The following is a 44,385-nucleotide window of genomic DNA, read 5'->3' on the forward strand; positions in this document are numbered from 1 at the left end:
GTGGGATCATGGGTGGGACCAAGCGTAGAGAAGCGTGAGGGCAGGCTTTCGCCTGCGATCACAAATTCTTATCGCTTCGCCCCGTATGGTCAAGCCGGATATATCACTGCCACGCTGAAGGCGGCCGGCATCGGATTACTTCTTCGGCGATTCCAGCGTGACTTTCGACGGGGTGATTTCGCCGACATCCTCCCACGCCCTGGTGTCGAAGCTGAATCTGGCGACGGCGCAGGTCGGCATGTCGGTAATCTCGTCCGACAAGCGATGCGCGAAGTCGGTGAACTCGGGGTTGTGACCGAACAGCATCACGCAATCGAGCTTCTTGTCGAGCGCACGAACGACGGCCAGCAACTGCTCCGCGCTGGTGGCGTACAGCTGGTCATCGAGCGCGATGTCCTTGCGTGCATAGCCGAGCTCGTCGGCGATCAGTTGCGCTGTCGTCAGCGCACGCAGGGCCGGACTCGACAGGAGCAGGTCGGGCTTCAGCTTACGCTCGGCCAGGCGCTTGCCCATTTCCGGGGCGTCTTGCAGGCCACGGTCATTCAGGGGGCGCTCACGGTCGGGCAAGGAGGGATCATCTTTACTTGACTTGGCATGCCGGACGAGAAACAGGGTCTTCATGTTTCCTCCTGATCCAAAGGGATGGTTGTCGATTGCGTGCGCCAGGAGACCTGCACACGGCGACTGGCCCCGCCGCCACGCCCGCCCTATAGTGGACTTGGATGGGCGCGATTGCAACGCGATGCACGTCTACGCACCACCCGTCGGAGGACTGCGCCATGCCGAGCAATTCAGAAGCCATCGAGGTTGTGATCCCGGCCGGCGGCGTGGACCTGCAAGGCATACTCACGTTGCCGCCCGGCGCGGTCGCATTGGTATTGTTTGCGCACGGCACGGGCAGTTCCCGGCTTAGCCCGCGCAATCGATATGTGGCCGCGGAGCTCAATCGCTGCGGCATGGCAACGCTGCTGATGGACCTGCTGCTGCCGGATGAAGACCAGGTGCAGGCCATCCGCTTCGACGTCGAGCTCCTGGCGACACGGCTGGCGCAGGCAACCAGCTGGGTGGCGCGGCAGCAAGCCGTGCCACAGCGGTTCGGCTACTTCGGCGCCAGCGTTGGTGGCGCCGCGTCGATCCGTGCCGCATGCCAGTCGTCTATCCCGATACACGCCGTCGTTTCGCGCGGGGGCCGGGTCGACCTGGCGGGCCCCGACGCCCTTGCGAAACTGCTTGCGCCCACCATGCTGATCATCGGCGGGCTGGACCTGAGCGTCCTGGAACGCAATGAATCGGCCTATGCCCAGCTGACATGCACCAAGAAGCTGGTGATCGTGCCCGGCGCCTCGCATTTGTTCGAGGAACCCGGCGCACTGGAATCGGTCGCTCGCCTGGCGGCGCAGTGGTTCGAGCGCTATCTCGGCAAGGACTCGCCCTGAACAGTGCCAGCAATCTGCCCCTGGCGTCGAAGGTACAATGCCCGGGCCCGGCCTGACGGCCACCCGGGCATTGTCACTTTCGCCAACCTCCCAGGGAACAGGACACCACCCATGCGCGAACCCAGCCGGGCGTTTCTCCTCGGTCCGCTGCTCAAAGGCGTCTCGCGTTCGTTCTATCTCACGCTGCGCGTGCTGCCCGAGCGGATGCGCGATCCGGTCGGCCTGGCCTATCTGCTGGCGCGTGCCGCCGACACGATTGCCGATACCTCGCTGATCCCGCCACAACGGCGCCTGGCGCTGCTGTTGTCGTTGCGCGACCAGGTCAACGGTGCAACCGCAGACACGGCGCTGGCCGACAGCATCGCAACCGAGGTGGCAGGCCGGCAGGAACAACAGTCGGACGAGCGCATCCTGCTCGAGTCACTGGGCCCTGCGCTGGCGGTGCTGGCGCAGCTGGAGCCGGACGACCGGCAAGCGGTACGGCAGATCGTATCGACGCTGAGCGAGGGCATGGAATTTGACCTGCGCACCTTCCCCGATGAAAACGCCGGCCGCATCGTCGCACTGCGCGAGCCGGAAGAGCTTGACCGTTATACGTACCTGGTCGCCGGATGCGTGGGCGAGTTCTGGACCAGCATGACCGCCGCGCACATGCCTGGCGCGATCGGCAAGCCCGACGCCATGCTGCGCCGCGGGGTCCGCTTCGGCAAAGCCTTGCAGATGACCAATGTGCTGCGGGACTGCGGCAAGGACCTGCGCATCGGCCGCTGCTATCTTCCGGCGACGATGCTGCACCAGCATGGCCTGAGCCCGCAGGATCTGCTGCTTGCGGACGCCTCGCCGCGCGCGCGGGCCTTGATGCTCGAGCTCGTGCGCAAGACGCTGGACCACTTTTGCGAGGCCATGGCGTACACGCTTGCCATTCACCCGCGTTTTATCCGGCTGCGGCTGGCTTGCCTGTGGCCCGTCCTTATCGGCATGGAAACGCTGTTGCTGCTGGTGCGCAACGACGACTGGCTGGACCCGGCAAAGGCGTCCAGACTGCAGCGCGGCAAGGTGTATCGGATCATTGCGTATTCGCTGCCGATGGTCCTGTCGAACAGCCTGTTGCGCATCTGGTTTGCGCGCCAGATGCGCAACATCGATGCTGTCATTCGCGGATTCAATGGCCGGTGAATACCGTCAGCACCCCCGTATAGCCATAGAGGTGATCCCTTGCGATCTCGCCGCCGGCAAAGAAGCCAGCCAGCGGGAGGTCGCCAAGCGCGCGGCGTACGGTCTGCAGCTCGGCATGCGGCGCGCCGAAATGCGGCCCGCCCCGGCCTGAGCAACTGATGTAGAGCGCGCCACGTGCGCGGCTGCCGCCGCGTTCGATCTCCGTACGGATCTCGGTGGCGACGCGCACCAGGTCCGCGCGCGCCGCGTCAGCATTGCGCATGCAGAAAGCCAGCCGCATGCCGGGCTCGACCATGTCGGCCAGCGCCAGCATGCGATGCTGCACGTCCAGGCCGATCAGGTGGCGCACCAGCGTGTCCGAGCCGAACCTGCCGGGCAGCACCGGGGCATCGTCGGCGGCTGAATTCAGGCCGGCCAGCGTTCCGGCCAGCGCCTCCGCCATGGTCTCCACCTGGGCATCGCGCTCGACGCCGAGGTCATTCAGGATGCAATCCAGGGCCGGCTTGCCGTCCAGCTCGAACAGGAGGTTGTGATCGCTGCGCGTGACGGCGCGCACCGGCCCGATCGGCTGGCAGCCCTGCGTGACGCGGGAGACCAGTTCGATTTCGGGGCCGAACAGCACGCCCGACAGTCCACCGGAAAACACGCCATCGGCAATATGCAAGGTACGGTTGCGGGCCGACGACAAGCCGCCGAACAGGTAACCGGTGGCCGTGCGCGCGCTCAGCTCATGCAACAGGTCCTGCACATCGGGCGTACTGCCCTCGGCATGCACCAGCGCGGTATGCGGAACGAAGCCGGAAGACGCGGGCGGCAAGGGCTGGCGCCCCGAAAACAGCTGGAACGCGTCGCGCGGAAACGGCGCCGCCATCAGCACCATGGCCGGCTCGTCGAAATACTCTTTGCCGCTGGCGGATACGCCCAGGCCGACCGTGCCGACCCAGGACACACCGGGCCAGTTCTGCTGCAGCGCGGCAAGGATGGCCTCGGCGGCCAGCGCGTAGTAGTCGCTCAGGTAGCACCAGCCGAGCGTGAGCGGCGGCGCGTTGTCTGCCTTCGCCTGGCGCAGGAAATCCTGCGTGTCCAGCTGGCGCTGGCAGTCTGCCAGCGCGACCTGCCATTCGACGTGGGCCGCGTCAGCGTGAACGAAGGAAAGGTCATGCATTTTGGGTTCCTCCGTATTCAGGCTGGCGACATCCATTGGACTGTTGCCGGCAAGGGGTGTTCAGCCCCCGTTCTGGCAGCCGGTCGGCTGCCGCGGCCGCTCCCGCGCGATCTCCTCCTGTAACGCCAGCGCCGCCCTTGTGAGCGAGGCCGTTACTCCGCCTTCGCCCCCGATTCCCGCGCCACCTTGCCCCACTTGTCGGTCTCGGCGCGGATAAAGGCAGCAAGCTGCGTTGGCGTCATGTCACCAGCGGTCACGCCCTGCTCGTCAAACCGCTTCTGCACCTCCGGCGCCTTCAGCAGCTTGCCCAGCTCCGCCGAGACGCGCTGCTCGATCGCCGCGGGCGTGCCGCGCGGCGCCATCAGCGCGAACCATGTGGTGACTTCGTAGCCCCTGACGCCGCTCTCCGCCAGCGTCGGCACGCCGGGATAGGCGGCGGAACGCTTCGCGGTGGTGACCGCCAGCGCCCGGACCTTGCCGCTGCGCACGTGCTGCGACGCCGACGGGCTGGTTTCGATCGCCATCTGGATCTGGCCCGCGATCAGGTCGGTCATCATCGGCGCGCCGCCCTTATACGGCACATGCGCAACGTCGGTGCCGGTCAGCGCGCGGAACAGCTCGCCGGACAGGTGCTCGGTGCTGCCGATGCCGGCCGAGCCGTAGTTGACCTTGCCGGGATGCGCCTTGATATAGGCGACCAGGTCGGAGACGGACTTCACCGGGATCGCAGGATTGACCACCAGCACATTGGGCGTCAGCGCCACCAGGCCCACCGGATCGAGGTCGCGCGTGAACTCGTAGGGCAGGCTCTTGTAGATGGCCGGCGCCATGGTGTGGGCGACGGTGGCCAGCAGGAAGGTGTAGCCGTCGGCCGGCGCGCGCGCCACGTTGGCCGCGCCGAGGGTGCCGCCGGCGCCGGGGCGGTTATCCACCACCACCGGCTGCTGCAGCGCCTCGCCCAGCTTCTGGCCGATGGTGCGGGCGAGGATGTCGGTGGTGCCGCCGCTGGCGAAGGGCACTACCAGGGTGATCGGCTTGGCCGGCCAGTTGTCCGCGGCGAACGCGGCGGGCGCGCCCAGCACAGCGGTACCGGCGAGGCCGGCCATCACGGCGCGGCGCATGCGCGAAACGGTTGTCATGCAGTCTCCTTTGCGGGAAGTCATGTTGTTATGGAATGGCGGCTGCGTAGTGTCGCTTCCGCCGGTTTCTGACCGGTGCGACTCTACGCAGCCGCTGGCAAGCGCGCCATCGGGCGGGCGTTAACGGGTCTTCAGGATTCGTGAACCGCGGCAGGTTTTCCGCTACCATGCGGGCAAATTGCGGCAGCGGGGACGCGACATGGAACTGAGGCAACTGCGCTACTTCGTCAGCGTGATCGAGCACGGCAGCATGGGCAAGGCGGCGCTGGAGCTGGGCGTGGTCACGTCCGCGCTGAGCCAGCAGATCAGCCGGCTGGAGAGCGAGCTGTCGACGCGGCTGCTGCAGCGCACTTCCACCGGCGTGGTCGCCACCGACGCCGGGCTGGCCTTCTGGCGCCAGGCCCAGCTGGCGCTGCGTCATATCGACGATGCCGCGCTGGCCGCGCGGCAGGCGCGCCTGTCGGGCCATGTCAGCGTGGGCCTGCCGCCCAGCACCGCCGCGGTGCTGGCGCTGCCCTTCATGCAGGCCATGCGCGAGCGCTACCCCGACGTGCGACTGCGCATGGTGGAGAGCCTGTCCGGCTACCTCGGCACGATGCTGAGCGCGCGCCAGATCGACCTGGCGGTGCTGTTCAGCGAGGAGCCCGCGCAGCGCTGGAGCGTGCTGCCGCTGCTCGATGAGCGGCTGTTCGTGATCGGCGCCGAGGGGCTGGCCGGCATGCCGCGCGACGAGCAGACCTCGGTGGCGGCACTTGGCAAGCTGCCGCTGATCCTGCCCAGCGGCTCGCACGGGCTGCGCGCGCTGGTCGCCGCGTGCTTTCGCCAGGCGAAGCGCGAACCCCAGGTGGTGGCGGAGATCGACGGGCTGGCGATCCTGATGGACGCCGTGCGCGGTGGCCTGGGCGCCACCATCCAGCCGGGCGCGGCACTGGCGCGCAGCCACGGCACGCCCTACCGCAGCATACTGGTCACCGACGCCGGCGCCACGCGGCCCAACCTGCTGGTCAGCCTGTCCGACGATGAACTGTCGCCGGCGGGCCTGGCCGCGCGCGTGGTGCTGGCCGACGTCGCCACCACGCTGGTGCGCGAGGGGCGCTGGCCCGGCGCCACGTTGCGCCCGCGCTGAGCCGGCTGTGCCCCGGCCGGGCTTCACGAAAGCTGAAGCCCCCTTGCCGCGCCCCTGCTGGCGCCCGCCCGCCTTGCGCGCCAAGATGGCGCCAGCAAGGAGACAATCCCCATGGTCGACGTATTGGTAATTGGCGGCGGCAACGCGGCCCTGTGCGCGGCGCTGATGGCGCGCGAAGCCGGGGCCTCGGTGCTGCTGCTCGAATCCGCGCCGCGCGCCTGGCGCGGCGGCAACTCCCAGCACACGCGCAACCTGCGCTGCATGCACGACGCGCCGCAGGACGTGCTGGTCGATGCCTATCCCGAGGAAGAGTACTGGCAGGACCTGCTCAAGGTCACCGGCGGCATCACCGACGAACACCTGGCGCGGCTGGTGATCCGCGCGTCATCGACCTGCCGGCCGTGGATGCGCAGGCATGGCGTGCGCTTCCAGCCGCCGCTGTCGGGTGCGCTGCACGTGGCGCGCACCAACGCCTTCTTCATGGGTGGCGGCAAGGCGCTGGTCAACGCGTACTACCGCAGCGCCGAAGCGATGGGGGTGCAGGTCCGCTATGAAACCCCGGTGGATGCGATCGAGCTGGATGGCGACCGCTTCGTCGCCGCGCGCAGCGGCAGCCAGCGCTTCACCGCGCGCGCCTGCGTGCTGGCCGCGGGCGGCTTCGAATCCAACCGCGAATGGCTGCGCGAAGCCTGGGGCCGGAATGAACGTGGAGAATGGCCCGCCGACAACTTCCTGATCCGCGGCACGCGCTTCAACCAGGGCGTGCTGCTGCGTTACATGATCGACGCGGGCGCCGATGCCATCGGCGACCCGTCGCAATCGCACTGTGTCGCCATCGACGCGCGCGCGCCGCTGTACGACGGCGGCATCTGCACGCGCATCGATTGCGTGTCGCTGGGCGTCGTGGTCAATCGCGACGCCGTGCGCTTCTACGACGAGGGCGAGGACTTCTGGCCCAAGCGCTACGCCATCTGGGGCCGGCTGGTGGCGCAGCAGCCCGGGCAGATCGGCTATTCGATCATCGACAGCAAGGCCATCGGCCGCTTCATGCCGCCGGTGTTTCCCGGCGAGAAGGCCGACACGCTGCCTGAGCTCGCGCGCAAGCTCGGGCTGCCGGAAGCGCAGTTCGTGCGCACGGTGCAGGACTACAACGCGGCGTGCCGCGTCGGCAGCTTCGACCATACCGCGCTGGACGACTGCCACACCGAAGGCCTGGCACCAGCCAAGACGCATTGGGCCAGGCCGCTCGACCAGGCGCCGTTCTATGGCTACGCGCTGCGGCCGGGCATCACCTTCACTTACCTGGGGCTCAAGGTCAACGACCGCGCCCAGGTGCACTTTGGCGGCAAGCCAAGCGGGAATCTGTTCGTGGCAGGAGAAATGATGGCCGGCAACGTGCTCGGCAAGGGATACACGGCCGGTGTCGGCATGTCGATCGGCACGGCCTTCGGGCGCATCGCGGGCACGCAGGCTGCATTGGCGGCGGGCATCAACACGGGAGCCATCCATGCAGAAGCTTGAAGCCCTGACGCGCGAGGCCGCGCAACTGGCCGGGCAGGACGCTGCCGCCCCGGCGCCGCAGTCCCGCGTCATCCGCGTGCTGCCGCTGACCGACAATGAGGCCGAAGTTGCCCGGCAGATGCAGATCTGCAATGCCTGCCGCTACTGCGAAGGCTTCTGCGCGGTGTTCCCGGCCATGACCCGCCGGCTGGAGTTCGGCAAGGCCGACGTCAACTACCTGGCCAACCTGTGCCACAACTGCGGCGCCTGCTACCACGCCTGCCAGTACGCGCCGCCGCATGATTTCGGCGTCAATGTGCCGCAGGCCATGGCAAAGGTGCGGCTGGAAACCTATAGCGAATATGCATGGCCCGCGCCGCTGGGCAAGCTGTACCAGCGCAACGGGCTGACGGTGTCGGTGGCGCTGGCCTTCGGGCTGGCGTTGTTCCTGGTACTCGCCGCCACGCTGGGCGGCGCGCTGTGGCAGACGCATGAGGGCGGCAATTTCTACGCGGTATTCCCGCACAACACGCTGGCGGCATTGTTCGGCAGTGTGTTCGGCTTTGCCGTGCTTGCGCTTGGCCTGGGCGTGCGCCGCTTCTGGCGTGATGTCTCTGCCGGCACAGCGTCGGCACCGGCCGTGGCAGAGGCGGCTCGGAACGTGCTGGCACTGACCTACCTCGATGGCGGCCACGGCGATGGCTGCAACGAGGCCAGCGACCGCTTCACACTGGCGGGGCGGCGCTTCCACCATTTCACGTTCTACGGTTTCATGCTGTGCTTTGCGTCGACAGCGGTGGCGACCGGCTACCACTATCTGCTGGGCTGGCATGCGCCCTATCCGGTCACGAGCCTGCCGGTGCTGCTGGGCACCGCCGGCGGCGTGGGCCTGCTGGTGGGCCCGGCCGGCTTGCTATGGCTGAACCTGCGCCGGCACCCGATGCATGGGGATGCCCGGCAGCGCCCGATGGACCGCGGCTTCATCGCGCTGCTGCTGCTGACCAGCGCCACCGGACTGGGGTTGCTGGCCGGGCGCGGCACGGCGGCGATGCCGCTGCTGCTGGCGGTCCACCTTGGCGTGGTGATGGCGTTGTTTGCGACGCTGCCGTATGGCAAGTTCGCACACGGCATCTATCGCAGTGCGGCGCTGCTCAAATCTGCGATCGAAAAGCGGCAGAAAAACAAGCTGCAGCTTGGCAGCGATTGAGTGGCAGCCGTCCCCGCCCACGCATAAACAAAAAGCCGGTCCCCGACAGGGACCGGCTTTTCTTTGGCGCAGCCTGTATGTGAATCAATCCACCGTAGCGCCCGAAGCCTTCACCACCTTCGCCCACTTGGCCGTCTCCGACTTCATGAACGCGGCCAGCTGGGCCGGCTTTTCCGGGTTGGGTTCGGCACCCTGGTCGGCCATCTGCTTCTTCACTTCCGGCATGGCCAGGATCTTCACCACTTCGGCGTTGAGGCGGTCGACGATGGGCTGCGGCGTGCCGCCGGTGGCGTACAGCGCAAACCACGAGGTGGCTTCATAGCCCGGCACGCCCGATTCGGCCACGGTCGGCACGTTGGGCAGCGCCGGCGAGCGCTTGGCCGAAGTCACGGCGATGGCGCGCAACTTGCCGGCCTTCACGTGCGGGTACGACGACGGCATGTTGTCGAACATCAGGCCGATCTGGTTGCCCAGCAGGTCGTTCACGGCCGGGGCGCTGCCCTTGTACGGGATGTGCTGGATATGCAGGCCGGTCATGGAGTTGAACAGCTCGCCCGACAGGTGCATCGACGAACCGCTGCCCGACGAGCCGTACGACAGCTTGTCCGGGTTGGCCTTGACGTAGGTGATCAGTTCCTTGACGTTGTTGACCGGCACCTTGGGATTCACCACCACCAGGTTCGGCACCATGGCCACGCGCGTGATCGGTGCGAAGTCCTTGACCGGGTCATACGGCAGCTTGGAGTACAGCGACTGGTTGATCGCGTGCGTGCCGATGGTGCCCATGAACAGCGTGTAGCCATCGCCAGGCGCCTTGGCCGCCAGCGAGGCGCCGATATTGCCGCCCGCGCCCGGACGGTTGTCGATCACCACCGGCTGGCCGAGCGCCTTGCCCAGCTGCAGGCCGACGATGCGGGCCAGGATGTCGGTGGTGCCGCCGGCCGAGAACGGCACGATCATGGTGATCGGCTTGGTCGGGTAGCCGCCCTGCGCATGGGCCGCACCGGCAAAGCCGGCGATGGTGGTGGCCAGCGCCACGCCAGCGGCAAGCAGGCGGCGGCGCGTGGTGGAGGTCTGGGAATCTTGTCTCATCGGTAATGCTCCGGTGCTATATCGTTCCGGCGGTGATTGGGTACCGCGGGAGGTTGTGCTGAATGGCGTGATTGCCGTTCCCGAACGGATGGCGCGCACATGCGCGCATCCGGTGGGCGGCCCGGCCACGGGCCGCCATGCGTGACGCTTGGTTAACGTCTCTTCTTGTTGAATGCTTGAATGCGGGATGCCTGGGACGCGCGCTGCTTACACCGGCGCAACGCCCAGCGTGGTGCCGCCGCACACGTACAGCACCTGGCCGGTGACGAAGCCGTTGTCTGGCGACAGGAAGAACAGCGCGGCACGCGCAACGTCTTCCGGCGTACCCATGCGCTTGACCGTGATGCTGGCCAGGATGCGCCGGGTCTGTTCGGCGCCTTCGGGGTTGCTTTTGCGGAACAGCTCGGTGGCGATCGGGCCCGGGGCCACGGCGTTGACGGTGACGCCGTCGCCGCCCAGCTCCATCGCGAGCGTGCGGGTCATGCCGATCAGGCCGGCCTTGGTGGCGGAGTACACCACGCGCTCGGCCTTGCCCAGCGCGGCGCGCGAGGCCATGTTGACGATGCGGCCAAAGCCGGCGGCACGCATCGCGGGCAGGCACGCCTGCGTCAGCAGCAGCGTGGCCTGCAGGTGCAGGGCGGTCACGTAGTCCAGGTCGGCGACGGTGGCGGTGTCGGCGGTGCCGGGGCGCGTGGCGCCGGCGTTGTTCACCAGGCGCGTGACGGCGAAGCGCGAGGTCACCTGCGCGGCCACGGCGCGGGTCGCCTCGGCATCGGTCAGGTCGGCCTGGAAGAAAGTCAGGTTCGGGTGCGACCAGGCCGGTTCGGCATAGTCGATATTGACCACCTGGGTCACGCCATCGGCCAGCAGCATTTCACAGATGGCGCGGCCGATACCGGAACTGCCGCCGGTCACGAGCGTGGCTACGGGAAGGGACATCTCTTGCTCACTCCAAGAACTACCGCTAACTCGCCCCCTCTCCCGCTTGCGGGAGAGGGAGTACACCCTCAGCTTTCCAACTGGCTTGACTTAGACCCGCTCGATCACCATCGCAATACCCTGGCCCACGCCAATGCACATCGTGCACAGCGCAAAGCGCCCACCGGTGCGATGCAGCTGGTACATCGCGGTGGTCACCAGGCGCGCGCCGCTCATGCCCAGCGGGTGGCCCAGCGCGATCGCGCCGCCGTTCGGGTTGACGCGCTTGTCGTCGTCGGCCACGCCCAGTTCACGCAGCACGGCCAGGCCTTGCGCGGCGAACGCTTCGTTCAGCTCGATCACGTCGATCTGGTCCATGGTCATGCCCAGCTGCCTGAGCAGCTTCTGCGACGCCGGTGCCGGGCCGATGCCCATCACGCGCGGCGCCACGCCGGCGGTGGCCATGCCGACGATGCGGGCGCGCGGGGTCAGGCCGTGCTGCTTGAGGCCGGCTTCGCTGGCCAGCAGCAGCGCGCAGGCGCCGTCGTTCACGCCCGAGGCATTGCCAGCGGTCACGGTGCCGTCAGGACGGACCACGCCGCGCAGCTTGGCCAGCGCTTCCATGCTGGTGGCGCGCGGGTGCTCGTCGCGCTCGACCACGATCGGGTCGCCCTTCTTCTGGGCGATGGTGACCGGGGTTATTTCCTGCGCCAGCGTGCCGTCGGCCTGCGCGCGCGAGGCCTTTTCCTGGCTGCGCAGCGCCATCAGGTCCTGGTCTTCGCGGCTGATCTTGTAGTCGGTGGCGACGTTCTCGGCGGTCTCGGGCATCGAGTCCACGCCGTAGGCCGCGCGCATGGCCGGGTTGATGAAGCGCCAGCCGATGGTGGTGTCGAAGATCTGCGCATCGCGCGAGAACGCGCTGGTGGCCTTGCCCATCACGAACGGGGCGCGGCTCATGCTTTCCACGCCGCCGGCGATCATCAGGGTGGCTTCGCCGGCCTTGATGGCGCGCGCGGCGGTGCCGGTAGCGTCCATGCCGGAGCCGCACAGGCGGTTGATGGTGGCGCCCGGCACCTCTTGCGGCAGGCCCGCCAGCAGCGCCGACATGCGTGCCACGTTGCGGTTGTCTTCGCCGGCCTGGTTGGCGTTGCCGTAGATCACGTCATCGATGGCCTTCCAGTCCAGGTTCGGATTGCGGGCCATCAGCGCCTTCAGCGGCACCGCGCCGAGGTCGTCCGGGCGCACCGCGGACAGGCTGCCGCCGTAGCGGCCGATGGGGGTGCGGATGGCGTCGCAGATAAAGGCTTCGGTCATGGTGTGTCTCTCTCGTTTTGGTGTGTGGTGATGCCGGCGCTCAGGCGGCCAGCTTCAGGGGAACGCCGGTAATGCGCTGCAGTTCATCGAAGCTCAGCCCTTCGACCAGGTCGCGCGCGACCAGCCCGTCGGCGGTCACGTCGATGGTCGCAAGGTCAGTGTAGATGCGGGTCACGCAGCCGATGCCGGTCAGCGGATAGGTGCACTGCGGCACAATCTTGCTCTCGCCCTGCTTGGTCTGGTGCTCCATCATCACGAACACCTGCTTGGCGCCGATGGCCAGGTCCATCGCGCCGCCCACGGCGGGGATGGCGCCGGGCGCGCCGGTGTGCCAGTTGGCCAGGTCGCCCTTCTCTGAGACCTGGAACGCACCCAGCACGCAGAAGTCCAGGTGGCCGCCACGCATCATCGCGAACGAATCGGCGTGATGGAAGAACGAGCCGCCCGGCTTGACCGTCACCGGCTGCTTGCCGGCATTGATCAGGTCGCCGTCTTCCTCGCCGGGCGCGGGCGCGGGGCCCATGCCAAGCAGGCCGTTCTCGCTGTGCAGCAGGATTTCCTTGTCTGCGGGCAGGTGGTTGCCGACCAGTGTCGGCAGGCCGATGCCGAGGTTGACCACGGCACCGTCGGGAATGTCTTTGGCCACGCGGGCGGCCATCTGATCGCGGGTCAGGCGTTGCATCTGGATTCTCCTGTTACCTGTCGCTCAGGCGACCTTGACGACGCGCTTGACGAAGAGGCCCGGCGTCACGATGTGTTCGGGGTCCATCTCGCCCAGCTCCACCACGTGGCTGACTTGCACGATGGCGCATTTGGCGGCCATCGCCATGATCGGGCCGAAATTGCGCGCAGTCTTGCGATAGGTAAGGTTGCCCCAGCGGTCGGCGGTGTCGGCCTTGATCAGCGCGAAGTCGGCGTGGATCGGGGTCTCGAACACATAGCCCTGGCCGTCGATGATGCGCGTTTCCTTGCCCTCGGCCAGCGGCGTGCCGTAGGCGGTGCGCGTGAAGAAGCCGCCGATGCCGGCACCGGCGGCGCGGATGCGCTCGGCCAGGTTGCCCTGGGGCACCAGTTCCAGCTCGATCTCGCCCGCGTGGTAGAGCGAATCGAAGACGTAGGAATCCGCCTGGCGCGGGAACGAGCAGATGATCTTGCGCACGCGCTTGGTCTTGAGCAGCGCGGCCAGCCCGGTGTCGCCGTTGCCGGCGTTGTTGTTGACGATGGTCAGGTCGCGCGCGCCTTGCTCGATCAGCGCGTCGATCAGTTCCGCGGGCATGCCTGCGAGGCCGAAGCCGCCAATCAGGATGGTGGCGCCGTCGTGGATGCCGGCCACCGCCGCTTCCACCGAGTCGTATAGCTTGTTGATCACTTGCGTTCCAGGTCGGAAGATCCGCCAGGCTACCGGAGCGGGCCGCAAGACGCGGCGCATGAAAGGCTGTCTCCGGTAATCCTGCCGGAAGGAGTTTCGTCGCGGCGGGCTGCGCGGGGCGCTACCCATTTGAACGAGTCCAGCAGTCTGCGTGAGTCTCTGGGTGTGGACCGGTTGTTCGTTAACCGATTTGTTCGATGTACGAACTTGAATTCGCAGAATGAACAGATTACACCTGCGCGTCGGCGACGGTCAAGCCGACCGGGCGGTCGGCTAACCAGATTGTGCGATTAGCGCGCGCGGGTGACGGGCACACCCCGTGTGTAGGACGGGGCCGACATCACAATCGGCTCGCACTCGATATGGCCCGGGGGTCGCACGGGCTATTGTGGAATCAGGCAAGGCAACACCCGCACAGCAGCCACCGGACCACCCGGCTGAGCAGGGCAGCCTGGCAACAAAGAACGAGGAGCCCGTCATGGCCACCGTCCATGTCCCGTTTTCATCCACGCCCCATGCAGTGACGCTTGCGCGCATCCTGCATGTCACGCAGCAGGCGTGGGGACTGAAACCCAGCAAGGATCAACTGCAATCGCCCGCGCCTGCCCCGGCTGGCGCCAACATGCCATCCCGCCCGCACCCGCTGTCGCGCCGCGTGCGCCTGGCCCGGGCAGCCGCCCGCGCATTTGAAGCGCAAGTGATGGCGATTCGTTGCCGCCAGGTATTCGTCGGCTGACGGGGAAACCCCGCCGCATTACGCGAGGGTCGCCACGCCCGTCAACAGTACCCGGCTGCCGCCAACCCCAGGGCGCACCTCCAACCGCACGTCGATGCGCTCACGCAATTCGGTGACGTGCGAAATGATCCCCACCAGCCGCCCTGCCTGCTGCAGGTCCAGCAGCGTACGGATGGCAAAGTCCAGGCTCTCGGGATCGAGCGTGCCAAAGCCTTCGTCGACAAACAGCGTATCGAGCTGGATGCCGCCGGCGCGCGACTGCACCACGTCGGCCAGCCCCAGCGCCAGCGACAACGACGCGAGGAAGCCCTCGCCACCTGACAGCGTATTGGCCGGACGCGCCGCGCCGGTATCGTGGTCGAACACTTCGATATCCAGTCCGCCCGCACTGCGCTGGTCTGCCTGCTCGCGCACGCGCTGCAGCACATAGCGGCCGCGGCTCATCGCCAGCAAACGCGCCGACGCGGCTTCCAGCACCTCATCGAGCAGTGTGGCCAGCACGAAGCGCTGGAAGGTCATGCGGCGCGGGTTGTTGCCGTTGGCGACTTCGGCCAGCCGGCCCAGCACCGCGTAGCGTGCCTCGATGTCGCGCCCCTGCGCGTCCAGCTGCTGCAGGCGCAGCTGGCACTGCAGCAGCGTGTCGCGCGAACGGCCGCGCTCGGCCTGTTGCCGGACCAGGGCTTCCACCGCGGCGGCCGACGCATCGCGCGCTGCGCGCAGGCCGTCCAGATCCGGCGCGTCCAGCGCTTGCGCGGCGGCCTCGGCGCGTTCGCGCCAGTCGGCGGCTGTGGCCAGCTGGGTATCGAACGCGCGCAGCGTCGCGTCGAGCGCCTGCATGGCATCGTCGCCAAGACAGGCGGCCGCGTGGGCCGGCACATCGGCAAAGCCTTGCTGCGCGAGCGCCTGTGCAAGCACGGATTCGGCCTCGGCCAGGCGGTTAGACGCCTGGGCCTGTGCCTGCTGTGCCGAGACCAGTCCAGCCTGTGCCCCGGCTGCGTCCGCCGCAGCCTGGCGCTCGGCCGCCTGCGCAGCGGCCAGCGCCTGTTCCAGCGCGGCGAGCATAGCCTGCGCCTGCCGCAGGGCCTCGCCCAGCGCCACGGGGTCGCGTGAATCCTCGGGAACCTGCGCACTGTTGGCCTGCCATTCGCCACGGCAGTGGGCCAGCGCCTGGGCAGCGGCCTCGGCGCCGGCCGTGGCATCGCGGCTGGCGGCGTCCGCCGCTGCGAGCGCGGTGCGGCAGCTGACGATGGCGGCTTCGCGTTGCGCAAGGCTTGCCGCCGCTTGCCGGCCTTCGGCCAGTGCCGCTTCCAGTCCCGTGATCTCGGCTTTCAGCTTGCGGGCGGACTCGTCGCCGACCTCGCCCAGCGCCTGCGCCAGTTCGTCCAGCCGCTCGCGCGCCTGGGCAATGGCAGCTTGTGCCGCCTGGTGCTGGCCGGTGCAGCGCACCGCATGGGATTCAGCCTCGAGCGCGGCGTGGCGGGCCTGCTCCAGCGCCTGGTCCGACAGCGGCGCCGCCACGTGCTGCGCCGGTGCCGGGTGTGCGGTGCTGCCGCAGACTGGGCAGGCATCGCCCGCTGCCAGGCTTGCGGCCAGCCGCGCGGCCTGCCCGGCGCGCCAGGCGGCTTCCGCTTCGGCCAGCGCGGCGCGGCACTGCTCGCGCTGGCGCAGGGCTTGCTGTTCGGCAGCGGCGGCATTGGCCGCCTGTGCGTTCGCGGCATCCAGTGCCCGGACAGCTTGCTGATGACGGTCAAGCTGCCGCGCGCGTTCCTGCAACGCGGCCAGCTGCAACGCCGTGGCCTGTGCCTGCGCGGCAGCAAGCTGGCCTTGCGCCAGCGCGGACTCCGCGCCAACGGCATCGGCTTGCCGCGTGGCAAGCTGTGCGGCGGCGCGTTCGCGCGCGGTGGCGGCTGCCACCTGCCTGGCTTCGGCCGCCTGCAGCGCGGCCAGCTGCGCACCCAGCTGCTGCGCGCGCGGCAGCATGTCTGCCAGCTGCGAAACCCGCCTCTGCGCGGACTGGCGCGCTTCAGCGCGTGCCTTTTCGGCCTGCAAGGCGGCAGCCGCCTGCGTGGCCTGTTGCGCGGCGCGCGCCGCCTGCTCGCCAGACTGCGTCAAGGCAACGGCGCTGGCGGCCTGGTCGCGCTGCGCGGCTTGCCACGCCTGCAATGCCGGCCTGACACGCGCGGCGCGCTGGGCGGCGTGCAGGCGCGCGCGCTCATGCTCCATGGCTGGCTGGCGCGCCAGCAGCGCCGCGTGCGCGGCCTGCGCCTGCTGGCGTTCCCGCAACCGCGCCGCCACCTGCTCGCCGGCACCCAGCGCCGCCTGCGCTGCGGCCAGCGTGGCCCGCGCGCCCTGTTCCTGCCCCTGCAGCGCCTGCAACTCGGCCTGCAAGGCCTCGATTCCCTCTGCCAGCGCCTGCGCCGATTCCACCCCAACCTGGCGCAGCGCTTCGTCGCGCTGGATGGTGATGCGCTCGGCATCGCGGCGGATGCCGGCGGCCTCGGCCTTCAGCAGCTCTTCCACGCGCCGGTACAACTCGGTGCGGAACAGGCGCTCCAGAATGGCCTGGCGCGCCTGCGAACTGGCGGTCAGCAATTCACGGAAGCGCCCCTGCGGCAGCACGATCACCTGGCGGAACTGGGCACTGTCGAAACCCAGCAAGTCGCGCACGGCGTCGCTGACCCTGGCGGGCTGGCTGGCCTTGCTGATCCAGTCGTTGCCGTCATGCAGGTCCAGCTGGGCCTTGGCCGGCTCGGTCACCCAGCCCTCGCCGCGCTGCTTGGGCCGCTCCTGTACCGGCGAGCGCACCACGCGCCAGCGCTGCGCGCCCAGGCTGAACTCCAGCGTCACCTCGGTGCGCAGCGCGGGCGCGGCGTTGGCGCTGCGCATGGCCTGCGCACTGCGCTCGCCGCCGGAGGTATCGCCGTACAGCGCAAAGCAGATCGCGTCGAGCAGCGTGGTCTTGCCCGCGCCGGTGGGGCCATGGATCAGTACGAAGGCCTGCTCGCCCAGCCGCGTGAAATCGACCTGCTCGGTCGCGGCAAAGGGACCGAAGGCCTGCAGCGTCAAATGCAGCGGTCTCATGCCGACTCCCTGTCCGCGGCGGCGATCCCGGTCAGCACCTGGTCGAGCACGGCACGCTGGTCCGGTTCCAGCTCGGCATCCGCCACTTCGCGGAAGAAGTTGGCAAAGAGTTCGCCGGTACCCAGTTGCCGCAACTTGCGCCCGGCCTCCGAAGCCGTGCCGGTGCGCGCCAGCACCGTGCGTTCGATCGCGAGCGCATTGGGATAGACCTGCCGCAGCCTGGCCATCGGGTCCAGCAGCGCGCCCGTATCGGTGAGCCGCGCGTGGATGTAGTCATCGCGTTGCGGATCATCGACACCCGCCGCCAGCACCGCGGCCAGTTCGCCTTCGACCACGCGCACATCGCGCAGCGCCTGCAGCGGCACCGGCGTGATGGCGACCGCGCCGTCCGCGCCCAGTTCGATGCGCGACACCGACTTGTCGTGCGCGCACTCTGACAGCGAATACTTCAGCAGCGAGCCCGCATAGTGAACGCGCCCGCCGCCCAGCGTCTGGGGCCGGTGCAGGTGGCCCAGCGCCACCAGGTCAAAGCCGGCGAACAGGTCCGCGGCCACCGCGCCGCTGCCGCCCACCGACAGCGGCCGTTCCGATTCGCTTGCCGCGCCGCCCACCACGAAGGCATGGCCCACCACCACGGCACGCACGCCCGGCGGATGCACCGCGCGGATGGCATCGAGCTGCGCGCGCAGCGCGGCTTCATGCGATGGCAGGTCGGTGCCCATGGCATCGCGCACCACCGCCGGTTCCGCGTACGGCAGCGCGTAGATGCGCACCTCGCCGTGGGTGTCGTGCAGCGTCACGCAGGCCGCCGCGGCCAGCGTGCGGCCGGCCACGTGCAGGCCCTGCGCCCGCATCAGCCGCGCGCCGAATTCCAGCCGCTGCGCGCTGTCATGGTTGCCGGCGATCATCACCACCGGCACTCCGGTGTCGATGACGATGCGGCCCAGCACGTCGTCGAGCAAGGCCACTGCTTCAGGCGGCGGCACGGCGCGGTCGTAGACGTCGCCGGCGATCAGCACGGCATCGGGGCGTTCGGTGCGGACCAGTTCGACAAACTGGTCGAGGATATGGGCCTGGTCTTCCAGCAGGCTGCGCGCATGGAAGAGCCGGCCGAGATGCCAGTCGGCGGTGTGAAGGAAACGCAATCCGGGATCCGATAGATGCAAAGGCGAAACCCGCATCATAATGCGTTGCGACCTGACTGCCCGTTCAGCAACGGTTCAGGCGGGCGCGCGCATCATGCATGCAGTCGCCCCAAATTTGAAATTTTCGGAGAACGCACATGAAACGCATCCTGACCGCCACTGCCCTGACCCTTGTGCTGGGACTGGCCGCCGCCGGCGCCAGCGCCCAGTACACCGGCCCGTCGGCCGTCCCGGTGATGACCGTTAAGGCGCTGCAGGCAGATGGCAAGGACGACCAGCAGGCCGTGCTGCGCGGCAAGATCATCAGCAGCGTCGGCGACGAGCGCTACCTGTTCTCGGACGGCACCGGCCAGATGAAGGTGAAGATCAAGGCCAAGCTCTGGCCGGCACAGAAGCCGGTGGATGCGCAGACCACGGTGGAACTGGTCGGCGAATACGACAAGGAGCTGATCGGCGAATCGCACTTCGACGTGAAGGAGATCCGCCTGCCCTGAGGCGTGTCCTGATGCGCGTGTTCTGAGCCGTGCAGTCAGACCGGCTCGGCCTCGCTGTCGGCGATCTGGTACTTGCGCATCTTTTCCCACAGCACCTTGCGGCTGATGCCCAGGCTTGCCGCCGTGTCCTGCCGCCGCCAGCCATTGGCATCGAGCGCGGCCAGGATGCGGCGGCGCTCTTCCGTATCGGCACGCAGGTCGTTGCGCTCGCCGCCATCGAACGCACCCGGATGCAGCGAGCGGAACAGCGGCCGGATGCGCTCTTCGTCCCAGTGCCCGGTCTGCTGCACTGTGATGCCCACACGCTCGGCCAGGTTGCGCAGCTCGCGCACATTGCCGGTGAAATAGGCGGTGCCAACCGCGCCCTTGAGCCAGTCAGGCATCGGCGGCAGCGCGTCGAAGCCGGAATCCCCAAGCATATGGCGCAGGAAGGACTGCAGCAGTGCCACCTTGTCGGCCTGGCCACGCTCTTCCAGGCTGGGGATGCGCATCTCGATCACCGCCAGGCGGAAGAACAGGTCGGCGCGGAAACGCCCCTGTCGCACCGCGTCGCGCAGGTCCTTGTTGGTCGCCGCCACCAGCCGGAAATCCAGTTTGACCGCCAGGGTCGATCCCAGCCGGGTGATCACGTTCTCTTCCAGCACGCGCAGCAGCTTGACCTGCTGGAACAGCGGCAGGTCGCCGATTTCATCGAGAAACAGCGTGCCGCCGTTGGCCTGCTCGAAATAGCCACGGTGCGCGAACGAGGCGCCGGTGAACGCGCCCTTGGCATGGCCGAAGAACTGCGACTCGAACAAGCCGTCAGGGATCGCACCGCAGTTGACCGCGACGAACGGCCCCTTTCCGTAGGTGCCATTGCGCTCATGGAACAGGCGCGCGATGCGTTCCTTGCCCGCGCCGGTTTCGCCATACAGCATCACGTTGCTGCCGAAGTCGGCGAAGGTTTCCACATGCTGCAGCAACTGGCGCATCGCCGGCGAGCCGGCCACCAGATCGGCCTCGCGCTCGCCGGGCGCGTCCGTGGCCAGCAGTTGCGGCAGCAGCTTGCCGATCTGGCTGCGCAGGTCGGCGCCGGTGAAGTCATCGGCAAGAATATGCGCGTACTCCGGCGGAAAGCGCCCGGGATCGGCCTCGCGGCCGGGGCCTGCCACCCAGATCACCGGCATGCCGTGCGCGGCCTCCCAGTCCAGCGAAAAGCGCGCCGCGCCGATCACCGACACGCTGATCACCGCGATGCAGGGCTTCAGGCGCGGCTCGGCAGGCAAGGCTTCGAGTGCGCCGGCGCGGATAACGTCCACGCCCAGCGGCGCCAGGAAACGCGTGACGCGGTCGGCGATCTCGTACTTGCCTTCCCACACGTAGACTTCAAGGTTTTCGTAGGCCCAGCGGTCTGTCTTCATTCGATTTCTGCCATCAGGCGGTTTGGCGCAATCATGGCTCAGTACACCAGTTCGGCATTGTTGCAGTCGATGCTGTGGACCCAGAGGTCGGCGGTGCCTAGCTGGATGCCGAGGCTGGCGAGCAGCGGCGGGATCAATGCGTCGAGCGCTGCCCCGACCGGCGCGAGTAGCGGGCCGAGATCAATGGGCACACTAAGGATGCCCAGCAGCCTGGTCCGCACCTTCAGGGCCAGCACTTGCGAGAACAACCCGCCAAACGGATCGGCGGTACCAACTTGCGCATGCCCGCCCGGTGCCAGCGTGACCTCCTGGCCAGCCGTGCTGCCATAGCGTGGGACGTCCGTGGCAATCACGTCCGCAATGTCGAACAGCCCCAGCTTAGCCTGGCCGAGCACCACATCGCTACCCGTGCAGCCATCGGTGAGGCACGCCGTGACGAGACCACTTCTGACGTGCATCGTGGCACGGCGGTCCCCAGGATTTGCCGCGCATTGCAGCTTGGTCAGGTCGGCGGTGGCGTTGGCGACATCGAGATAGAGCGGCACGTTCAAGTTGGCGTCCAGTACCGGTTTCAGGATATTTGAGGTGATCTGGAGCATCAGGGTCAGTTTTACCTGGGATGAGCTTGCGGTCGTTTGCCAGGCGTCCGGGTTGCTGGAGAGCTGTCGCGCCGGACCTGCCGCCGTCACCGGCGGCTCGATCACGCGCAGGTTGGCGCTGATGCCCCCCAGGCCAAGCGGGAGATTGGGTATGTTCAGTGGCAGGGCAACTGCCGTATCCCCTCGCGCCACCTGCGCGGAGGCGAGCAGCAACTGCGCCACGTTCAGGCCCACCTCCACCGCCGACGATGCCGCAGGCGCCATCAAACCAAGATCAAGCAGCCTGGCCAGTGACACCGTAGCCGCCGCCCCGCTGGCCCCGAGCGCGGTTGGCGGGCTGCCCAGCATCGTCGTCAGCAGCGCGTCGCGGCCAGCGGCGCCAAGCACCAGCGCATAGAAATCACGCAGATTCAATGAAGTGTTCAACAGCTGGTCCACCGTGCCGACACCCGCTTTGAGCCGCAACTGGTCCAGCGTCACGGTGGTATTGACCAGTCCCTGCCAGTCCACCAACGACAAGCTCACCGTATTGCCCAGCAACACACTCAGCATGCTGTTGGCGGTGGAGACGTCCAGCAACCCAGTACCCAGCGAAAACGCCGCCACCGGCGGACTGCCGCTGGCAATCGCTTCAGCAAACAGCTGCCGGCCGCTGCCGCCGTCGATCACGAACAGGATTGGCACGGTCTGCGTTGCCTGCACGCGCACGGCATTGGGCGAGACCTTGGTTGCTTCATACGTAGCGCTGAAATGCTTCGGCCCGCCGCTCGCCGGATCCCACACGCCAAGACAGGCAGTCATGGCATCCGCGCCGCCACCGGTGGCATCGCCGCAACCCATTGCAATGCCCGACGGATACCCGTTCTTCGCACCGATATTCCTGACCGTACCCAGCACAGCGGCGTTCAGATTCGCCGCGCTATCAGCTCGCTTGAGTTGCTGTGCCGCCGACATCGCGGCCAGGTCCACCACGTTCTGCAACTGCCGCTGGCGCATGAACACATGCCCCACGTCGATCGACACCAGCGCGGCGATCGCCACGGTGGCGATCAGCAGCGCCGCCATCACACTGATGGCGCCGCGTGCGGATCGAGGTGCCCGGCGCGGCCGCGGCTGGCGCAAGCTCATTTGCCGCCCAGCATCTGGCCGGCGGAGCCGGCGCGCGCGGTGCTGGCGTTGGCCTGCCCCGTGTAGAACTCCGGCAGCGCGAAGCGGAAGCTGTTCAGGTAGCGCTCATAGCCCAGCGCGGCCTGCTCGCCGTGCATCGGCCGCATGGGGCCAGCCTGCGTGCCTTCGCGCTGGATGGCAAGGATGGAGCGCGTGTCGGCACCGATCTCGCGTTGCGCCGGGCTGCCTGCCGGCATGCCGGTGGCGGCGGCCTCGGTCGTGGCACGGTCGGTCTGCGCCTGCGCGGCGGGCGCCAGCATCAGCAGGCAGAGCGCGGGGATGGCAATGCGGAACATGGCGGTCATGGGGTAGCCCCTGCGGTTGCGGCCACGGCCGCCACCGAGGTGGCCGGTGCGGTGGTGGCGGGTTTCGATGGCGCCCGCGCTGCCGGCGCAGGACGGGCCGCTGCGCGGTCGCGCGCCGCGGTGGCGCGGGCGATGCGGTCGGCTTCCTTGCGGATGGCGCTGCGCGTGGCTTCGGGCAGCGCGGCCTTTTGCATCATGGCGTTGGCCTGCGCGCGCTTGCCGTCGGCGATCAGCCACACCACGGCGTTGCTGATCACACGCGGATTGCGCGCGTCCAGTTCCAGCGCCTGCATCACCGGCACGCGCGCGTCCTGCAGCGCGCCGGCGCGCATCAGCGCGTAGCCCAGGTCGCCGGAGATGCGCGGATTGACGGGGTCGAGCGCGGCGGCCTGGCGCAGCTCTGTAACGGCGCGCGCAAAGTCATCCTGGCGCCCCGCCAGCAGGCCGAGCCCGTGGTGCGCATGCGCGGCCTGCTCGCCTTGCGACGTCGCTGCAAGTTGCTGGTAAGCATCGGTGGCGGCCTTGTCCTGCCCGGTCTCGCGCAGCGCATCGGCGCGCATCGCCTGGATCTCCGGGCCGGCGCCGAAGCGCTTCACGTAGACCTCGATATGCGCCAGCGAGGCGAAGTAAAGCCCGTCCTGCTGCATCTTGCGGATCAGGCCCAGGTAGACCGCCTGCTCGCTGTATTCGGCGCGCGCGGTCTTGTCGCGCAGCTTGGCCAGTTCCACCTGCGCCTCGGCCTGGTCATGCATGGCCGCGGCCCCGTTCTGATTGGCGGCGCAGCCAGACAGCGCCGCCAGCAGCAGGCACGCCGCCGTTTTCGAGATCCGGCCCAGCGCCGGACCGACTGAGCGCGTCATCGCGTCCCTCCCATATGTGCCAGCATGCGAATCACCCCGAGGAAGCCGGGGCCCGCGGTCAGGATCAGCAGCACCGGCAGCAGGCTCACCACCATCACCGCGGTCATCTTGACCGTGAGCCGGCCGATCTCATCCTTCAAGCGCGATTTGCGCGCCTCCTGCATGCGCAGGCCGAACTGGCGCAGCGGCTCCTGCACCGCGCCGCCGTGCTTGTCCACCTGCGTCAGCAGCGTGATCAGGCTCTTCAGGTCTTCACTGTCGAACAGCCGGCCGATGCGCAAGAGCGTCTGTTCGCGCGAGCGTCCCGAGGCAAACTGCTGGTTCGCGCGTGCCAGCTCCGGCCCCAGCACGCGCAGCATGCTGCCGAACTCGGCCACGATCACCTGCAGGCTCTGGTCGATCGACAGGCCCACGCCCTGCAGCAGGCGCAGCATGTCGATCAGCACCGGCAGCTCGTCATCGACCATGCGCAGGCGCGCCGCGGCACGGCGGCGCAGGTGCCACTTGGGGGCCAGGTAGGCCAGCGCAAACGTGCCGAAGCCCCACGCGACGATGGCAAAGGCGCCCGCGCCCACGTGCCAGAGCATGGCGGCGAGCGCCAGGGCCGACGGCAACCCCAGCCGCAGCACGCCAAACAGCATGCGCGACTGCGGCCCGTACCATCCACATTGCTCCAGCAACTGCTGGTCTTCCGGCGTCACCACCGCGCGCCCGAGGCGCGAATCCAGCCAGTGGGCATTGATGCGCTCGCCCACGCGCGCGCCCAGTTGTGCCCCGATTGCCGTAGCCGCCCCGCCCCTGCCCTGCGGCGCGGCGGCACCGGCCTTTGCCGCAGCCTGGGTGCCCGACGCGGCGGGGACGGCGGCGTGGGCGGCCTGGGCGGCTTCTGCCGCGCGCTGCCGCGCCAGCGCGCCGTCGATGGTGCGCGCCGACAGCCGGCGCTGGCGCCAGTCGCGCAACAGCGGCAGCGTCAGTACGCCCACGCCGCAGGCGGCGGCCAGCAGGCTGAGCGAAATCAGTGTCAGGCGGTCCATGTTGGCTCTTGTCTGCGTGCTGGCATGCCGCTCAGATCGACTTGGCCAGCCGGTACAGCATGAAGGCCCCGGCAATTTCCAGCGCCAGGGCCGACAGCAGCATCGTCTTGCCGGTGGGATCCTTCCACATCATCAAGATGTAGCCCGCGTTCAGCATGAACAGGCCGCCGGCCACCACCAGCGGCAGCAGCCCCAGGATCCACGCCGACAGCCGGGTCTCGGCCGACAGCGCCATCAGCTCGCGCTGGGCCTGTTCGCGGTCGCGCATAAAGGCGGCGGTGCGCTCCATCACCACATCGGCGCGGCCGCCGTAGCGCACCGACAGGCGCAGCACGGAAGCCACCAGCACCAGTTCCTCGACCTTGTACACGCGCCCGACCTGCAGCACCGCCTGGTCCAGCTCCTTGCCGGCGCGCTGCAGGTGCACGGCCTGCACCAGGCATTGGCGCAGCGGCGCCTCGGTATTGGCGATCGAATTCTGGAACGCCGCCGGCACGCTGCTGCCGATCGTCATCAGCCGCACCACGCCGTCCAGGAACCCGGGCAGTTGCGACAACAGCTTCTTGTGCAGGCGGCGCACGCGGTTCCAGGCCGCGAACGCCGCCACGGCCAGCGCCACGATCAGGGCCGACACCGCGCCCAGCCATTGCCCCGCCACCGCGCCGGCCAACGTGCACAGCACCACCGGCGTGATCCAGACGATGGCGGTACGGCGCGTCGGCGCCAGGTCGGCACGCCGCAGGAAGTCGTCCCAGCGGCGGCGCAGGTCGCGTGCGGGCAGTTGCAGCGCCGGATCCGGCGCCTGCGCATAGCGCAGGCGCACCTGCTCGGTCTGCGCCTGCAGGAAGGCCTGCTGCTGCTCGCGGCGCGCACGCGCCTGCGCGCTGGCCAGCAGCAGCAGGCCCAGGCCGGTGATGACCAGGGCCGTGGCGGCGAGCAGCAGCGTGGCGCTAGACATCGAAGCGGTCGTCCAGCATGAAGCCCGGTCCGCGCATGCGTGCCAGCTTGGGCGAGTGCGGCAGCAGGCCGAGCGAGAGCCAGCGGTCGGTCTCGGTACCGTCCGGGTTCACGTAGGGCTCGTGACGGTACAGCTCCTGGGTGGAAATGATGTTGTCGCCCAGCCCGGTGATCTCGGTGATCGAGACGATGCGGCGCTTGCCGTTGGAAAGCCGCGCGATCTGCACGATAAAGTCGATGGCGTTGGCGATCTGCCGGCGCAGGCTCGCCTCGCTGCCCTGGAAGCCGGCAAAGCCGGCCAGCATCTCCAGCCGGTACAGGCATTCGCGCGGGCTGCTGGCGTGGATGGTGCCCATCGAACCATCGTGGCCGGTGCTCATCGCCTGGAGCATCTCCAGCACCTCGCCGCCGCGCACTTCACCCACGATGATGCGGTCCGGGCGCATGCGCAGGCTGTTGCGCAGCAGGTCGCGGATCGACACCACGCCGGTACCCTCGAAACCGCCGGGACGGCTTTCCAGCCGCACCACGTGCGGGTGGTTCAGCGCCAGCTCGGCGGTGTCCTCGATGGTGATGACGCGCTCGGTGGTCGGCACGAAGGTGGCCAGCGCATTGAGCAGCGAAGTCTTGCCCGAGCTGGTGCCGCCGCTCACCAGGATATTGCAGCGCGCCTGCACCGCGGCCTGCAGCAGGTCGCAGATCTCGGGGCTCATGGTGCCCAGCCCCTGCAGGTCAGCAGGCGTCATCGGGTCCTTGCGGAACTTGCGGATCGACACCACTGGACCCTCCAGCGCCAGCGGCGGGATCACCACGTTGATGCGGCCGCCGTCGGGCAGGCGCGCATCGACCATCGGGTTGGACTCGTCCAGCCGCCTGCCGATCGGCGCCAGGATGCGGCGCACGATGCGCAGCAGGTGGCCGCTGTCGGTAAAGCGCACCGGGATGCGCTCCAGCACGCCGTGGCGCGACACGTAGACGTCAAGGTGGCCGTTGACCAGGATGTCTTCCACCGCGGGGTCGTTGAGCAGGTCTTCGATCGGGCCGAAGCCGGCCAGCTCCTTGGTCAGCGCCTCGGCAATCTGGCGCAGCTCGGCCTCGTTGATGGGGATGCGGCGCAACCGGGTAAAGCTCTCCAGTTCCAGGTCGACAAAGCGCTGGATCGCGGTACGCGACCAGCGGCCGAACTCTGCGCCGAGCTCTTCGATGCGGGTCAGCAGGTGCTCGTGCGCCGCTTCCTTGATGTTCTGGAATTCCTGCGAGACCGGAAACGGTGCGGGGGCGTTGTCGGAGAATTCAATCGCTTGCGTCATGTCAGGTTCCAGTGCGTGCCACGCGCACCGCGCGCAGCGCCTCAGGCAGTTTGTCCTTCATCCGCGCCAGCAGGCTGGTTTCCCTGGCCTGCGCCGCGCGGTAGCCCAGTCGTGCCAGCAGGTCGGCCAGGGCGCGCACATAGGGGTCGTGCGGATCGTCGTCGGCCAGCACCGCGCCGCGGTTCATGGCCAGCACAAGCGGTGCGCGGCTGTCGGGCAGCGTGCCCACCGACTGCACACCCACGCGGTGCGCGATCTGCGCGGCATCCACGCCCAGGCGCGCATCGAAGCGCGACACCAGCAGGTGCAGGTCGTCGCGCTCCACCTCGCGCGCGCGCAGCTCATGCACCAGCTCCGCGGCCGAAACGATCGCGCCCACGCTCTGGTCGGCCACCAGCACCACGCTGTCGGCGGCCTTGACGATCTGCGCGGTGAACTCGGCATTGCCGAAGCCGCCCAGGTCGATGATCTGCATGTCGAAGAACGCGCGCAGCCGCTCCAGCAGGCTGATGGCTTCGGAGTAGGAGATGTCGCGCAGCTCGCCCAGCGCCGCGGGCAGCGGCAGCACGCATACGCCGTTGCCGTGGCGTGTCAGCGCGGTCTGCACGAAGACCTGGTCGAAGCGGCGCAGGTTGCGCACCGCCTCGACAAAGTGGAAGCCCGGACTCAGGTTCAGGTACAGCGCGCCGTCGCGCGCCGGCAGGCCCAGGTCCAGCAGCAGCACTTCGGCGCGCGCGTCGGTCTTTTCATTCAGTGGCAGGTGGCGGCGTGCCGCCGCGGCCAGGTTCACGGCCAGGCTGGTCACGCCCACGCCGGGGCGCGCGCCCAGCAGCGCCACGATCTTGCCCTGGCGCGCCGACTCGGCCTGGCGCACCTGCTCGCCCGGCACGGCCAGGCGCTTGACCACGGCCTCGGCATCGGCCGGCGCGTCGCGCAGGTCGATAAAGTCCTTCACGCCCACGCGCAGCGCCGCCAGCATGATGCCGGGCTCGTCGGCATGGCCCACCGCGACCAGCGGCAGGCCCGGGAAGAGCCGCAGCAGCTGCTCGCCCAGCCGCGCCGACGCGCCGGCCAGTTCCGTCGAGAAGTGCAGGAACACCAGCCCCGGGCGCAGCTGGGCCACGCGCTCGAGAAAGGCTTCCTGCGCGCCGCCTTCGGCCACCAGCGTGCCCAGCCCGCCCAGGACCTTGCCCAGCCAGTCCTTCACTTCGTCCTGCGTTGCGTGCAACAGAAAATAATCCATCTCTCCGCCTCAAGCTGTTGGCCATGCCTGCCGGCACGGCCGGCGGCTATTTTGAGAAACCCGGCAAAGTCGGGTCCGCGTATTCGCCCAGCACATACCAGCCCCATACATTGGGGTTGCCGTTGGTGCGGCCATCGGCACCAACGGCTTGCGCCGCCGGCGCGCCCTTGGCCAGCGGCTTCACCAGGCGCGGCGTGACCACGATCATCAGCTCACGGTCTTCCTGGTGGAAATTCAGGTTCTTGAAGAAGGCACCGATCACCGGCAGGTCGCCCAGCACCGGGACCTTGTTGACGTTGCTGACGGTGTTGCGACTGACCAGCCCGCCGATCACGAAGCTCTCGCCGTCACCGAGTTCCACCGTGGTGTCGGCGCGCCGCGTGACGATGGCGGGCACCACCGCGCCATTGATCGAGATGCCGCGCGAGGGGTCGAGGTCGCTCGCCTCCGGCGCCACCTTCAGCGCGATGCGGTCGGCCGACAGCACCGTGGGCGACACCGTCAGCCCGATGCCGAATGGCTTGAACTGGATCGTGGTCGTGCCCAGCGCCTGCGGCACCGGGATCGGGATCTCGCCGCCGGCCAGGAAGCTGGCACTCTGGCCGGACAGCGCCACCAGGCTGGGCTCGGCCAGCACGCGCGCCAGGCCATTGGCCTCCAGCAGGCTGATATTGGCGAAGATACCGTGTGTCAGCGACGCGGCCACCAGGTTGAAGGCATTGCTCATCGGCGACGCGATGTCGGCACTGAAACTGCCCGGTGCGCCGCCGCTGCCGGGCGTAAAGGTGAACTTGTTCAGCGTCGATGGCGAGAACGTGCCGAAGGCAAAGCCGGAGTTGTTGCGGAAGAAGTTGATACCGACTTCCTTGAGCACGGTCTTGCTGATCTCCACCACCTTGACGTCGACCTGCACGGTGCCGGAGAGCGGCACGGTAGAGCGATCCACCACCAGGCCGGGCTTGCCATCGGTCTTGCCGGTGGTGGCCGCGCGCGCCGCCGCCTGCGCGCGCGCCGCGGCATAGGCATCGGGCGACTGCCCGGTGATGGTGGCACCGGCGGCGGAATAGCCAAGCTTGGCGCCATCGGCATCGGGCGCGATGGCATCGACCTGCACGTTGTAGGTCAGCGGCTCGGCGCCGCCGCGCGTCCACACCATCACGTCGGTCACGCCAGGTTGCTTGGCCACCAGCAGCACGCTGGGGGCACCGCGCGTGCGCAGCACCAGCGCGTCGGCCACCGCCGGGTTGCCCACCGCGACGCGTTCCACCGGTTGCGCGCTGCGGATCTCTTTCTGCGCGCCGGCCAGCAGGCGCAACTGGCGCGCGTTCACGGCTTCCTGCGCCTGTGCGCGCGGCGCCAGTGCGCACCACGCGGTAGTGGCCAGCATCGCGGCCAGCGCGAGTTGCATCAGCCTGCGGCGCAGGGCCGTCGAATGGGCTGGTTTCTTCTGGATATGCATAAAGTCGGCGCCCACGTTCTTATTCGATCTCGCGCTTGCCCGCGCGAATGACTTCCACGCCTGCGCTTTGTCTCGCCTGGGCTGGCGCGGGCGGCGCGGCAACCTGCAGCGGCCGCGGCGCCGGCGCTGCCACCGGCGCGCGCGGGGCAGAGGCGCCGGCGGGGGCGGCCAGGCCGGACAGCATCACGCCGGCCATGGCCTTGTCGGGGGCCGCGCGCGGCGCTTCGGCGGGAACGCCGGCGCGCGCGGCCAGCGCGGGCGGGGGTTCGGCAAACATGCCGTCGCTGGGCATGGCTTCGTCCTGCGGATTGCGCAGCGCCAGCAGCAGGCGCCCGGACTGCTGCGCCATCGCCAGCCGGCTGACCTGCTCCAGCGGCACCGACAGCACCGCGGTCTTGGCGCCTTCCTGCCGCGCCATCATCTGTTCCGGCTTGGCGTTCTGCGGCCGGTTGACCGAGGCGACGCCGTAGGCCAGCACGCGCAGGCGCGACAGCAGCATGCGCGCCTGGCTTTCCGGGATCTCCTGCTGGTCGCGGCGCAGCACCAGGAAGACATCGACATAGTCGCCCGGCTGCACCTGGTTGCCGACGCCGATGACTTCATCGACTGACACGGCCACCGCGCGTTCGCCCTCCCGCACCTGCGTGGCCAGGCCAGCCAGCAACTGGCTTTCGAGCACCGGCACGTTAGCGCCAAGCGCCACCAACGGCACCTGCCCGGTCACGCGTGCCACCTCGCCGTAGGCGCCGGTGGGATCGATCGGGAGCATCTCGACCTTGAGCGCCTCGGCGGCAAGCGGCTTGCCCGCTTCCACCGCTTGCGTGGTCACCACCACTGCGTGCAGCGGTTTGGCGGACGTCGATGCCGCGGGCGCCTGTGCCGGCTGGCGGCCCACCTGCCACGCCAGCAGCGCAAGCAGCAGCGCCAGGCCAAGCAATACCACCGCCAGGAGTCGGATCTGCTTGCTGGTCATGCGGATTTCCTTTGGATGGGCATGGCGGCTCAGATATCAGGAGAAAGCTGGACCATTGCCGAGCCTGACAGCGTTGCAGGGACCGGGACCATCGGCACGGCGGGGAGGATGTTGGTGGTGGGAAGGTTCAGCGTAACCTGCACGCAGACATCGGTGGAGCCGGATGCACAGGGCACTGCCTGCGCAACGTTGCCGGTGGACAGCAAATTCCTGATGGATGTGGGAAGCGTGCCGCGCGCCATCGCAGCCGCTGCATCGACGCGCGCGCCTTGCGTGGCCGCGAGGCCTGAGCCGGAAACGCCCGCTGGATAGCGCAGCGCAGCGCGCGCGCCTTCTTCGGCGGCCAGCGTCAGCACCTGTTGCAGCGCCAGCATCACACCGTAGTAGACGATGCCGATCACGATGGCGAGCAGCACCGGCGCCACGATTGCAAACTCGATCGCAGCGCTGCCGGCGCCGTGGCGGCGCCGGTTGATCCCCCTGTTGACCCTTGCGTGCAACAACATCTGAAACCCCGGTCCCTTGGTGTTCTTTCGCGCCGACCGGCGGCGCAGCCTGCTTGCCACTAGCCTGTCCGGCTAATGGCCCGCAGCCATCCAGGCCAGCACGCCCACGGCCAGGTACGCGGCATATGGAATGCCGCGCGCCCGCGAAAACTGCGCCGTAGGAATAGGTCCGCTGTCCTGGTGATCGATGGCTTGACTTGTAGCCGGCGCGCGACCGCCCAGTGCAATCGCCAGCAGCGCGTGCACCAGCCCGAGCAGGTTGCCGACGACCCATGCCGCTACCAGTCCTTGCGGCCCGGTGAACAACCCCGCCACGACCAGGAACTTGACGTCACCCGCCGCCATCTGCCCGAGGGCATATACCGGCAGTGTGACCGCAAGGCCCAGCCCGGCGCCGATCAGGCGCGTGGTTAGCGGCAGTTCCATGCCCTGTCCGGCGAGCAGTGACAGCCCGAGGGCCAGCACGGCAGCCGCCAGCAAGGCGTTGGGAACGCGCCGGTGGAGGAAGTCTGTGTAGAGGGTCGCCGCGCAGAGGAGCGCGGCAATCACGCCGGTCTTATGGTTTCGACTTTACTTGAACCATCCCGAAACCGTGACCGAAAGCCGATCGAAGCTGGCGTTAAGCTCGGTGCCGAGTTTGCCAGCGCCGACGGCAATCGCCAGAGCAACAAGCCCGACGATCAGGCCATATTCGATAGCCGTCGCTCCGCGCTCATCCTTAATAAAGCGTGCAATGAGTCGTTTCATGATTTCCACTCCCGAAGTGATCTGTTGCCGCGATCACGCTTCCCCCGTTCGATTATCACGGTGCTCTGTGGCCCGCTCTTTTATCGACTTTTCACGCTTGCTGCGCTTTCTTTTTAAGACATGGAATGTCTCAACCATACCCCTCCTACGGGTGATAGCAATGACCCAAAGGGGTTAAGACGCGCGTTTGAAACGACCCGGCACGCCCGGGTCCACAGGTTGTCAAAGAGCAGGCAGACCGGCCGGGAACCGGCCTGCAACCTGGCATTGCGGTCATACGGCCGCAATGCCAGCCAAAATAAAAAGATGCGCTGCGACGGGGTGATGAGCGACAGCGCACCGTGAAAACACCTAGCCGGGATGAGACATTTCAGCGCAGCAGGCCACCCACCAGCGGCAGCTGCAACGCCTTGTGGTCACCGCTGCCACCCTGGCTGTCGTGTGCGCCTTGCTTCAGCCCGCCGACCAGTCCGGTCACCGGCGCCAGCAGCGCGGTCACGGGACCGAGCGCGCCGCCCGCGGAACCGCCCTCACCGCCGCCACCGACCTTGGCCAGCGGCAGGTTGTTCAACACGCCGCCGAGCAGGTTGCCGCCATGGCCGCCATCGCCACCGTACCCGCCGCCCGCGCCTGCCAGCGGCAGGTTGCTCAGCAGGCCACCAAGCGGATTGCCGCCGCCCTGACCATTGCCGCTGAGGATCGCGCCAGCGGCCGCGACCGTCTTGCCGGCCTCAGTCACCACGCCGCCCAGCGGCGAGACCACCGGTGCGTGGGTGTTGCTGATCATGCTGCCGCCTGCAGCCACCGTATTGCCGACCTTGTAGAGCAGGCCGTTGGCCGGCTCGCCCAGGTGCGTGGCCGCTCCCAGTGTCTGCGTGCCGTCGGTGCCCTTGCTGGTCAGCGGCACGATGACTTTGCTGACCGAATTCGTGACCTGCGCGACCGGGCCTTCGGACAGCACGCTTTTCAGCTTGTAGCTGCCATCGTGCACCGCGATGCCCACGTGCCTGACCAGGCCACCCACCGGGGTGGTCACCGGTGCCAGCGGTGCCAGCTTCTCGGTGCCCAGGCCAGACACCAGGTCGCCGCCGCTGATCAACGCCTCGCCCACGTCGTGGACCACGTTGCCGGTGCTGGCCACCGTCACGCCAACCGGGTTGTCGACCGAGCCCATCTGCCCCAGCCCATCGCGCACGCCGGCACCGAGCGAGCCAACCGCCTTGCCGGCCTTGATCACCACGTCGCCGGCGCTTTCGCGCGCCGTGGTGGGCAGCAACGGCAGCGGCGCCTCCTGGATAGTCTTGCCGATGTCACTGATGGCATTGCCAGTGGCCACCACGGTATTGCCCGCGCCTTCGGTCACCTTGGCCGTGGGCGTGGTCTCGCTCGATGCGGACGGTGCCGGGTTGACCGGCGTGTCGGTGTTGCCGCTGTTCGGCCGCGGATTGGCGCCGCTGCCGCCACCGCTGGACGAACAGCCTGCCATCAGCAACGCAAGGGCGGCCACGCCGGCCGCGGCCAGTGAGGTCATGCCATGCTGCGACGGATGCTTGATTTTCATTGCCCTTCTCCTGTCTTGTTGGCCACGGTGCTGCCGGCCGTCTTGTCTTATGTGCGCCGCATGGGATTGCCGACGAGCCTCCCCGGTGTCCCGCTTTGTTCCTCTGGCGGACCGCTCCGAAGCGGAACGGCAAGACCGTGGAACGCGAGATCGTCGGCGCGTCTGGACAACCAATGGCAAGGCGCGTGCCAGCGGCGCCAGCGGTGCCGGCACGGAACCGGCCGCGGCGCTGCAAGCCTTGCCTGGCGCGGATTGCCGGGTGATGCGGGGTAGCTGCGGGCCGGACACAAATGCCGTTGCGGCGCGGACCTGAGGTGTTACGTGCTACGTAACGTGTTCCGGGAACATGGGAACACGGAGGCGCGAATGACCGTGGCGGGAGGCCGTGGCAGTGCGCGGCACGGCGCGCTTGCCTGGCTGGATCGCCATCGTCGCAAGCCCGCCGTTCCGGCTGTCTTGTTCCCTGCAGACGACACACGTTACGTAACGCGTAACGCGCAGCCGCCCTGACACCCCATCCCCGGCAGCGCCGCAAGCAGGTCCCACCGCTTCCCTGGAATCCGCGCCCGGCAAGGCTTTGCGGGCACCACCCCCGACTTCCGCAGGGTCCGCTCCAGGACGCGTCGCAGCGCTGGCATACCGATTGCGCCATATCCGTCACCGCCGCACGCAGAAAACGAACGCGATGCGCGGCCGAGCGATTTAAACGACGGGAATGAGGGAACAGAACATGCGCAAACAACAACTCGCCGTAACGGCACTCCTCGCAACCTTGCTGGCCCTGGGTGGCTGCGCCAGCGGCAGCGGATCGACCTCCATGGGCACCAGCGACACGGCGGGCACCAATGGCGGCGCCAAGACTACGGGTACCGATGGCACTGGCGGCATGGGCGGCTCCGGCGGCAGCACCGACGTGGCCAGCGGTGGTACCGGTGGCACGGGCGGCGGCACGGGTGGCACTGGCGATAACAATGGCGGCAATACCGGCGGCGGCGAAACGCCCACCGCACGGACCCCGACCGCCGAGGTCATCAACAATACTGGCAAGGTGCTCGACAGTACCGGCAAGACGGTCAGCGATCTTGGCGACAAGCTCGGCAGCAGCAACCTGCCGCTGGTACCGACCCAGACACAAACCGGCCTGGGCGACGCCGTAGCCTCCGCCGGCGATGCCATCGGGGCACTGGCCACGGGCCTGCAATCGGGCCTGGGCAGCATGCCGAACTCGGATAATCCGGTAGGCACCACGGTAGCCAGCACCGGCAACGTGGTCACCGAACTTGGCAAGACCTTATCCAGCACCGGTACCGCCGTCAGTGGCCTTGGCACCGGCCAGCTCGCGCCACTGGCGCCGCTGACCTCGCCGCTGGGCACGGTGGTGAACGAGTTGGGCAAAACGGTGAGCGGCACTGGCGAAACGCTGACCACGGTGCTGTCGACCGGCGCGGTCGAGCAGGTGACCACCACCACCAGCAAGCTGATCGTGCCGATCACCTCGCAGCTGACCGGCGCCGCACAGACGCTCGGCGCGGCCACGGGCCTGGGCGCACCGACCACCAGCCTGCTGGCGGCCGTGGGCGGTGCGCTCGCGACGGCCGGCACCACGCTGCAACAGACCAACACGCCGGTGATCTCGGGCGTCGGCGGCGTGGTGAACGCCACCGGCACGACCGTGGCATCGCTGGGCGGCGCAGCGAACGGGCCCGCCAGCGGCGGCGGCCTGGGCGCGCTGAGCCCGGTACTGGCACCGGTGACTGCGCTGGCCGGGGGGCTGACTGGCGGTGCAGGCGCTGGCGGCACGGGTTCGCCGCTGGCGCCTGTCACCAGCCTGGTCAGCTCCATCACTGGCGGCCTTGGCAGTGCCACCGGCGGCGGCACAGGTTCGCCGCCAGTACCGGTCACCACCGCGGTCAGCGGCGTGGTGAATGGCGTGGTAGGCGGCGTCACCGGCGCCGCGGCGGGCACTGGCACCACCAGCCCGCTGGCCCCCGTCACCAGTGTTGTGGCCGCCGTGACCGGCGGCGCCACCTCCACCGCGGGCAGCACCACCAGCAAGACTTCGACCACCAGCGCCACCGGCGCCATCGGCGGCCTGGTTGGCGGCCTGCTGGGCGGCCTGACCGGCGCGCTCGGCCAGAAGTAATCCAGCCTCAGCCTCTGCCCTGGCGATCGCCTGATCGCGGGCAGCGGAGCACACCAGATTCAACGTAGCGGCCACGCGCCGAACCGGCGGCATCGGACGGCAGGCGCACGGGGGTAGCGGCAATCCCCGCGCCAGTGGCACGCGACGTCAATAGCCGCAGTATTTCCTTACAGGGGTTTTGCCATGCGTGCACGTCATCGCGTTGCCGCGCTGCTGGTCAGCGTCGGCGCGTTCCATCACGGCCTGGTCCAGGCCGATCCGCGCAGCCCGGTCCAGGGCGACCCAACCCAGACGCTCCCGAAGATTGCTCCGGCCCGGCCCGACAGCAGCGTGACCGTGCAGGTCGAACGGCCGCAGGCGGCCATGCAGGACCTGCTCAATACACGCCTGACACCGCGCCGCTTTCGCATCGAAGGCGCGAAGACGCTGCCGTTCGAGGAGGTAGCCGCGCAGTTCAAGCCGCTGGCCAATCGCGAGATCACGGTGGCGCAGTTGCTGGAAGCGGCCAACACGGTGACGCAGATGTACAAGGACCGCGGCTATCCGCTCTCGTTTGCCTTCGTGCCGGCGCAGGACTTTGCCAACGGCGATGTGCTGATCACCGTGGTCGAGGGCTATGTGGCCAAGGTGACGGTCACAGGCAAGGCGGGCCCGGCAGAGGGCCGGCTGCGCGCCATTGCCGAGAAGCTGCAGCAGGACCGCCCGCTACGCCAGGACCGCTTCGAACACTACGTCAATGCACTGGCCCTGCAGCCCGGGCTGCAGGTGGCGGCCACGGTGCAGCCGCCGACCACCACCGACGGCGCCTGCGAGATGGTGCTCGACGTCAAGCGCAAGCCGTTCACCTTCGGCACCGGCATCGAATACATGTCGCCAGGCCTGCGCGCCATTGCCACCGCGACCAGCAACAGCCTGACGCCGCTGGGCGAGCAGATCTCGGTGTCGGCACTGTTCCCCAAGGGCCGCGACAACGAGGAGTACTACGCCGCCAGCTACGCGCAGCCGCTCGGCACCGAGGGCATGATCGCGCGGCTCAATGCCTCGCACTACCGAGGCGTGCCGCAGAACGCCACGCTGGAGGCGATCGGGTTCAATCCGCGCTACGTCAACGACACCAAGCGCATCGGCGGCTCGCTCAGCTATCCGCTGCTGCTGTCCAACGCGCATACGCTCACGCTGACCGGCGGCTTCTACGGCGCCGACCAGTTCGAGCGCTACACCCACACCGCCACCGGCACGCGCGTGACGCTGGGCACCAACGTGCGCGTGGGCACCGCGGAGCTGACCTACGCGCAGCGCGGCGAAGGCGTGAGCCGCAATGCCACGCTCGGCCTGTACAAGGGTTTCGATGCGCTGGGCGCGAGCCGCCAGAACAACACCAACGACCTGAGCTTCTTCCGCACGCGGCTGCTGCTGTCGCAGTCGAAAGACCTGCCGGCGGGCTTCGGCCTTACCGTGGCCGCGGCGGGCCAGTACAGCGGCGACCGCCTGGCCTCGGGCGAGCAGATCAGCTTCGGCGGACGCTTCTTCGGGCTGGGCTATCCCGCCGGCGAAGTGGCGGGCGACAAGGGCTGGGGGGCCTCGGCGGAAATCAGCCGCCTGTTCCTGCCCGACATGACCTACCTGCGCACCATCCAGCCCTATGTGTCGGCCGACGTGGCGCGCGTGTTTTCCAACAGCGTGTCGCTGTCGCACCGCAGCCTGTCATCGGTAGCCATTGGCGCGCGCTTCTCGGACCGGCGCTACTACACGCTGGATCTGTCGGTGGCACAACCGGTAGGTGACAAGCCAACCAATGCAAGCCGTCGGTCGCCGCGGATCAACATGACTTATTCGTACCAGTTCGATTGAGCTGGTCGCGTTTGGGCTGACGACACCAGGTTTCCCTGCACCCGGCCGACGGCAGTCTCGCGTCGGCCGATTTTTTGATCCCGAAGGCTGCATCTGGAGCGAGCACGCGCACCAATCCGCACAGGCAGCGCAGCCCGTGCCGTCGCGCAATTCCGCCGCGCAAGCGCGGCGCCGCACTCAGCTCACGCGGAAACCGATCTTCAGCGTGACCTGGTAGTGCGCGATCTTGCCGTTCGTGATGTGGCCGCGCGTTTCCACCACTTCGAACCAGTCGATGTTCTTGATGGTTTCACCGGCCTTGGCAATGGCGCTCTGGATGGCCTGGTCGCAGCCATCGGGTGAAGATCCGACGATCTCGACCAGCTTGTAGGTATGGTTGCTCATATCCCTCTCCTTGGCGGGCGGACCCGCGGGGGTTCCATCCATCATAGGCGCGGGTGCGGATAGTCCCAAGGGCAGCGGCGGTGCAGCGATGCTGCACCGGATAGCCGGCCGCAGATCCTGTTACACAATCACGCTTTGCCAGTGGCGTATGCGGCTGCTACGCTGCGAACCCGCCCCGACAGCATGCGGCGCGCGGCGCGCGCATGCCGTCATTCACCGACGCAAAGATCCGCCGTGACTTACAGATTCATTCGCCGGGCCGTGCTGGGCCTGGGCCTGGCCGCCGCCGTGTCGGCCTTCACCTCGTTCAGTCCCTTCGCGCTACTGGCGCACGCCCGCTCGGCTTCCACCTTCGACCAGGTGACCGACACCATCGCCAACAGCATCAGCGAGACCTTCAACGAGGCCGTCGCCAACCACTTTCCCGCGCGCACCGGCAAGCCGGCCCAGCCGCCGGATGCGAAGCCGGTGCCGGCCAAGCCGTTTGCCGATGGCAGCGGCTACACGCTGTGCTTCGTGCCCGATGGCGCGAGTTGCCAGGCGCTGCTGATCAATGCCATCCGGAGCACGCGCCATCGCCTGCTGATCCAGGCCTATTCGTTCACCAGCGCACCGATTGCCGAGGCCGTGGCACAGGCGCACCGGCGCGGCGTGGACGTGCGCGTGATCCTGGACAAGAGCCAGCAGTCCGAGCGCTATACCAGTGCCACCTACCTCAAGCATGCCGGCGTGCCGGTGGTGATCGACAACAAACCCGCGATTGCGCACAACAAGGTGATGGTGTTCGACGACCAGGCAGTCTTCACCGGATCGTTCAACTTCACCAAGTCGGCGCAGGAGCGCAACGCCGAGAACGGCATGCTGATCCGCGGCGACGCCGCCGTGGTCAGGGCCTACACCGACAACTGGAACAAGCGCTACCAGCAGTCGCGCGCGTACTGACGGCAGCAGCAGGGCGCCCTGCCCTGCACGAAGCGGCGCGCAGTGGCAAACTTGCAGCTTTCCTGTTCAGCCCCCTTCCGGAGAGCCTTTCCCCATGACAGCCATCCCCGACAGCCAGTGGATCCGCGTTGACACCGCCGCGGGCAGCTTCGATGCCTACCTGAGCCTGCCGCCGGCAGGCGTGCAGCCCGGCGCGCCGGGCATTGTGCTGCTGCAGGAGATCTTCGGCGTCAACGAGCATATCCGCGCCGTGGCGGACCAGTACGCCGCCGACGGCTATGCGGTGCTGGCGCCGGACGTGTTCTGGCGCCAGGCGCCACGCGTGCAACTGGGCTACGAAGGCGACGACATGGCGCGCGGCATGGCGCTGCGCAAGGCGGTGGATGTCACCGCCGCGCTGGACGATATCGCCGCCACGGTGCAGGTGCTGCGCCAGCACACCGGCGCCGGCAAGGTGGCGGCGGTGGGCTATTGCTTCGGCGGCCTGCTGTCGTACCTGAGCGCGGCGCGCGGGCTGGTGGATGCGGCCGTGCCCTACTACGGCGGCGGCATCCAGAACCAGCTGCAAGAGGCGGCGAACATTCGTGTGCCGGTGCAGTTCCACTACGGCGCGCTCGACGCGCACATCCCGCCAGAGGCCGTGCAAGGCGTGCGCGACGCCATGGCCGGCAAACCCGGCAGCGAGATCTACGTCTACCAGGGTGCGGACCACGGCTTCAACTGCTGGGCGCGCGGCTCCTACCACCAGCCCAGCGCCGCGCTGGCGCACGGGCGCGCGCTGGTGTTCCTGTCGGAAGCGCTGTAGTCCACCCCGACGCGCTGTAGTCCCACCCCGAGACGCTGCCGCCTTGCCATGGCCGGGCGGCAGCCTTTATCCTCGGCGCTTGGCTTCAAGACTTGCTGGACCCACCATAACAATGGAGACCACACCATGCAGTCAGAGCAGCAGCGCGCCCTGCGCAACACCATTCCCGACGCCATTGCCCGCGCCGTGCGGCGCAGCCCGGGCAAGACCGCGATCCGCTTCGGCGAACGGGCCTGGACCTATCGCCAACTGGATCAGGCCGCGGCCCGCGTGGCCGGCGCGCTGGCGCAATGGGGCCTGCGCCCCGGCGACCGCGTGGCCGCCTTCGGCAAGAACTCAGACGCCTATGTGCTGCTGTGGCTGGCCTGCCTGCGCAGCGGCCTGATCCATGTGCCGGTCAATTTCTCGATGACAGCGCGCGGAGGCCGAGTACATCGTCACGCAGTCGGGCGCCAGCGCAATCTTTGCCGATCCGGCGCTGGCCGACCGCGTCGAGGGCCTGCCCTGCAAGGTCAGCGGCACGCTGCACGGCGGCAAGGTGCGCGATGTACTGGCAGCCGCCGCCAGCGGCCCCGCGGCACCGGTGTCCGATTCGCTCACCGACACCACACCTGCGCAGATCCTGTACACCTCGGGCACCACCTCGGCCCCCAAGGGTGCCGTGCTGACCCATCGCGCGCTGCTGGCCGAATACGTCAGCACCATTGCCGCCTGCGATATCCGCGAATCGGACTACTCGCTGGCCGCGCTGCCCCTGTACCACTCGGCGCAGATGCATGTCTTCCTGATGCCGCTGCTGCTGTGCGGCGGCACCACGCTGATCGCCGACAGCCCCGAGGCCGGCTATTGCCTGCGCACCATCCACGCCGAGGGCATCACCAGCTTCTTTGCGCCGCCCACGGTGTGGATCGCGCTGCTGCGCCATGCGGACTTCGATCCGGCGCGGCTGGGGTCGCTGACCAAGGCCTACTACGGGGCCTCGATCATGCCGGTGCCGGTGCTGCTTGAGCTGCAGCAGAAGCTGCCGGCACTGCGTTTCTACAACTGCTACGGCCAGAGCGAGATCGGGCCGCTGGCCACGGTGCTGGGCCCCGACGAACACGCCGGGCGCCCCGCCTCCGCCGGCCGGCCGGTACTGAACGTCGAGACCCGTATCGTCGACGAGACCATGCAGGACGTGCCGCCCGGCGAGCTGGGCGAGATCGTGCATCGCTCGCCGCAACTGCTGACGGAGTACTGGGACAAGCCCGAACTGACCGCTGAAGCCTTCACCGGCGGCTGGTTCCATTCCGGCGATCTCGGCTATATGGATGCCGAGGGCTACCTGTACGTGGTGGACCGGATCAAGGACGTGATCAATTCAGGCGGCGTGCTGGTATCGAGCCGCGAGGTGGAAGAGTGTCTGTACACTCACGGCGCGGTGGCCGAGGCAGCGGTGTTCGCACTGCCGCACCCGAAGTGGGTCGAGGCAGTGGCCGCCTGCGTGGTGCGCAAGCGCGGCCATGAAGACGCCGCCGAGGAAGAGCTGATCGCCCATGCGCGCCAGGCACTGGCACCGTTCAAGGTGCCCAAGCGCATCGTGTTCGTCGCGGACCTGCCGCGCAACACGGCGGGCAAGCTGCTCAAGCGCCAGCTGCGCGAGGACTACGCGCAGCTGTTCGGCACTTAGTACGGCACGGCTACGCCGTTCTCGACCTTGACGCGGTCGCCGATGCGCATCTGGTAGGCGTTGGACTGCGTCAGCGTCAGGTAGGCGTTGTCGCTGGTGCGCACGCGCACACGGTAAGCCGCGGCCGAGGATCCGGTGCGCTTCTCGACCTCGTTGCCGGCCACCGCGCCGGCAACCGCGCCGCCGATGGTGGCCACGGTATTGCCGCGGCCGCCGCCGACCTGGTGGCCCAGCAGTCCGCCCACGATGCCGCCGACCACGGCGCCCGCGCCGCTGGTCGAAGGCGGCTGGCCGGGCACCACCTCGATCGCCTCGACCCAGCCGTAGCGCACGCCGTAAGCCTGGTTGCCGTAGTTGTTGCCGTAGCTGCCGTCCGGATATGACTGCTGCGGATACGGCTGCTGGGGATAGCCTTGCTGCGGATACCCCTGTTGCGGATACCCTTGCTGCGGGTACCCCTGCGGGTAGCCCTGCTGCGCCGGGTAGCCGCTGATGGTGGTGCTGCCGCCATAGCCGCTGGTGCCGTAGCCGCTGCTGCTATAGCCGCCACCGTAGCTGCCGCCGTACCCTCCGCCATACCCGTTGTCGTAGCCATACGGCGTGGCACACCCGGCCAGCGCACCGGCGCCAAGCACCGCAAGCACAACCGAACGAAGGGGGATGGACATGTCAGGACTCCTGCGCTCTGCGCGTGTTGGGGAATGCGCGCGAGTCTAGGGCCGCCGGCAGCCAGCGGGTGTCACCGGAACCTGTGATTGGTAACTGCCTGTAACTGGCTGGCAGTGCAGGCCTGCCGCGGCTCAGGCGCGCTCGGCGCCGTCGTCGTTGAACTGGGTGATGCGGGCCACGCGGAAAGCGCCGCGCAGCGATTCCAGCTCGGTCCGGTGCAGCATCGCCAGGCGGTTCAGGTAGCGCTCGCCCTTGGCCAGCAGGTGTACCTGCACCACGCGGCGGTCCTCGGGGTTGAGCCGGCGCCTGACCAGCCCCGCCGCCTCGCAGCGGTTGACCAGCGCCACCACGCCGTGCTGCTTGGCCTGCAGCCGTTCCGCCAGTTCGCCGATCGAGGCCCAGTCCTTGTCGGCACAGCCGCGGATATGCAACAGCAGCAGGTACTGCTGCACGGTCAGCCCTTCCGCGCGCGCCGCATCTTCGGAAAACCGCAGGAAACGCCGCAACTGGTAGCGGAAATCCGAGAGCGCCTCGAAGTCGGCCTTGGTAAGCGATGTGGATTTCCGGGACGGGACGGACTTGCTGGGCATAAGGTGGCGAAAAAGCGCAAAGGAGGAGGAAAGCGCAGGAACCACGCGCAATACCACGGGTGCGCGGCCGGTCCCGCAACCGGGCGCACGCAATTATAGGGGCCGCGCACCGAGGCGCCAGCACAAACATGTCCGCCAGCTCATGTGCCCGGCGCACGGTTGCATCGTGCCGGCGTCAGGCTATGGCAGAATCTGTGCGGTTGCAGACACCTTCACCCGTCACCGGAAAACGCACCGATGTTCTCGGAAATCGCTCTCTTCCTGCTGGATACCGTCTTCACCCTGTTCGGCATGGCGCTGTTGCTGCGCGTGTGGATGCAGCTCACGCGGCTGCCTACGCGCAATGCGGTGTCCCAGGGGGTGTTCCAGATCACCGACTGGCTGGTGCGCCCGCTGCGCCGGGTCATCCCCGGGGTGGGCGGCATTGACTGGGCCACGGTGGTGGGCGCATGGCTGACCGCGATGGTGTTCCTGGTGCTGGTCGCGCTGCTCAGCGGCATCGACCTGCTCGGCTTCCTGCCGGCCATGCTGCTGACCGCCCTGCTCTATGTGCTGAAATGGACGATCAGCCTGGTAATGTGGGTCACGCTGCTGATGGCGATCCTGTCGTGGGTCAACCCGCATTCGCCGATCACCCCGGCCATCGACCACCTGACCGCGCCGGTGCTGCGCCCGATCCAGCGCGTGGTACCGCGCCTGGGCGGCTTCGATGTTTCGCCGCTGGTGCTGTTCGTGATCGCGCAGATCCTGCTGATGGTGATCGCGCGGCTGGGCGCCAGCATCTTCGGCATGCACTACTGAGCCAGCGGCGGCTCGGCACATTGTCCAGGGCTCTGGACAGTGTGTCGAGAATTGACCCTTTTTCTGCCCCGTGTGAAGTCCTACATTGCAGGCACCGTGGCGCTTCCGCCACGCACCCTGCCTGAGAAGGACCACACACCATGAAGACCATCGCCCAACGCCGCAGCCTGGCGCTTTCCCTGCTGTGCGCCGTCAGCCTGTCGTTTGCCGCGGCCGCTGCCCACGCCTCCGAACCCGTTTCCGACATCGCCCGCCTGGACGGGAGCATCGCCCACGCCGGCAAGGCCGACCCGTTCACTGACGGCGCCAGGACCACCGACCGCCGCGACGCATTCACCGACGGCGCCTGAGCTCCTGCCCTTTCCGTTGCCACGGCCCCGGCCGTGGCGGGCCCCCCCCCGCCCTCAACCCGCCGTGCGGGCCTCTCCTTCAGCCTGCCCGCTCGCGGCTGCTTCCGCCCCCATCCCCCCGTCCAGGCCCGCCTCGGGCTCCAGCTCGGACACCATCATCGATTCGATCGCTTCCATGAAGGCCCGCACCTTGCGCGGCTGCAGCCGCCGGTCCGGCAGCAGCGCGAACACGCGCAGCGGCGGCAGCGGGTAGTCAGGCAACACGCGCACCAGCCGCCCCTGCGCGATCTCGGCCTCGCAATAAATGACTGACAGCCGGGCGATGCCCAGCCCCGCCAGCGCGCCCTGCAGCCGCAGTTCGGCGTTGTGGGTCTGCATGCGCGGACGGATCGGCACGGACACGGTCTGGCCGTCGCGGGTGAATTCCCAGACGGTGTCGCCGGGCGTGGTCAGCGTCGGCATATTGGCCAGGTCTTCCGGGCGCAACTGCGCCGGCAGGCTGGCCGCCAGCGCCGGCGCGGCAAAGAGGCCGCGCTCGACATGGTAGATGCGGCGCGCCACCGTGCCGGAGTCGGGCAGGTCGGTGTCGACGACGACGAAGGCCACGTCAAACCCGTCGCGGATCGGGTCGACCAGGCCCTGGGTGATTTCCACGGCCACGTCCAGCGCCGGATGCGCCGCCAGCGTGCGGCAGATCACGCCACCCAGTTGCTGGGCGCCGAACTCATAGGGTGTGGCGATGCGCAGCACGCCCTGTACGCGCTCTTCACGCGCCAGCGTTTCCTGGCGGATTTCGCGCAGGCGCGCAAACAAGGGGGCGACATCGCGGTAGACCGCCTTGCCAGCATCCGTGAGGCGCATGCGCCGCGTGGTGCGCTCCAGCAGCTTGGCGCCGATGGCGGTTTCCAGCCGCGCCACTGCGGCCGAGACACGCGACTTGGGGCAGTCCAGCTGCTCCGCCGCGGCCGTGAACGTCCCCTGCTCGACCACGCAGCAGAACGCCTCCCAATCATTCCATTGGATTGTTTCGTTCACCGGACAATGTTTCCCTGACAAGCTGTAGTTCCCGACGGCAGGCCTACATTATGCTTGAGCGATGCAACAAACGCCTGTCCCCGCTGGACCGGACGCCTCAGCCCCCGCAGTTCCAGCAGCCCTAGCC

Annotated in this window: 41 protein-coding genes and 1 pseudogene; 14 read left to right on the forward strand and 28 right to left on the reverse strand. The window is 68.3% G+C overall.

From position 1 onward, the window contains the following. Positions 1–135 precede the first annotated feature (135 nt). Entirely contained in the window at positions 136–621 is a 486-nt protein-coding gene (locus AC3WQZ_RS27815) for a SixA phosphatase family protein (RefSeq protein WP_011616416.1), read from the reverse strand. 158 nt (positions 622–779) lie between these two features. On the opposite strand from AC3WQZ_RS27815, the gene AC3WQZ_RS27820 reads away from it, so the two are divergent. Continuing rightward, positions 780–1,436 carry a dienelactone hydrolase family protein gene (locus AC3WQZ_RS27820; protein WP_010809841.1) on the forward strand — a complete coding sequence of 219 codons (657 nt, stop codon included), beginning with the start codon at positions 780–782 and terminating at the stop codon, positions 1,434–1,436. A gap of 111 nt (positions 1,437–1,547) precedes the next feature. Next, positions 1,548–2,612, forward strand: a complete 1,065-nt coding sequence (locus AC3WQZ_RS27825) for a phytoene/squalene synthase family protein (RefSeq protein WP_454750014.1) — start codon at positions 1,548–1,550, stop codon at positions 2,610–2,612. Here AC3WQZ_RS27825 and AC3WQZ_RS27830 read toward each other — a convergent pair. Then, the gene (locus AC3WQZ_RS27830) at positions 2,599–3,777 is read right to left on the reverse strand and encodes an FIST signal transduction protein (RefSeq protein WP_037024337.1); all 1,179 of its coding nucleotides are present in this window, start codon (positions 3,775–3,777) and stop codon (positions 2,599–2,601) included. The genes AC3WQZ_RS27825 and AC3WQZ_RS27830 overlap by 14 nt on opposite strands. A gap of 152 nt (positions 3,778–3,929) precedes the next feature. Beyond that, positions 3,930–4,916 (reverse strand): Bug family tripartite tricarboxylate transporter substrate binding protein, encoded by a 987-nt coding sequence (locus tag AC3WQZ_RS27835; protein ID WP_010809838.1) that lies wholly within the window; start codon positions 4,914–4,916, stop codon positions 3,930–3,932. Between the two features lie 199 nt (positions 4,917–5,115). On the opposite strand from AC3WQZ_RS27835, the gene AC3WQZ_RS27840 reads away from it, so the two are divergent. The 3 genes from AC3WQZ_RS27840 (at position 5,116) to tcuB (ending at position 8,749) form a co-directional block, all read left to right on the forward strand. Beyond that, complete coding sequence (locus tag AC3WQZ_RS27840; protein WP_010809837.1) at positions 5,116–6,042, forward strand: LysR family transcriptional regulator; 927 nt, start codon at positions 5,116–5,118, stop codon at positions 6,040–6,042. A gap of 111 nt (positions 6,043–6,153) precedes the next feature. Next, positions 6,154–7,563 carry an FAD-dependent tricarballylate dehydrogenase TcuA gene (tcuA, locus tag AC3WQZ_RS27845; protein ID WP_010809836.1) on the forward strand — a complete coding sequence of 470 codons (1,410 nt, stop codon included), beginning with the start codon at positions 6,154–6,156 and terminating at the stop codon, positions 7,561–7,563. Then, positions 7,550–8,749, forward strand: coding sequence for a tricarballylate utilization 4Fe-4S protein TcuB (gene tcuB, locus AC3WQZ_RS27850; RefSeq protein WP_492301650.1), 1,200 nt, complete (start codon positions 7,550–7,552; stop codon positions 8,747–8,749). The genes tcuA and tcuB overlap by 14 nt, the downstream gene beginning before the upstream one ends. A gap of 84 nt (positions 8,750–8,833) precedes the next feature. Here the strand turns inward: tcuB and AC3WQZ_RS27855 are convergent, their stop codons facing one another. The 5 genes from AC3WQZ_RS27855 to AC3WQZ_RS27875 all read right to left on the reverse strand — a co-directional run bounded on the left by AC3WQZ_RS27855 (position 8,834) and on the right by AC3WQZ_RS27875 (position 13,442). Next, complete coding sequence (locus AC3WQZ_RS27855; protein ID WP_010809834.1) at positions 8,834–9,841, reverse strand: Bug family tripartite tricarboxylate transporter substrate binding protein; 1,008 nt, start codon at positions 9,839–9,841, stop codon at positions 8,834–8,836. A 207-nt stretch (positions 9,842–10,048) separates the two neighbouring features. Beyond that, on the reverse strand, positions 10,049–10,780 hold the full coding sequence (locus AC3WQZ_RS27860; RefSeq protein ID WP_010809833.1) for an SDR family NAD(P)-dependent oxidoreductase: 732 nt from the start codon (positions 10,778–10,780) through the stop codon (positions 10,049–10,051). Between the two features lie 90 nt (positions 10,781–10,870). After that, positions 10,871–12,073, reverse strand: a complete 1,203-nt coding sequence (pcaF, locus tag AC3WQZ_RS27865; protein WP_010809832.1) for a 3-oxoadipyl-CoA thiolase — start codon at positions 12,071–12,073, stop codon at positions 10,871–10,873. Between the two features lie 40 nt (positions 12,074–12,113). Then, positions 12,114–12,755, reverse strand: coding sequence for a 3-oxoacid CoA-transferase subunit B (locus AC3WQZ_RS27870; RefSeq protein WP_010809831.1), 642 nt, complete (start codon positions 12,753–12,755; stop codon positions 12,114–12,116). A 24-nt stretch (positions 12,756–12,779) separates the two neighbouring features. Beyond that, the gene (locus tag AC3WQZ_RS27875; protein ID WP_010809830.1) at positions 12,780–13,442 is read right to left on the reverse strand and encodes a 3-oxoacid CoA-transferase subunit A; all 663 of its coding nucleotides are present in this window, start codon (positions 13,440–13,442) and stop codon (positions 12,780–12,782) included. A 478-nt stretch (positions 13,443–13,920) separates the two neighbouring features. Between AC3WQZ_RS27875 and AC3WQZ_RS27880 the strand changes: the two genes are divergently transcribed. After that, positions 13,921–14,178, forward strand: coding sequence for a hypothetical protein (locus AC3WQZ_RS27880; protein ID WP_010809829.1), 258 nt, complete (start codon positions 13,921–13,923; stop codon positions 14,176–14,178). Between the two features lie 18 nt (positions 14,179–14,196). Here AC3WQZ_RS27880 and AC3WQZ_RS27885 read toward each other — a convergent pair whose 3' ends face one another. Further along, positions 14,197–17,259 (reverse strand): AAA family ATPase, encoded by a 3,063-nt coding sequence (locus tag AC3WQZ_RS27885; protein ID WP_439669591.1) that lies wholly within the window; start codon positions 17,257–17,259, stop codon positions 14,197–14,199. Further along, positions 17,256–18,404 carry an exonuclease SbcCD subunit D gene (locus tag AC3WQZ_RS27890; RefSeq protein WP_010809827.1) on the reverse strand — a complete coding sequence of 383 codons (1,149 nt, stop codon included), beginning with the start codon at positions 18,402–18,404 and terminating at the stop codon, positions 17,256–17,258. Before AC3WQZ_RS27890 ends, AC3WQZ_RS27885 begins: the two co-directional genes overlap by 4 nt. A 137-nt stretch (positions 18,405–18,541) precedes the next feature. Between AC3WQZ_RS27890 and AC3WQZ_RS27895 the strand changes: the two genes are divergently transcribed. Beyond that, positions 18,542–18,898 (forward strand): YgiW/YdeI family stress tolerance OB fold protein, encoded by a 357-nt coding sequence (locus AC3WQZ_RS27895; protein ID WP_010809826.1) that lies wholly within the window; start codon positions 18,542–18,544, stop codon positions 18,896–18,898. 35 nt (positions 18,899–18,933) lie between these two features. Here AC3WQZ_RS27895 and AC3WQZ_RS27900 read toward each other — a convergent pair whose 3' ends face one another. From AC3WQZ_RS27900 to AC3WQZ_RS27965, 14 genes are all read right to left on the reverse strand, one after another. Further along, positions 18,934–20,298, reverse strand: a complete 1,365-nt coding sequence (locus AC3WQZ_RS27900; protein ID WP_010809825.1) for a sigma 54-interacting transcriptional regulator — start codon at positions 20,296–20,298, stop codon at positions 18,934–18,936. Positions 20,299–20,336: 38 nt separating this feature from the next. Next, on the reverse strand, positions 20,337–22,025 hold the full coding sequence (locus tag AC3WQZ_RS27905; RefSeq protein WP_011616404.1) for a TadG family pilus assembly protein: 1,689 nt from the start codon (positions 22,023–22,025) through the stop codon (positions 20,337–20,339). Beyond that, positions 22,022–22,369 carry a DUF3613 domain-containing protein gene (locus tag AC3WQZ_RS27910; protein ID WP_010809823.1) on the reverse strand — a complete coding sequence of 116 codons (348 nt, stop codon included), beginning with the start codon at positions 22,367–22,369 and terminating at the stop codon, positions 22,022–22,024. Before AC3WQZ_RS27910 ends, AC3WQZ_RS27905 begins: the two co-directional genes overlap by 4 nt. Continuing rightward, complete coding sequence (locus AC3WQZ_RS27915) at positions 22,366–23,229, reverse strand: tetratricopeptide repeat protein (protein ID WP_010809822.1); 864 nt, start codon at positions 23,227–23,229, stop codon at positions 22,366–22,368. The genes AC3WQZ_RS27910 and AC3WQZ_RS27915 overlap by 4 nt, the downstream gene beginning before the upstream one ends. Next, positions 23,226–24,263 (reverse strand): type II secretion system F family protein, encoded by a 1,038-nt coding sequence (locus AC3WQZ_RS27920; protein WP_011616401.1) that lies wholly within the window; start codon positions 24,261–24,263, stop codon positions 23,226–23,228. The genes AC3WQZ_RS27915 and AC3WQZ_RS27920 overlap by 4 nt, the downstream gene beginning before the upstream one ends. Before the next feature lie 31 nt (positions 24,264–24,294). After that, complete coding sequence (locus AC3WQZ_RS27925) at positions 24,295–25,221, reverse strand: type II secretion system F family protein (protein ID WP_011616400.1); 927 nt, start codon at positions 25,219–25,221, stop codon at positions 24,295–24,297. Continuing rightward, the gene (locus AC3WQZ_RS27930; protein WP_010809819.1) at positions 25,214–26,530 is read right to left on the reverse strand and encodes a TadA family conjugal transfer-associated ATPase; all 1,317 of its coding nucleotides are present in this window, start codon (positions 26,528–26,530) and stop codon (positions 25,214–25,216) included. Before AC3WQZ_RS27930 ends, AC3WQZ_RS27925 begins: the two co-directional genes overlap by 8 nt. A 1-nt stretch (position 26,531) precedes the next feature. Beyond that, on the reverse strand, positions 26,532–27,773 hold the full coding sequence (locus AC3WQZ_RS27935) for a CpaE/TadZ family protein (RefSeq protein WP_010809818.1): 1,242 nt from the start codon (positions 27,771–27,773) through the stop codon (positions 26,532–26,534). Positions 27,774–27,819: 46 nt separating this feature from the next. Next, positions 27,820–29,232 (reverse strand): type II and III secretion system protein family protein, encoded by a 1,413-nt coding sequence (locus AC3WQZ_RS27940; protein WP_011616399.1) that lies wholly within the window; start codon positions 29,230–29,232, stop codon positions 27,820–27,822. 19 nt (positions 29,233–29,251) lie between these two features. Continuing rightward, positions 29,252–30,205, reverse strand: coding sequence for a Flp pilus assembly protein CpaB (gene cpaB / locus AC3WQZ_RS27945; RefSeq protein WP_010809816.1), 954 nt, complete (start codon positions 30,203–30,205; stop codon positions 29,252–29,254). Between the two features lie 29 nt (positions 30,206–30,234). Beyond that, the gene (locus AC3WQZ_RS27950; protein WP_010809815.1) at positions 30,235–30,711 is read right to left on the reverse strand and encodes a TadE/TadG family type IV pilus assembly protein; all 477 of its coding nucleotides are present in this window, start codon (positions 30,709–30,711) and stop codon (positions 30,235–30,237) included. Positions 30,712–30,783: 72 nt separating this feature from the next. Then, entirely contained in the window at positions 30,784–31,260 is a 477-nt protein-coding gene (locus AC3WQZ_RS27955) for an A24 family peptidase (RefSeq protein WP_010809814.1), read from the reverse strand. A 21-nt stretch (positions 31,261–31,281) separates the two neighbouring features. Next, complete coding sequence (locus tag AC3WQZ_RS27960) at positions 31,282–31,458, reverse strand: Flp family type IVb pilin (protein ID WP_010809813.1); 177 nt, start codon at positions 31,456–31,458, stop codon at positions 31,282–31,284. Between the two features lie 370 nt (positions 31,459–31,828). Further along, positions 31,829–33,019, reverse strand: coding sequence for a collagen-like triple helix repeat-containing protein (locus tag AC3WQZ_RS27965; protein WP_010809812.1), 1,191 nt, complete (start codon positions 33,017–33,019; stop codon positions 31,829–31,831). Positions 33,020–33,749: 730 nt separating this feature from the next. On the opposite strand from AC3WQZ_RS27965, the gene AC3WQZ_RS27970 reads away from it, so the two are divergent. Continuing rightward, positions 33,750–35,162, forward strand: coding sequence for a collagen-like triple helix repeat-containing protein (locus AC3WQZ_RS27970; RefSeq protein ID WP_037024324.1), 1,413 nt, complete (start codon positions 33,750–33,752; stop codon positions 35,160–35,162). A gap of 183 nt (positions 35,163–35,345) precedes the next feature. Then, positions 35,346–37,013 carry a ShlB/FhaC/HecB family hemolysin secretion/activation protein gene (locus AC3WQZ_RS27975; protein WP_010809810.1) on the forward strand — a complete coding sequence of 556 codons (1,668 nt, stop codon included), beginning with the start codon at positions 35,346–35,348 and terminating at the stop codon, positions 37,011–37,013. A 177-nt stretch (positions 37,014–37,190) separates the two neighbouring features. Here AC3WQZ_RS27975 and AC3WQZ_RS27980 read toward each other — a convergent pair whose 3' ends face one another. Next, positions 37,191–37,397 (reverse strand): dodecin, encoded by a 207-nt coding sequence (locus tag AC3WQZ_RS27980; RefSeq protein ID WP_010809809.1) that lies wholly within the window; start codon positions 37,395–37,397, stop codon positions 37,191–37,193. A gap of 234 nt (positions 37,398–37,631) precedes the next feature. On the opposite strand from AC3WQZ_RS27980, the gene AC3WQZ_RS27985 reads away from it, so the two are divergent. The 3 genes and pseudogenes from AC3WQZ_RS27985 to AC3WQZ_RS27995 all read left to right on the forward strand — a co-directional run bounded on the left by AC3WQZ_RS27985 (position 37,632) and on the right by AC3WQZ_RS27995 (position 40,813). Beyond that, positions 37,632–38,339 (forward strand): phospholipase D family nuclease, encoded by a 708-nt coding sequence (locus AC3WQZ_RS27985; RefSeq protein WP_231881474.1) that lies wholly within the window; start codon positions 37,632–37,634, stop codon positions 38,337–38,339. Between the two features lie 94 nt (positions 38,340–38,433). Then, the gene (locus tag AC3WQZ_RS27990) at positions 38,434–39,144 is read left to right on the forward strand and encodes a dienelactone hydrolase family protein (protein WP_010809807.1); all 711 of its coding nucleotides are present in this window, start codon (positions 38,434–38,436) and stop codon (positions 39,142–39,144) included. Positions 39,145–39,270: 126 nt separating this feature from the next. After that, positions 39,271–40,813 (forward strand): annotated as a pseudogene (locus tag AC3WQZ_RS27995) (acyl-CoA synthetase). Here the strand turns inward: AC3WQZ_RS27995 and AC3WQZ_RS28000 are convergent. Both AC3WQZ_RS28000 and AC3WQZ_RS28005 read right to left on the reverse strand, forming a co-directional pair. Further along, positions 40,810–41,481: a glycine zipper 2TM domain-containing protein gene (locus AC3WQZ_RS28000; RefSeq protein WP_010809805.1), complete on the reverse strand. Its 672-nt coding sequence runs from the start codon at positions 41,479–41,481 to the stop codon at positions 40,810–40,812. The pseudogene AC3WQZ_RS27995 and the gene AC3WQZ_RS28000 sit on opposite strands and share 4 nt — an antisense overlap. Before the next feature lie 132 nt (positions 41,482–41,613). Then, entirely contained in the window at positions 41,614–42,072 is a 459-nt protein-coding gene (locus AC3WQZ_RS28005) for a MarR family winged helix-turn-helix transcriptional regulator (protein WP_010809804.1), read from the reverse strand. A gap of 237 nt (positions 42,073–42,309) precedes the next feature. Between AC3WQZ_RS28005 and AC3WQZ_RS28010 the strand changes: the two genes are divergently transcribed. Next, positions 42,310–42,873, forward strand: coding sequence for a YggT family protein (locus tag AC3WQZ_RS28010; RefSeq protein WP_010809803.1), 564 nt, complete (start codon positions 42,310–42,312; stop codon positions 42,871–42,873). A gap of 140 nt (positions 42,874–43,013) precedes the next feature. After that, positions 43,014–43,223 carry a hypothetical protein gene (locus tag AC3WQZ_RS28015; RefSeq protein WP_010809802.1) on the forward strand — a complete coding sequence of 70 codons (210 nt, stop codon included), beginning with the start codon at positions 43,014–43,016 and terminating at the stop codon, positions 43,221–43,223. 54 nt (positions 43,224–43,277) lie between these two features. Here the strand turns inward: AC3WQZ_RS28015 and AC3WQZ_RS28020 are convergent, their stop codons facing one another. After that, a complete protein-coding gene (locus AC3WQZ_RS28020; RefSeq protein WP_010809801.1) occupies positions 43,278–44,258 on the reverse strand; it encodes a LysR family transcriptional regulator in 981 nt (326 codons plus the stop codon). Positions 44,259–44,385: the final 127 nt, after the last annotated feature.

Source organism: Cupriavidus sp. FW305-26, assembly GCF_058787975.1.

What these genes read in the sequence shown, in the direction of transcription:
- tcuB (WP_492301650.1), top strand. Translation starts at nt 7,550, where the DNA reads ATGCAGAAGCTTGAAGCCCTGACGCGCGAGGCCGCGCAACTGGCCGGG.
- cpaB (WP_010809816.1), bottom strand. Translation starts at nt 30,205, where the DNA reads ATGACCAGCAAGCAGATCCGACTCCTGGCGGTGGTATTGCTTGGCCTG.
- AC3WQZ_RS27830 (WP_037024337.1), bottom strand. Translation starts at nt 3,777, where the DNA reads ATGCATGACCTTTCCTTCGTTCACGCTGACGCGGCCCACGTCGAATGG.
- AC3WQZ_RS27885 (WP_439669591.1), bottom strand. Translation starts at nt 17,259, where the DNA reads ATGAGACCGCTGCATTTGACGCTGCAGGCCTTCGGTCCCTTTGCCGCG.
- pcaF (WP_010809832.1), bottom strand. Translation starts at nt 12,073, where the DNA reads ATGACCGAAGCCTTTATCTGCGACGCCATCCGCACCCCCATCGGCCGC.
- AC3WQZ_RS28015 (WP_010809802.1), top strand. Translation starts at nt 43,014, where the DNA reads ATGAAGACCATCGCCCAACGCCGCAGCCTGGCGCTTTCCCTGCTGTGC.
- AC3WQZ_RS27840 (WP_010809837.1), top strand. Translation starts at nt 5,116, where the DNA reads ATGGAACTGAGGCAACTGCGCTACTTCGTCAGCGTGATCGAGCACGGC.
- AC3WQZ_RS27905 (WP_011616404.1), bottom strand. Translation starts at nt 22,025, where the DNA reads ATGAGCTTGCGCCAGCCGCGGCCGCGCCGGGCACCTCGATCCGCACGC.
- AC3WQZ_RS27965 (WP_010809812.1), bottom strand. Translation starts at nt 33,019, where the DNA reads ATGAAAATCAAGCATCCGTCGCAGCATGGCATGACCTCACTGGCCGCG.
- AC3WQZ_RS27895 (WP_010809826.1), top strand. Translation starts at nt 18,542, where the DNA reads ATGAAACGCATCCTGACCGCCACTGCCCTGACCCTTGTGCTGGGACTG.
- AC3WQZ_RS27815 (WP_011616416.1), bottom strand. Translation starts at nt 621, where the DNA reads ATGAAGACCCTGTTTCTCGTCCGGCATGCCAAGTCAAGTAAAGATGAT.
- AC3WQZ_RS27870 (WP_010809831.1), bottom strand. Translation starts at nt 12,755, where the DNA reads ATGCAACGCCTGACCCGCGATCAGATGGCCGCCCGCGTGGCCAAAGAC.
- AC3WQZ_RS27825 (WP_454750014.1), top strand. Translation starts at nt 1,548, where the DNA reads ATGCGCGAACCCAGCCGGGCGTTTCTCCTCGGTCCGCTGCTCAAAGGC.
- AC3WQZ_RS27950 (WP_010809815.1), bottom strand. Translation starts at nt 30,711, where the DNA reads ATGTTGTTGCACGCAAGGGTCAACAGGGGGATCAACCGGCGCCGCCAC.
- AC3WQZ_RS28000 (WP_010809805.1), bottom strand. Translation starts at nt 41,481, where the DNA reads ATGTCCATCCCCCTTCGTTCGGTTGTGCTTGCGGTGCTTGGCGCCGGT.
- AC3WQZ_RS27980 (WP_010809809.1), bottom strand. Translation starts at nt 37,397, where the DNA reads ATGAGCAACCATACCTACAAGCTGGTCGAGATCGTCGGATCTTCACCC.
- AC3WQZ_RS27970 (WP_037024324.1), top strand. Translation starts at nt 33,750, where the DNA reads ATGCGCAAACAACAACTCGCCGTAACGGCACTCCTCGCAACCTTGCTG.
- AC3WQZ_RS27975 (WP_010809810.1), top strand. Translation starts at nt 35,346, where the DNA reads ATGCGTGCACGTCATCGCGTTGCCGCGCTGCTGGTCAGCGTCGGCGCG.
- AC3WQZ_RS27880 (WP_010809829.1), top strand. Translation starts at nt 13,921, where the DNA reads ATGGCCACCGTCCATGTCCCGTTTTCATCCACGCCCCATGCAGTGACG.
- AC3WQZ_RS27935 (WP_010809818.1), bottom strand. Translation starts at nt 27,773, where the DNA reads ATGGATTATTTTCTGTTGCACGCAACGCAGGACGAAGTGAAGGACTGG.
- AC3WQZ_RS27860 (WP_010809833.1), bottom strand. Translation starts at nt 10,780, where the DNA reads ATGTCCCTTCCCGTAGCCACGCTCGTGACCGGCGGCAGTTCCGGTATC.
- AC3WQZ_RS27930 (WP_010809819.1), bottom strand. Translation starts at nt 26,530, where the DNA reads ATGACGCAAGCGATTGAATTCTCCGACAACGCCCCCGCACCGTTTCCG.
- AC3WQZ_RS27820 (WP_010809841.1), top strand. Translation starts at nt 780, where the DNA reads ATGCCGAGCAATTCAGAAGCCATCGAGGTTGTGATCCCGGCCGGCGGC.
- AC3WQZ_RS27925 (WP_011616400.1), bottom strand. Translation starts at nt 25,221, where the DNA reads ATGTCTAGCGCCACGCTGCTGCTCGCCGCCACGGCCCTGGTCATCACC.
- AC3WQZ_RS27915 (WP_010809822.1), bottom strand. Translation starts at nt 23,229, where the DNA reads ATGACGCGCTCAGTCGGTCCGGCGCTGGGCCGGATCTCGAAAACGGCG.
- AC3WQZ_RS28005 (WP_010809804.1), bottom strand. Translation starts at nt 42,072, where the DNA reads ATGCCCAGCAAGTCCGTCCCGTCCCGGAAATCCACATCGCTTACCAAG.
- AC3WQZ_RS28010 (WP_010809803.1), top strand. Translation starts at nt 42,310, where the DNA reads ATGTTCTCGGAAATCGCTCTCTTCCTGCTGGATACCGTCTTCACCCTG.
- AC3WQZ_RS27910 (WP_010809823.1), bottom strand. Translation starts at nt 22,369, where the DNA reads ATGACCGCCATGTTCCGCATTGCCATCCCCGCGCTCTGCCTGCTGATG.
- AC3WQZ_RS27990 (WP_010809807.1), top strand. Translation starts at nt 38,434, where the DNA reads ATGACAGCCATCCCCGACAGCCAGTGGATCCGCGTTGACACCGCCGCG.
- AC3WQZ_RS27835 (WP_010809838.1), bottom strand. Translation starts at nt 4,916, where the DNA reads ATGACAACCGTTTCGCGCATGCGCCGCGCCGTGATGGCCGGCCTCGCC.
- AC3WQZ_RS27960 (WP_010809813.1), bottom strand. Translation starts at nt 31,458, where the DNA reads ATGAAACGACTCATTGCACGCTTTATTAAGGATGAGCGCGGAGCGACG.
- AC3WQZ_RS27940 (WP_011616399.1), bottom strand. Translation starts at nt 29,232, where the DNA reads ATGCATATCCAGAAGAAACCAGCCCATTCGACGGCCCTGCGCCGCAGG.
- AC3WQZ_RS27920 (WP_011616401.1), bottom strand. Translation starts at nt 24,263, where the DNA reads ATGGACCGCCTGACACTGATTTCGCTCAGCCTGCTGGCCGCCGCCTGC.
- AC3WQZ_RS27900 (WP_010809825.1), bottom strand. Translation starts at nt 20,298, where the DNA reads ATGAAGACAGACCGCTGGGCCTACGAAAACCTTGAAGTCTACGTGTGG.
- AC3WQZ_RS27855 (WP_010809834.1), bottom strand. Translation starts at nt 9,841, where the DNA reads ATGAGACAAGATTCCCAGACCTCCACCACGCGCCGCCGCCTGCTTGCC.
- tcuA (WP_010809836.1), top strand. Translation starts at nt 6,154, where the DNA reads ATGGTCGACGTATTGGTAATTGGCGGCGGCAACGCGGCCCTGTGCGCG.